The organism is Streptomyces capitiformicae (assembly GCF_002214185.1).
In the GTDB taxonomy this organism is placed as follows: Bacteria; Actinomycetota; Actinomycetes; order Streptomycetales; family Streptomycetaceae; genus Streptomyces; species Streptomyces capitiformicae.
In genome coordinates this window covers 9,735,883-9,792,568 of the sequence record NZ_CP022161.1, presented here as the reverse complement: position 1 = coordinate 9,792,568, position 56,686 = coordinate 9,735,883, and the positions used below count along the sequence as shown (strand labels likewise).

Below are 56,686 nucleotides of genomic sequence, written 5' to 3'. Positions count from 1 at the left end.
CGCCGACGAACGGGCGCACGACGACATCGCCGCCGAGGCAGTGCAGGGCGAAGTCCCCGCTGTCACCGGCGAGCGGCAGCCAGACGAAGTTGGCCTGAGAGTCCGGGACTTCGAAGCCGAGGGCGCGCAACCGCCCTGTCACGCGCTGCCGTTCGGCGACCGTGAGGGCGGCCCGCCGGACGACCTCCGCGTGCTCGCCGAGGGCGACCATCGCCGCCTCCTGGGCGAGCGCGCTGACGCTGAACGGGATCTGGGTCTTGCGGACGTGCGCGGCGATGCCGGGCGAGCCCACGCAGTAGCCGACCCGCAGCCCGGCCAGGCCGTACGCCTTGGAGAAGGTCCGCAGCACCACCACGTTCGGCCGGTCACCGAGCAGCGTGAGGGCGTCGGGGACCAGCTCCGGGTCGGCGTACTCCCGGTACGCCTCGTCGACGACGATCAGTACGTCCTCCGGCACCCGGTCCGCGAAGTCGCGCAGCGCCTGCTCGCCGACCGCGGTGGAGGTGGGGTTGTTGGGGTTGCAGACGAAGACCAGCCGGGTCCGGTCGCTGACCATCTCGGCCATGGCGTCGAGGTCCAGCCCGTGCGCACGCAGGGGGACCTGCACCGCCGTACCGCCCGCCACCGCCGTGAGGATCGGGTACGCCTCGAAGGACCGCCAGCCGAAGACGACCTCGTCGCCGGGCCCGACGACCGAGTGCAGCAGCTGTGCACAGACCTCCGAGGAACCGGCGCCCACCGCGATCCGCTCGGTCTCGACATCGTGGTGCTCGGCGAGGGCCTGGACGAGTGCGGTGGCGCTCAGGTCGGGATACCGCGACACCCCGCCGGCCAGTTCCGCGAGCCTCGCCGTGACACCGGGCAGCAGCCCGTACGGAGACTCGTTGCTGGCCAGCGCGACCGCACCGGGCATCTTGCAGCCGGGGACGTAGGCGGGCAACTGGGCCAGGGACGAACGGACGCGGACCATGCTCGACTCACTTCTGCAGCGGCGGGGCCGGAAGTCGTGCCTCCGGGCACTTGACAGGAGAATCGTGGACAGCGATCGACAATCGTTCAACCAACTGGGAAATCAGGCGACAGACTGCCGGTCAGCCACACCTGTACCGGCAAGTAGTCCCGCCGGGCCCCCGTCAGATCCCCTCCCGCAAGACGGACGGCCCGGCCCCACAAGCGTGTGTTGATCACAAGTCGGCCACATGCCCCTTTCCGGTCCCCCGGCCGCCGCCGTGCTCCGCAAAGACTGCCCTCACTCCGCGAGGCCGCCGGCGCCTCGCCCGCGCCGATCGAGGGAGACCATGTCCAGGCCCCAGCTCGCCCACGGGTCATTGACGTCACTGACGGCGGCTCTGACGCTGCTGACAACCGGCTGCGCGGAAAAGGACGACGGCGCACAGGCCGCCGCCGACGCCTGCCGGGCGGCCGGCGGCTGGTCGGCCGAGAAGCGGGCGGAGTGGCTGCGCCCGGCCGTGTCCTTCCCCGACGAGGCGGCGGCCGAGGGCGCGGCGGTGGTGATCGGTTCGCGCACTGGCGCGCCCCTGTGCGAGCCCATCGCGGTGCAGGTCCAGTTCTGGGAGGCCACCGCCACGGCGGCGGGGACGGACCTGAGGTCCGTCCTGCGCATCCGCCTGACCACCGACGGAAGCAGGCCCCGGACCATCGGCTTCCCCGCGGGCCTCTCCCCGGAGGAACGCGACGACTGCACCGGCGTCCTCATGGCGGCGTACCCGGGCGCACCCCTGGCGCAGACCGAACTCCCCGCCGCCGCAGGTCGCTTGACGTCTGCCTCCACAACGGCGGACACAACATTCGGCACCACCCGAGTCGCCGCCCAGCGGCTCCTCCCGCCGACGACCGCGTGCAACACACCCGGAGAGCCCACACCGAACCCGTGGGGCAGCGACCATCCGTGACCGGCTTTGCCAACTGAACCTGTCCGCTGAGGAAATGAGCCGCTCCTTGCCGACCTCCTCGAGCTTCGACCCTGGCTGGACCAGTGGCACAACAAGTGCGCCCCGATGTACGGCGAGTCCCCGGCGGCTACCGAGGGAGCAGGCAGGGCGAACACGGCCTGACCGACGACGGCTTGCACAACTGGCGTCCCGCTCCCCCACCCCCCACGCCGCCCGCCTTCACCGCGCTCTCAGCCACCCTCATCGAGGCTCACTGCGAGGCAAGACAGCAACCACACCGGCGTCGCTCCAGTCTGGTCAGCCAAATCATTCTGCGCGCGGCCGGTCGGCCGGAGTGTTCGGTCCGCCTGGCGTGGTGATGCGGAACGCCAGATGCGCGCCGTGCGGTGTGTCCTGGACCGTCAGGGTGCCTCCGTGGGCGGTGGCGATGTCGCGGGCGATGGCCAGGCCGAGTCCGGATCCGCCCGCATCGCGTGCCCGGGCTTCGTCCAGTCGATGGAAGCGCTGGAACACCTGCTCACGGGAGGCGGCCGGGATGCCCGGGCCGTCGTCGATGACATCCAGCCCGTCGGTCGTGACCCGGACGGTGACTTGGGAGGCGGCGTGACGGACCGCGTTCGCCACGAGATTGGCCACCATGCGTTCCAGGTGCGAGCGGGAGCCGGTCACGATGACGTCGGACTCCAGCTCCAGCGCGATCTTCACTGGGGCCGGGCGTGCGGTGGCCTCGGCCGCCACCTGTGCCAGATCGACATCTGTGCCGATCAGTGGTTCGCCGCCGTCGAGCCGGGCGAGGAGCAGCAGATCACCGGTCAGCTCCTTGATGCGGGCCACGTCGGTCAGTGCTTCGGTGATGAGGTCGGGTGCCTGCGTCATCCCGAGTTCGAGCCGGGCGCTCAGCGTGGCGACGGGGTTGCGCAGTTCGTGGGCGGCGTCGGCGACGAACTGCTTGTGCCGATCGACCGCGGACTCCAGCTGGCCCAGGGTGACGTTCATGGTCCGGGCGAGGCGTGCGACCTCGTCGCGGGTGACGGGCTCGGGCACCCGGCGGTGGAGGTTCTTGGCGGTGATGTCGGCGAAGGTGGCCCTGATCGATTCCACGGGGGCGAGCACCCGGCCCATCAGCTGCCATGTCATCACGGCCATCAGCACCACCAGCGCCGGGACACCCACCAGGAGCAACTGCTCCAGCACACTGAGGGCGTTCCGCACGGGGGCCAGCGAGACGCGGGCCTTCACCGTCACGGGGCCGTCGATGGTGTCCACGACCGTGCTGGCGGTCGCGTAGCCGTCGGCCAGGACCACCTTCTCGCCGCCCGTGCCGGCACCGTTCGCGCTCTTCTCCGGTGTCGGCTCCGCGCTGCCCACCTCACCGGGTGGAGCCGCGTCGAGGGGCGGGTCCTCCTTGAGCGCCGCGGCACTGGCCCTGACCTTTCGGGCGGCCTCGTCCGCGACACCGCCTTGCAGACTGTCGCGCAACGTGAGGATCAGCACCAGGGAGGCCGCGGTCAGCACCGTGGCGACGATGACGGACGCGGCCAGGGTCACCCGCATCCGCACCGACAACCGGTTCACGGAAGCTCCAGAAGATAGCCGCTGCCTCGCACGGTTGTCAGCGTGCGGACCCCGAACGGCGCGTCGATCTTGCGGCGCAGGGCACTGATGTAGACCTCGACGATGTTGGGATCGCCGTCGAAGGCGAAATCCCAGGCGTGCTGGAGCAGTTCCGTCTTGGTCACCAGCCGGCCGGCCCGGCGGGCCAGCAGGTGCAGCACCGCGAACTCCTTGGGAGTCAGCGCGATGTGTACGCCGCCACGCCGGGCGCACGCCGCCGCCGGGTCCACCTGCAGATCCCCCACCTCGATGACGGCGGGCCGTTCCTGCGCCCCGCGGCGGACGAGAGCCCGCAGCCGCGCCAGCAGCACCGCGAAGGAGAACGGTTTGGCCAGGTAGTCGTCCGCACCGCTGTCCAACGACTGGACCTCATCGAGTTCACCGTCCATCGCGGTCAGCATCATGATCGGTGTCCAGTTGCCGGCTTCCCGCAACTTCCGGCACACAGCGAAGCCGTTGAGGCCTGGCAGCATCACGTCCAGCACGATCGCGTCGTACTGGTGCTCACCGGCCATCCAGACGGCCTCGCTGCCGTCACCGACCACGTCCACGGCGAAACCCTTGTCCACCAGTCCGGACTTGATGACGTCGGCGAGTCGTTGTTCGTCCTCGACCAGAAGCAGGCGCATCCGCTCAGTTTCCGCCATCCGAGCTGAAAAAATCCTGAAGATGGCCTTCAGAAGCGTTTCAGGCACCGCCCGGCAAGCTTGCCGCCATGAACACGACCACCCCAAGCTTCCGCGTCAGGCGTCTGACGACGGCCGTCGCGCTCGCCGCCCTTGTGCTCACCGGATGCGAAACCAGCACGGCCGCCATGGCCCCGGACGAGAACAGCGCCACACCACAGGCTCTCTCCGGAATCTGCGCGGCCTCCACGCAGCGAAACGGCATCGTGCACTGCACGAAACTCTTTCCGGGAAAGAAGCCGATCCGACTGCCAGGCGCCCCGTCCCGCACACAGCGCTACGGAGCCCTCAAGCGCGGCGGAACGACGTTCCACACCCGAGGCGGCGATCTGCCGCTCGCCGCCGCCGTCGCCAAGCAACTGAAAGCGGGAGCCGACAACGGCCGTACCGCCTACGCGAACACGATCTACCTCGCGACGATCTCCAAAGGCACCGTCACCAAGATCAAACCGGTCGCGGACATCGAGGAGAACGCCGTCCTTCGTGCCGCCTTCGCCGGCCGGGCCATGGAGGGCACCATCGGTGTCCGCACCCGACAGGGTGACTACGCCTCCCGCGCAACCCTCCCCGTCCGTATCGCATTCGCCAAGTCACCGGTCCACGGGGAACTGACCGGCAAGATCACCAACGCGACCAGGGCCGTCCGAAGCGCCAAGGGCTCCTGCTTCGCCCCGCTCAACCGCACCAAGGCGAATCCTCTTGTCGGAGAGTTCACCGCCAAGATCGCCCTTGAGCGGGTCTCCTCCATGCACGCGGCGTTCGACGACGAACTCCTCCTCAAGTGGTCCAGCGGCGCGAGCAACATGGGCCACGCGTACTACCCGAGCATCGCGACCCTGCTCGGCGGGGATCCGCTCGGCCGGACCTGGGAGACACTGCTCCACGGGACACCGTCGGCCGGCCCGCCCGTCAACCTTCGCCTCGTCAGCGGCGGCGGTGGAACCTGCTGACAACATGACCGGACAACCGTCCCGCCCCTACGGCACCCCCACCGCACCCCGCGTGGCCGTCCGCGGCGAAGCCCACCTCGAAGTCGACCCCGACCTCGCCCGTATCGGCATCACCGTCACCGCCCGCGGCACCGATCGAGGCGACACCCTCAGCGACCTCACCCGCCGGAACACCGCCGCCCTCGACCTCGTCAGAAGCTACGGCGACGTCGTCGAACGCCTGGAGACCGGCACGCTGGCCATCACTCCCCAACTCACCGAACGCGGCCGCCGCGAACGCGTCCGCGCCTACTACGGCCACGTCCGCACAACCGCCGAACTCACCGACTTCACCGCCCTCGGCGAACTCACCACCCGCCTCGCCCAACTCGACCTCACCAGCGTCGACGGTCCCTGGTGGGCCCTGCGCCCCGACTCACCCGCCCACCGCGCAGCACACCGCACCGCCGTCCACGACGCCGTCCGTCGCGCCCGCGCATACGCCGAAGCCCTAGACGCCACACTTGTCGCCCTCGTCGAGCTCTCCGACAGCAGCCTCAACGCCCCGGTGTCAGCCGATTACGGCCCGTACGGCGCTGTCAGCGCCGAGGGCCTCGACGGAGCCGAACCGCCAGACGCCATGCACCTGCAACCCGCACGACAGATCGTCACCGCCCAAGTCGAAGCCCATTTCGTCATGACCCCACCACGACTGTGACCGAAGCCGCTCCGCTCCCCTGCTCGCACAAGAGAGCCGCACTGTGCAAGACCACTCAGGAGGCACTCACGCCGCCGGTCAGGTGGTCGAGATGGGCAAGCACCGTACGTCCCGAACGACCGGCACGGCATCGCGGTGAACCACCCGGGTGCGGTGACGGCCGCGGACTTCATCGCGTCAGCTCCTCCTGCCCTTTGCCGGCTGTCGCAGGGCGGGAGAACGGCACCGCTCGTCCGGGTCGAGGTCGAACGTTCACCGATGCTTGAAGCTGGTGGAGCCGGCTTGACCCGGACGCCCGCGCGATCCGGGAGTCGTGGTTTGTTGCCGTGTACGAATGCCAGATTCCTGTCTCCCGCAGCTTTCGGCCCGCGCGGAGGGGCTGCACGGACACGATGCAGGCACATCCCGGCTCCCGCTGCGGCACCGGAGTTGCTCTCGGTGATGGCCGATCGCCTCGGCGAGCCTCCGTCACTCGTCGGGGGCGGTCCGGAAGCTCGGCAGACGCGTGACAGCATCCGGAAGGGCCACCTTGGGCGCATGGCCCAGACAGAGATCTCGCACAACACGTCACCTCCACAAGACGCGGGTGGAGGACGTCAGCCCGGAGGAGGGGGAACGCCGTATGGACGACCCGAAGTGGGCCGAGGCGATGGCTTACGTCCAGGGTGCCGACTTCTTCCCGGAGGCTTCCGGTTTCGGGGGATGACGCACCTCCGTGCGGGTGGTGCCCACCCAGGCCTCGAGCCCCGTACCTGAGCCGCTCTGCCGCCCACCGGTGGTCGGCACCACTGCATCCGAGAGGAGCAGGAGGTGCCCAAGAGGCGTCGTGTGACGAACGAGAACCGGGGCACCCTGCTGGGCGCGCCGTATGGGGAGACCGGCGACGAGTTGGTGGCAGACCGGTGGACGGGCAGACCGCCACGCGGTGCGGTCCGTGCCACCGCGGCGAGCCGGGCCGTGGTCGCCCGTCTGGCGCTGTCCCGGAACTGCGCCACCTGCGCTTCGTCCAGCGGCCGGTGTCCGGGCCCGGACCGCCTGCGGTGATCCCCCCACCCCCCACCGAACGCGCGCCGGGCCGTGCGAGCGGACGCTCGCACGGCTCCGCATCGGCACCAGCGGTGGGCGTCGGTAGAGGCGACGACCGTCGTCGGGATCGTCAGACGGCGATGATCTGCCACTGCTGCCGCGTCAGTGACGCGTACGGTTGCTGCTCGATGTTGGCTCCGTCGAGATCTTCCTTGGTGCCGAAGGTGTAGTGCACCGTTGCCTGGGCCACGCCCAGCTCGGCCGCGATGGCGCGGGTGCTTCCGGCAGCCACACCCTCCCTCGTCATGAGGTCGATGGCGGCCTTGATCAGCTGAGGACGGCGCTCTGCCGCAGAAACATGAGCCATGCAGACATCATATCGACTTAGTCCAATGAATAAATCGTTCGACCAAGTCATGGTTATCACAAGCAGGAAGTGGCTGCCGGCGAGCAGGCGGCCGCCGAACGGATCAACACTGCGCGAGCGCGATCAACTGCTGGTGGCTGGTGGCGCCCCGAGGCTGGTTCCGCCCGCCGGGGGCGGTAGGGAGCCCAAGTGGGCTGTGACGCGGGATCGCAGGAGTTCGTATTCCGCCCAGCGGCGGGGGAGCGGGCCTGGAGGGCGTTGGATGACACGGGGGGCGGTGACGACCTGACCGTGCTGGAACTGTTCGAGGGTCAGGTCGAGCTCGACTCCGCTGGGCAGGCGGTTCCACCAGTGGTAGCCGAAGTGTTCGCCGTCGCAGTGGACGTCGCCGAGCATGAGGTCGCCGCCGAAGATGTCGTTCACGACGAGCGCGGTGATGTCGCAGTGTCCCCAAGAGGGGTTGCCCGGGTGCCATCCGGAGCGGGCCAGGTCATCGGGCGAGCAGGTGTCGGCGGCCCAACTGGCGTGCAGCGCACGGTCGATGTCGGTCAGGGTCCATGGCGTCATAGGGGGAGCATGCCAGAGACATTGACGACCTTGACGGCATGAGTCGGTGGCAGTTCTCGGGACAGGTGCGATCGTGCCCAGGGCAGGTAGGCGACTCCTCGTTTCCGCCGGGGAGCCCTGGCTGCGGGTGGCGGCCGCGGCGTCGGCCCGCACCGCGGATGGGGGGTGCGGTCGTCGCCGTAGTTCTGCTCGCGGGGGCGCAGGGCGGGGCCGGGGCGCGGGTCGGGGTGCGGGTCGGGGTGCTCGGCGCGGGTGTCACCGCTCCGCATCTGTGCGTCCCGTTCACCGTCGTATCAACCTGGACGGCGACGGACACAGGACCATCACGGCAGCCCGTCCGCGCTACGCCGCCGCGCTCGCCACCGCCGTCCTGACCTACGCCCAACTTCCGGCGTCCGTCACGGCGTCGCTGCCGGGCGTCGCCGGGACCTGTGGCCCGCTGCTCACGGACGGCCGCGCACCCAGCGCCGTGCGCAGGGCTGGGACGTGACCGCGTACGGCACCGCGGGGCTCCGACGGCACCCTGGCCGTCTGCACGTCCGCCTGCCCCTCCTCATCGGACGCAACGTCGCCGTCGCGGCGGCCCCCGGCCGCGCCCCGCGAGACCCGCAGGGCGCGGCGCGGCCGGGCAGCCCCGGGAAGCACCCGAACCCGGAGGTGAGGGCAGGGGGCGGCGCGGAGGACGACGGTTCCCCCAGGCGTCCGGCGGATGCCGGGGGCCGCCCGCATCGGCTCCACCGGGGAGGAGAAGAGCCGATGCGTCGGGCGTGCTCGGCGGTGTCAGGGCACCACCGGGCCCCGGTACTCGGTCATCGCGTCGATGAGCCAGCGGGTCAAGTGGTCGGCGAATGAGGAGCGGGGGAGGAGGCGGTAGGTCGGGGTGTCGTCGAGTTGCCAGAGGACGACGGCGATGGGGCCCACCGTGGTCGAGACCGCTCGGCCGGGGGTGAAGGACCGGGGGTGCAGGTCCAGGGGGCAGCCCTTTTCCAGGACCTGGCGGGCGGACGGGCCGGTCAGCTCCAGGGTGGTGCGGTTCGCGGAGACGTCCACGACGGAGCCCGGGGCTCCCGCGAGGGCCTTCCGCAGCTCGGCGGTCACGGTGGTCGCGTCGGCCTGGGAGAGGACGAGCCACTCGTCGGGGCCCAGCCAGATGACCGTGTGGGCGCCGGACGTGGACGTGTGGCCGCATTGGTCGGGGAGCGGGGCGCCCAGGGTCTCACCGATGCGGTCGGCCGCTTCGGAGATGGGGTCGACGCGCAGGTTGACCATGGTGAGGAACGGGCGCTCGGTCAGGGTGACGGCGCGGGCGCCGGTGACGGTGGCGGCGTCCATTCGCTCCTCCAGGTGCGCCAGGGGGCTCCTGCGCAGGGCCACCGGGCCGGTCGCCCCTGTGTCCGCCTCGAACGTCGGGTCAGCCATCGCGCTTGGTCCCTTCGGGGTCGTAGAGGACGAAGTCGGTCACCTCGACGGGCACCAGGTTCTCGCCCACCGGGGCGAGCAGGGTCTGGCCCTTCCTTGCCTGCCCGTCGGCGACGAGGGCGAGGGCGAAGGGGCGGCCGAGGGCCGGGCTGTGGTAGCTGGAGGTGACGTGGCCGAGCATGGGCACCGGCCCGGCCTCGGGGGTGATCGGCACGTCCGGGGCGACGAGTTGGGTGCCCTCGGGGAGCCGGGTGCTGCGGTCGGTGGGCAGCAGACCGACCAGTTGCTTGCGGTCGGTGCGGGAGGTGTCGGCGCGGGCGAAGGACCGCTTTCCGATGAAGTCCTTCTGCTTCGAGACCACCCAGGACATGCCCGCGTCCTGCGGGGTGACGGTGCCGTCGGTGTCCTGGCCGACGATGATGTAGCCCTTCTCGGCCCGCAGGACGTGCATGGTCTCGGTGCCGTACGGGGTGATGCCGTACGGTCGGCCGACCGCGTACACCTCCTCCCAGACCGCCAGGCCGTACCACGCGGAGACGTTGATCTCGTAGGCCAGTTCGCCGGAGAAGGAGATCCGGCAGATGCGGGCGGGAATGCCGGAGGCCAGTGTCGTCTCGCGGAAGGCCATGAAGGGGAACGCCTCGGCGGACAGGTCGACATCCGGGGCGAGATGGGCGACGACCTCGCGCGACTGCGGGCCGACGACGGCGATCGTCGCCCACTGCTCGGTCACCGATGTGCAGTGGACGTCGAGTTCGGGCCACTCGGTCTGCAGCCACTCCTCCAGCCAGTCCAGGACTCCGGCGGCGCCGCCGGTCGTGGTGGTCATGAAGTAGCGGTTGTCGTCGAGGCGGAGGGTCACGCCGTCGTCGAAGATCATGCCGTCGGGCTTGCACATGACGCCGTAGCGGGCCATGCCGGGCTTGAGCTTCTTGAAGGCGTTGGTGTAGACGCGGTTGAGGAACTCGCCCGCGTCCGCGCCCCAGATCTCGATCTTGCCGAGGGTGGAGGCGTCCATGAACGCCACCCCCTCACGGGCCGCCCGGCACTCCCGGGCCACAGCGGTGTCCATGTCCTCGCCGGGCTGCGGGTAGTACCAGGGGCGCTTCCACTGGCCCACGTCCTCGAACTCGGCGCCGTGGGCGACGTGCCAGCTGTGGAGGGAGGTGGTGCGCTCGGGATCGAACAGTTCGCCGCGCTCCCGCCCGGCCAGGGCCGCGAAGGCTATCGGCGTGTACGGCGCCCGGTAGGCCGTGGTGCCGATCTCTCCCAGGGAACCGCCGAGGGCCTCGGCGATGACTCCGATCGCGTTGACGCCGGACGTCTTGCCCTGGTCATTGGCCGTGCCGAGCGAGGTGTAGCGCTTCACGTGCTCCACGCCGCGCATGCCGGCGCCGGTGGAGCGCCACACGTCGGCGACCGTGACATCGCGCTGGAGGTCCACGAAGTGCGTGTCCCAGTCGCCGGGTTCGCCCTCGGGGGCGGGGACCAGCCACAGGGCGCGCGTCGTGCCCGCGGGCCGGGCATCGCCGGGCGACGGTACGGCAACGGGGAACCCGGCCTCCGTCGCGGCCCGCGCACCGGCCTGCGCCCCTTCGGCCAGGCAGCCGTCGAGGTCGTACGTCCCCCGCGCCGCGCCGGCCACCCGCTGGTCCCGTACGGCACCGTCGGGCACGAAGGCGACCAGGTCGTCGTCCCAGCGCAGCTGTCCCTGGCGCTGGCTGTGCAGGTGCACCACCGGGCTCCAGCCGCCCGACACGGCGAGCAGATCGCAGTCGAACGACACCGGTTCACCGGTGAGTCGACCGTCCTCGGAGAGTGCCTGGACGGTGACGCCGGTGAGCCGGTCGTCTCCCGCGGTGTCGACCACCGTGCTTCCCGTCAGCACCCGCACCCCGGTCGCGACGGCGACCTCGGCGGCCCGGTGGGACAGTTCGGGGCGCGCGTCCACGACGGCGGCGATGGCGATGCCGGCGGCGTGGAGATCGGCGACCGTGTCGTAGGCGCTGTCGTTGGTCGTGCTGACGACGGCTCGCGAGCCCGGGGCCACGGCGTACCGGTTGAGGTACGCGCGCACGGCCGCGGCGAGCATCACGCCGGGGCGGTCGTTGCCGGCGAAGACCAGCGGACGCTCGTGCGCCCCCGTCGCCAGGACCACCTGGCGGGCTCGTATGTGCCACAACCGCTGGCGCGAGACGCCCTCGGGAGCCGCGGTCCCCAGGTGGTCGGTGCGGTGCTGGAGGGCCAGTACGTAGTTGTCGTCGTACGAGCCGAAGGCCGTGGTGCGGGGCAGGACCACGACCTCCGGGGCGGCGTCGAGTGCCGCGCGGACGTCGGCGACCCACTCCAGGGCGCTCCGCTCGCCGACCCGCTCGGTGCGTCCGGCGAGCAGCGAACCGCCGGGCTCGGGCTGGTCGTCGAGGAGGATCACGCGGGCGCCGGAGCCGGCGGCAGCGGCGGCGGCCGCGAGCCCGGCCGGTCCGGCACCGACGACAAGAACGTCGGTGTGGACGTACTTCTTGTCGTAGACGGCGGGGTCGGGGGTCGGGTCGAGCCGGCCCATCCCGGAGAGCGTGGCGGCGGACAGGCCGTCGTACAGCTCCACCGTCGGCGCCGGAAGCATGCCCTCCGAGCACGGACCGTCCAGCTGCAGCAGGGCGTTGGGCTCCTCCGCGCCCGCGGCGACGATGCCGCGCGGGCGGCCGCGGTAGAGCGACGGGGCGACCTCGACGAGGCCGTTCGCCAGCATCGCCGAGGCGACGGTGTCTCCGGGGTGGCCGGTCAACTCCCGGCCGTCGACGGTGAAGCGCAGCACGGTGCCGCGGTCGATACGGCCGCCTTCCCGGAGCCGGAAGTGCTGGTCGGTCATCGGTTCCCTCCGGCCTGGGGCAGTTCGGGGCGGGGCTCGTCGAGCCGGTAGGAGGCGAGCACCGCGTAACTGACGGTGTCGCGCAGGACGTTGAACCAGCGGCGGCAGCCGGTGCTGTGCATCCACCGCTCCGCGAAGGGACCCTTGGGGTTGTCGCGGTAGAAGACGTACTCGGCCCACTGCTCGTCGCTGAGGTCGGCGGGGTTCTCGGGGTGGGGGACGTGGGCCTGTCCGCCGTAGTGGTACTCGGTCTCGTCGCGAGGGCCGCACCATGGGCAGCTGATCAGCAGCATGCTGTCCTCCTCAGTGGGCCACGGCTGCTGCGCCGTGTTCGTCGATCAACGCGCCCGTCGTGAAACGGTCGAGCGCGAAGGGGGCGTTCAGGGGATGCGGCTCGCCCGTGGCGATGGTGTGCGCGAAGGTCCAGCCGGCGGCCGGGGTGGCCTTGAAACCGCCGGTGCCCCAGCCGCAGTTGACGTACAAACCCTCTATCGGGGTGGTGCCGATGATCGGGGAGGCGTCCGGGGTGACGTCGACGATGCCGCCCCAGGTCCGCAGCACGTGAGCGCGGGCGAAGACGGGGAACAGCTCGACGGCGGCGGCCATCTGCTTCTCGATGACGTGGAAGGAGCCGCGCTGGCCGTAGCCGTTGTACGAGTCGACGCCCGCGCCCATCACCAGCTCGCCCTTGTGGGCCTGGGAGACGTAGACGTGCACGTGGTTCGACATGACGACCGTCGGGTGCACCGGCTCGTGCAGTTCGGAGACCAGCGCCTGGAGCGGATGCGACTGTACGGGCAGCCGTACGCCCGCCCGCTCGGCCAGCACACTGCTGTGCCCGGCCGCCGCGAGGCCGACCCGGCCGGCGTTGATGCGGCCGCGGTTGGTCTCGACGCCCACGACGCGGTCGCCGTCCTTGACGAAGCCGGTGACCTCGCAGCCCTGGATCAGGTCCACGCCCATCTCGTCCGCCCGGCGGGCCAGCGCCCAGGCGACGTGGTCGTGCTTGGCGATGCCGGCCCGCGGCTGGAAGGTGCCGCCGAGGACCGGGTACCGGGTGCGGGACGAGACGTTGAGGATGGGGCAGAGCTTGGCGATCTCGTCCGGTTCGAGCCACTGGGCGTCGACCCCGTTGAGACGGTTGGCGTTGACGCGGCGCATGCCCTCGCGGACGTCCTGGAGGGTGTGCGCGAGGTTGAGGACACCGCGCTGGCTGAACAGGAAGTCGTAGTCCAGCTCCTCCGGAAGGCCCTCCCACAGCTTGAGCGCGTGCTCGTAGATCGCCGCGCTCTCGTCCCACAGGTAGTTGGAGCGGATGATCGTGGTGTTGCGGGCCATGTTGCCGCCCGCGAGCCAGCCCTTCTCCAGGACGGCGACGTTGGTGATGCCGTGGTTCTTGGCGAGGTAGTAGGCGGTGGCCAGGCCGTGGCCGCCCGCGCCGACGATGACGACGTCGTACGAGGAGCGCGGCTCGGGGTTGCGCCAGAGGAAGTCCGGGTGCTCCGGCAGCGGCTCGGCGGTCATGCCGCGCCTCCGTTCAGGTGGGGGTAGAGGGGGAAGGCGGCGGCGAGCTTCTCGACCCGGGCGCGCAGTTCGTCGTCGGGCCGTTCGCCCTTCAGGGCCTCGGCGATGACGTCGGCGACCTCCCGGAACTCCGCCTCGCCGAAGCCGCGCGTGGCCAGGGCCGGGGTGCCGATCCGCAGCCCCGACGACACCATCGGCGGGCGGGGGTCGAACGGCACCGCGTTGCGGTTGACGGTGATGCCGACGCGGTGCAGCCGGTCCTCGGCCTGCTGCCCGTCGAGCTCGGAGTCGCGCAGGTCGACGAGGACCAGGTGGACTTCGGTGCCGCCGGTCAGGACGGTGATTCCGGCCTCGGCGACATCGTCGGCCAGTAGCCGGCCGGCGAGGATGCGGGCGCCGTCCAGGGTGCGCCGCTGGCGCTCCTTGAACTCCTCGCCCGCCGCCACCTTGAAGGCCACCGCCTTCGCCGCGATGACGTGTTCCAGCGGGCCGCCCTGCTGGCCGGGGAAGACCGCCGAGTTGATCTTCTTGGCGAGGTCGGCGCGGCTGAGGATCACCCCGCCGCGCGGGCCGCCGAGGGTCTTGTGCGTGGTGGTCGTGACGACATCGGCGTACGGCACCGGACTCGGGTGCAGGCCCGCGGCCACCAGACCGGCGAAGTGCGCCATGTCCACCAGCAGATACGCGCCCACCGCGTCGGCGATCCGCCGGAACGCCGCGAAGTCCAGGCGGCGGGGGTAGGCCGACCAGCCGGCGACGATCATCTTCGGCCGGTGTGCGAGGGCGAGTTGCTCGACCTCGTCCATGTCGACGCGCATGTCGGACTCGCGTACGTGGTACGGCACGACGTTGTACAGCTTGCCGGAGAAGTTGATGCGCATACCGTGGGTCAGATGACCGCCGTGCGCCAGGTCGAGGCCGAGGATCGTGTCGCCGGGCTTCAGCAGCGCGAACATCGCGGCCGCGTTGGCCTGGGCGCCGGAGTGCGGCTGTACGTTCGCGGCCTCGGCGCCGAAGAGTTCCTTGACCCGGGCGATGGCCAGCTGCTCGACGACGTCGACGTGTTCGCAGCCGCCGTAGTAGCGGCGGCCCGGGTAGCCCTCGGCGTACTTGTTGGTCAGGACCGAGCCCTGGGCCTCCATGACGGCGGCCGGGGCGAAGTTCTCCGAGGCGATCATCTCGAGGGTGGACTGCTGGCGGTGCAGCTCGGCGTCGACAGCGGCGGCGACGTCCGGGTCGAGTTCGCTGAGCGGGCGGGAGAGTGTGGTGAGCGGCGGGTTCGTTGCCATCTGTGCACCATCCTGAGGGCCAACTAGTGCGCAACTGATATATCAGACTGTGCGGTACGGTATGGGAGCTCGCCGGACAGGTCAAGGGGGCATCCATGCAGCAGACGGCGACCGAGCCCAGGAGCGGGGAGCCCGGGGGCGAGGAGATCTCCCTCGCCGAGCGTGCCTACCGCGCCATCCGCGACCGGCTCGTCATGCTCGAGATCCGCCCGGGCGCGCCGATCAACGAGGAGCAGCTGGGGCAGTCCCTCGGCGTCGGACGGACGCCGGTGCGCGAGGCGCTCAAGCGGCTCCAGTACGAGCGCCTGATCACGACCTACCCCCGGCGCGGCACCTTCGCCACCGAGGTCAACATCACCGATCTGGCCCATATCTCCGAGGTACGCCAGGAGCTGGAGCCCCTGGCCGCCGCCCAGGCCGCGCGACGCGCCACGGCCACGGACCGGGCGACCCTGACGGCCCTGCGGCGGGAGCTGGAGAGCGTGGCGAGCGGCGAGTCCCGCGGGTACGACTCCACCGAGCTCATGCACCTGGACCTCCAGGTCCACCGCGCCATCTACGCCGCCGCGCACAACCCGTACCTGGAGGACACCCTTGTCCGCCACGACAACCTGGCGACCCGCATCTGGTGCCTGTTCATCGACCGGCTGTCCGACATGGCCGGCCACGTCGAGGAGCACGGACCGCTGATCGAGGCGATCGTCGCCGGGGAACCCGAGAAGGCGGCACAGCTCGCCCGCGGTCACGTCGAGGGGTTCGAGCGGGCGATTCGCGAGGCCATCTGACACCGCGCCGGGCAGCCCGAGAGTGCCTCGGTGCGCGCCGCCCCGCGCATCCTCCCGGCCCGGAGCGGCCTGCCCGCCAGGGTGGTCCACAGGTGCGGGGCGATGTCGTCCTCGGGGAGCCGGGCGATCATGTACCGGACGCAGCGCTCGATCTTCACCCGCCACAGGCGGGCCGCCTCGTTGCCGTCCGCGTCGCGCAGCGCGTCGAAGACGACGGTGTCCTCGCCCAGGATCGCTCGTCGCCGGATGCGCTGCCCGCTTCAGTCGCGGCCCCGGCGCAGCGCTCGGGCGCAGAGGCCGATCAGGGTGGCGTTGGCCAGCGCGCCGAAGGCGACGGCGGCCATGGACATCGTGACGTGGTCCGGGAGGAAGAGGAGGACGAGGCTGGCCGGTGCGGTGGCCAGGACGGGGATGACGCCTGCCATGGATTCGTCCGAGGCGGCGGTGGTGATCAGGGCCCAGACCAGGAGGGCCGCGCAGAGGGCGAGGTAGGCGAGGGCCAGGGGATGGGCCAGGGCGTGGCGCAGGCGGTGGGGGAGGGAGACGGAGCGGGTGGGCATGGGCGGTTCCTTGGGCGAGTGGTTTCCCCCGGGATGGGTGGCGTGTCACACGGGGGAGCCGGGCGGGTTGGGGTGGGCCAGGCCCAGGTCGTAGGCGAGGATCGTGGCCTGGACGCGGTCGCGCAGGCCCAGTTTGCGGAGGAGGGCGTTCACGTGGGACTTGACGGTGCCCACGGTGATGCCGAGGGTCTCGGCGATCTCCGCGTTGTTGAGGCCGGAGGCGACCAGGGCGAGGACGTTGAGCTGGCTGCTCGTCAGGCTGTCCAGTTCGCGGGGGGTGTCCGCGGAGCGGGGTGCCGTGCCGGGGCCGGAGGCGTAGTGGCTGATCAGGCGGCGGGTCGCGGAGGGGGCCAGAACGCTTTCGCCGGTCGCCACCACCCGGATGCCCTGGAGGAGTTCGGCGGGCAGTACGTCCTTCAGGAGGAAGCCCGAGGCCCCTGCGCGCAGGGCGTCGAAGACATACGCGTCGAGGTCGAAGGTGGTCAGGACCAGGATCCGGGGGGCGTCGTCCCGGGCGGTGATGATGCGGGTGGCGGCTATGCCGTCCAGTTCGGGCATACGGACGTCCATGACGACCACGTCCGGGGCCAGTTCCGCGGCCAGGCGCACCGCCGCCGCGCCGTCGGCCGCCTCGCCCACCACCGTCATGTCCTCCTCCGCGTCGATCATCGCGGCGAAGCCCGCCCGTACGACTCCCTGGTCGTCGACCACCAGCACCTTGAGGCTCATCGGTCCCTCTCCTCCTCTGCCTGTTGACCCCCTGCCGGAGCGAGCGGCAGCCGGAGGTGAAGTGTGCCCTGTGGGCCGGTGGTCAGGGTGCCGCCGAGCGCCTCGACCCGTGCCGTCAGCCGCTGCCGTACCTCGGGCTCGGCCGCGCGGGGCACCCCGGTGGCCGTGAGCGTCAACTTATCGTCGTCCGCGTCGAGTTCGAGCACGGCGGGGTCCTCGCCGCCGGCCGCGAGCACCGTCTCGGCGGCGTGGTACGCGGCCAGGTCCACCTCGGTGGGCAGGTGTTCCGGTACGCGGTCGGTCAGCCGTATCTCGACGTCGCGGCCGGTGGCCCGGCACTGATGGGCGAGCAGGTCGAGCGCCTGGAGGGTGGGCTGCGGGCGCAGCCCGGGGCCCGACTCGCCCGCGCGGACCGCATCGAGCAGCGCACGCATCGCGGCCAGCGCCTCGCGCGCCCGGTCGGCGGTCGCGTCGAGGCGGCCCGCCTCCGCCTCCGCGACCATGTCGGCGGCGCGCGCCAGCACGGTGGTCTCCAGCCCGGCGGCGATCCGGCGACGTTCGGCCCACGCGTCCCGCACGGCCTCCTCCGTCCAGGCGGTGAGGCGTTCCTTCCGCTCACCCCGCGCGGCCCGGTCCCGCCGCCCGCGCCGGACCCCGACCCACAGGGCGACGCCGACCGCCGACGCCGCGCCGGCCGTCGCCCCCGCGGCGACCGCCCAGCCGGGGACCGTCGTACCCCGGTCCAGGACGGCGACGGTCGCGGCCGCCGCGTGCACCACCACGGCGGCGACCGCCACGAGGGGAACGCGCTTCCGACTCCCGTGGGCCTCCCCCGCGAGGGCCGCGCAGGTGGCCGCCATGCCGATCACCGGCGGTAGCGCCGCCGGACCCGTGTACGAGCCCGTCGCCATCGCCACCGGCCACAGCGCGGCCAGGCCGAGCAGGACGCCGTACGCCGTGAGGGGCGCCCGGCGCAGCCACAGCAACGCCACCGCCTGGGCCGCCGCCAGCAGCGCGAAGAGGACACCCGCCGACACATGCGAACCGCTCGACGTCTCCTCGGCGCGGATGACCAGCACTGGGAGCAGCGGCTGCAGGCACAGGCCGACGGCGGCCGTCACCTGCGCCAGACGGTAGGCCGCGGGAACCGACCGCGCCACGGGGGCGGCGGTCCGGCCGGGCAGGACCGCCCGTACCTCCCAACCGCCGTCCGCCGTCGGGCCGGTGTGCAGTGTGCCGCCCGCCTCCCGCGCCCGGGACCGCAGGAAGCCCTGGCCGCGTCCGCCGCCCAGTCCCGCGCCGTACGCCGCCGCACCGGCGGGCGGCGCCGCGCTGGTCACCACGACGTCCGTGCGGGCGTCGCCGTACCGGCACAGCACCGTCGTATGCGCGCCGGGCGCGTGCCGTGCCACGTTGGTCAGCGCCTCGCGGACGATGCCGTACGCCGCGTCCGCGACCGTGCCGTCCGGGAGCGGGTCGATCTCGCAGTCCACCCGCTGGTCCAGGCGGCGGAACCCGGCGACCAGGTCCAGCAGCCGTTCCTCCGGCGACGGCAGATCCTCGCGCGAGGGCGCCGGCGCCCGTACGGCAGTGAGCGCCCGTGTGACCTCCCGGCCGGTCTCCGTCGCGAACCGCAGTGCCTCGTCGGTCAGTTCGGGACGACGGTCGCGCAGGCCGAGCGCCGCGCCCGCCGTGACCACCACGGCCGTCAGATGGTGGGCGCTGACGTCGTGCAACTCCCGTTCCATACGGCGCCGTTCGGCCGCCGGGAGCCGGTGGCGCTCGGTCTCTGCCCGCTGCAGCAGCTGTTCGGCCGCCTGCCGTGCGCGCGTCCTGCGTCGTACGAGGAGGCCGGCGCCGCATGTGGTGGCGTACAGCAGAGCGGTCAGGACGAGGTCGAGTCCGTCGCGGTCGCTGAGCCCGTGCAGGGTGATGTCCTGCAGGAGCTGCCAGGCGGCGAGGGTCACCACGCACAGCACGGCGGTGAAGGTGTCGCGTTCGGTGGCGACGCTGAACAGGGCCAGCGCGACGCCCGCCGTCCCGAGCACCGCCATCGCCCCGACGGGCAGCGGGCCGGCGCCCAGCGCGCACGCCGCGACGACCACGACGAGGGTGAGCACCGGGCGGGTACGGCGCAGCGTGAGCGCGGCCGTCACCACTCCGGCGACCAGGACCGCGACGAGAAGAGCGGACGCGGACGGGACCGTCCCGCGCACGAGCGCCGCGCCGGGCCACACCAGGGCCTGGGCGGCGCAGATCAGCAGGACCGGGGCCGGTCGGTCATCGGTTCGATTCATGACGGGGCAAGGCTATGGCCGCCCGTACGCCGGCCCCCTCAGGCTGGAGGGGTATCTCGTGACGAGGGCTTCTCTATCTCCGGTTCGACGCGGCAATCGTCCTGCGGCCCGAGGACCGGGCGGGGGGTCGCGCCATAGCCTCGATCACATCGAGAAGGCGATCGGCCGACTGCCTCTCCACTTGCTCCCACAACCCATTCAGGGGGAATTCCCATGTCCAAGCGCATTGTCGTCTCGTCGCTCGTCGGTGTTCTCGCCGTCGGTGGAATCACCGCCGGTGGTCTCGCGGTCGCCTCGGCCACCACGAAGTCACCGACGAAGACGGAGACGACCCTGGAGAACACCTCGGTCCGCTACGTCGCCCCGTCCGGCAGCCGCGCGGGCTCGCTCACCTTCACCGCGGAGGTGAGCGACGACTCCGGCGTCAAGGGGCTCAAGGTCCTGGTCTGGCCCGCGAGTTCGAAGCTCGATCCGACCGAGGCGGAACTCCGGCACGTCGACAGCGCCACGTGCGAGAGCACCACGGACGAGACGTCCCGTTGCACCTACTCGTTGAAGGTCACGAAGGACGACGTGGCCGACATGGACAAGGGCACGTGGTACGTCTCGGCGCTGGCCACGGCCAAGGACGGCGGCACGGCGTTCGCGCCCCGCGTAGCCACTTTCGACGTCGCCGGCTGAACCACTGGACCACTGACCAGAAATCGGAACAGAGGCAACAATGGACCTGCTGCTGACCATCGCGTTGATCGGCGGACTCGTCGGCGGGGGCGCGATGTACGCGTTGGTACGTCGCGACGTCGGCAGGAACCGCGCCCTGCTGGTAGCCGCCGTCGCGGCCGTGGCGCTCGGCATCGGCTGGTTCGCCGCGCTGTACGGAGTCGTCGTCGGTCTGGGCGCCGCCATGCTCGCGTATGCGGTGGCGCGTTCCCGGATCGGCGCCGACAAGGCGCTGCTCGCCGCCGGCGGCGCGTACTTCATGGTCGTCGCCAGCTTCACCGCCCTCCTCTACGCGAGCATCGAAACGATGTGACGCCCCCTCAAGTCGTGGGCCCCCGTGTCGTATCGACTGGGTCGCATGTGGTCGAAGAACCTCCTTGCCGCGTCGGCGCGTCATAGTGTTGTCGGCAGAAGATGGAGGTCGTACGTGGTGGAGCGGAAGCCCGGCGGAGGGTTCGCGTGCGAACTGGTCCTCAACGGGGATGTACGAGCGGATGCGCCGGCCGCCTTGGGACGGAGGCTGGCCGAGGACGGGGTCGCGCGGGTCGAACCGGTCTACGCGGCACGGCCCGAGCCCGGACGGCGCTCGGGCGGTGTCGTCGAGGTGGCCACCCTTGTGGTGACCTCGGCCGGAACCCTGGTCGCGATCATCGAGACGATCCGGGGCTGGCTGACGGGCGCGCGTGACACCGGGCCGAGCGGTGGGACGGACGGCGGGACGGGCGCGGCGGACGGGTCCGCGGGCGTCACCTCGATCACGGTCATCATGGGCGACGACAAGGTGGAGATCGTCCAGCCCTCCACCGCCGCCGAGGAGCGACTCGTCGAGGCGTTCATCCGGCGGCACAGCCCGTCATGAGCGAGCCGGCCACGCTGAACGTCCGGGTCACCGGGCAGGACACGATGACCGTCCGCTACGAGTACGAACTGCGGGTCGGCAGCACCGCCGGCGACAGCCCTCCGCTCGAGATGGAGTACACGGTCGAGGTCGACCCGGGGTTGGTACGGGACTATCGCAACCGGATCGACGACGCCCTGACGGAAGCGGCCGCCGTCGACGGGGCCGCACCGACCTCGACGTCCGGCCCGGCCAAGGAGCTGGCCAAGTGGGGCAAGCTGCTCTACGGGCATATGTTCCCCCGCCTCCAGGGCAACGTGGCCGAGCTGGTGACCCGGCTGCACGCGTCGACCGGACCCGTCCTGGTGCGCACGAACGAGCAGGAGGTCCCCTGGGAACTGCTGCACGACGGCACGGACTTCCTCGGTCTCAAGCACGACCTCGGGCGCAAGCTGGTGGGCAAGCGGCCCGTTGTCGGCGGGCGCAGCATCAGCCGGGTGCGGCGCGCGCTCATCGTGGGCGACACCGTCGGTGACCTTCCCTCCGCCCGCGAGGAGGTCGCGAAGGTCGCGGCATGGCTGCGTGACCGGGGTATCGAGTGCAAGGTACTGCTGGGCAGGGACGCCACCCGGCTCGACGTCATCACCGAACTGGCCTCGGAGGAGACGCCCTACGACCTCTTCCACTTCTGCGGTCATGTGGCGACCGGGGCCGGTACGAGCGGGCTGATGATGCACAACCGCCAACTCCTCCACGGGGTCGCGCTGCAGAACCTCTCGTCGCGCGGCGCGCCACCGGTGACCTTCATCAACGGCTGCGCCTCCGCAGGGGAGGGGCAGGTCGCCAACATGTGCATGTCGTTCATGACGCTGGGCGCGAAGACCGTCGTCGGTACCCGCACCGACGTCGCCGACGAGGGGGCCTGGCTGTTCGCCGCCGAGTTCTACGGGCGGCTGCTCGCGGGCGAGCCGGCCGGCGGCGCGGTCCGGGCGGCCCGCGCCGCGCTCCGCGAACGGCCGGACGCCGCCTGGGCGTCCTTCATCCTGTACGGCGACCCGTCCGCGGGCATCAGCAAGGACGCGGCGACGGGGATCCACGAGCCGCCGGAGCCGCCCGAGGACGACGATCTCACGATGGTTCTCGCCCCCGACGCGCAGAAGCTGATGCGGCGGGTACGGGCGGCTGCCGCAGACCGGGGCGGGGTCGCCTCCGTCGATCTGCTGCAAGGGCTGCTCGGCGAGGCCGACATCCGGCAGCGGATCGAGGACAGCATCGGGGCGAGCGCCATGGCGGCCCTCGACCAGATGATCCATTTCGTCGTCGACCGCAGCGCCGGCCCGGACGACGACGATTCCGACGCCGGCCTCGATACGGACGATGGCAGCGTGCTGTCCGACACTGTCATCCGTGTCTTCGCGGACGCGGCCACCCGTGCCGCCGAGGACGGCCGGTCCGCCATCACCACAGCCGACATCACGGTCGCCTTCGTCGCCGTGGGCGGTGGTGTCTCCTCCCGGCTGCTGCTGGAGATGTGCGGGGTCCCACTGGACCGACTGCTGCCGGACAGCGAACGGGAGGACAACGTTCCGGACCCGGTCCACGACACTGCCGAGCTGAACGGCGACGGACTGCTGCCGATGGGCGACCTGAGCCGCAACGCCGTGGGCGTGATGCGGTTCGCGAATGTGCTGGCTCAGAAGCACGGAGAGGTCATCGGCACCTACACGCTGCTGCTCGCCTTCGGCGCGATGGGCAGCGAGGTCCTGCGCCGGGGTATGCACGAGCAGGGGAGCGCCGGGGAGCGTGCCTTCCGGAAGCTCTCCGAGATGCTCACGCCCCACCGCCGCGACCTCTCTCCCCGCGTCCACGACGTTCTGGACCAGGCTCGCCGGCACAACGCCGCCGCGCGCGTCCCGTCCGCCCGCGTCGGCGAGGCCGCGATCCTGCTCGCCCTGCTGGAGGACGAGCGCTCATCGGCCCGCGAACTGATCCAGAACCTCGGCCTCGACCCCGACCAACTCATCCGCTCCCTGAAAACCTCCCGCTGATCCCGGACTCGTCTCCGCCCCCGCCGCCCCCGACCGGCTCGATCGCCTCGCCCCGCCCGCCGGGCTCGACGGACTCTGCGGGCTCGACGGACTCTGCGGGCTCGATGGACTCTGCGGGCTCGACGGACTCTGCGGGCTCGATGGACTCTGCGGGCTCGATGGACTCTGCGGGCTCGACGGACTCTGCGGGCTCGATGGGCTCTGCGGGTTCGCTGGGCTCGGCGGATGCGCTGGGCTCTGCGGGTTCGCTGGGCTCGGCGGATGCGCTGGGCTCTGCGGGTTCGCTGGGCTCGGCGGATGCGATGGACTCGACGGCCTCGCCCAGCTCGGAGACCTCGACAGGCACTTCGGGCGCCCCCGGTACTTCCAGCACACCAGCTACATCCGGCTCGCTCGGCGCCGCAGCGTCGGCGGATCCGCCGGACCCGGCAGGCTCACCCGGACCGCCACGCTCATCCCGTTCATCCGCCCCCGCAAGCTCCGCCAACCGCGCAAGCCCCCGCGTCGCCTTCAGGTCCCCCGGCCTGCGGCTCAGGGACTCTGTCCAGTGGCGGTGGGCCTCCAGGGGGTCGCCGAGGTGGAGGGCGGTCAGGGCGAGGGCGTTGCGGGCCTCGGTGTCGGTGGGGCACCAGAGGACGACGGCGGCGAAGCAGTCCCGTGCGGCGGTGAGGTGGCCCTCGCGGGCGAGGGCGAGACCCCGGTTGAACAGGTACGCCGGGTACGTGTGCAGGCGCGCGTAGCCGGCCAGCGGCGTACGGCAGCCCGCGCAGAGCTCCGTACCGTACGGGTTCTCCCTGCGGCACAGGACCACCGGGCAGCGGATGTGCATCGCACTGGCAGCGGCAGCGGCGGCGGTCATCGGGTGGCCACCGGGATTCCGGAGTCGTCCGGGTCGTCGAACGGACCCCCGATGATGCTCTTCAGGCGGATCAGGCGCTGGCGTTCCTGCGCGGCCTCCTGCTGGACCCGGCGCGGATCCTGGGCGAGGAGCGCCTGCAGCCCGGCGAGCCGCTGGGCGATGCTCTCCACCTCGTGGCGGTGCTCGGGGGTGGCGGCGGGCGAGGCCTGGACCTGGGTGCGGACCTGGCGCAGGGTGTCCAGGGCGCTCTGCAGCTGGGACGCGGCCATCTCGGTCTCGGCGAGCGGCTGGGTCTGCTGGTGGTGCCGGTACGCCAGCGTCCTCAAGTGGTCGAAGATGTGCTGGAGTTGGGTGATGACCTCGGAGTACGACCGCTGGTCGCCGGCGCTCAGGGCCCGCTCGCCCTGGTCCCGCTGGACCTCGATGGCCTGGGCGATCTCCCGTTCGTCGTGCGGGGTCTCGGTCTCGGCGCTGAACGAGGCGACGTACCGGTTGAGTTCGGCGCAGTCGCGGACGAGCTTCTCGAAGTCCGCCCGGGGCGGTTGCAGATCCCCGGTCTCGTGCTTGCCGACGGAGTCGGCGATCGCCTGCATTTCTTCGAACTCATGGCCCGCTACCGCCTTCTCGCCCCGGGCGAGGGCGTCCTTGAAGGCGGTCTGAGCCATCTCCATCTTGGCCGTCTTCACGGCCGCCTCGCCCGCGGGCAGGAACTCCACGCCCTGCTCGAAGCGCCGCTTCAGCTCGGCCACCTGCTCCTCGTCGGGCAGTTCCGCCTCCGGCGGCACCTCGACGAGCGCCTCGAAGGGGTGGTCGCCGATCGAGCCGCGCACGGTGATGAGCGAGTGCACGTCCATCTCCACGTCGAGGTCGATGACCGTGCCCCGGGGCGTCGAGGACGGCACCGGCACCTTGATGACCTGGATCTGCCGGGCCTGCTGGTACAGCCGGAACTCCACGGTGGTGGTGTCGCCGGGGTGGCTGAAGTCGTAGCGGTCCTTGAAGGGCAGCGGCCGTAGCGCGGGGATCAGCGGCTCGCGCTCCGTACGGCCCTCGCGGGACACCTCCAGCAGGATCGGCTTGGCGTTGATGGCCGCGTTGACCGGACTGCCGACCGGCTTGGCCCCGGCGTCACGGTCGTGGACGACCGCACGACCGACCGTCGCCAGCAACTCCCCGTCCGCGTCGAACACTTCGACGGTGAGCAGGCTCTGTGCGTCCGGCTGGACGGGAATGCGAGTGAACGCGAAGCTGCCGCCCGGCTTGAGCGGCGCCTCGTCCTCGTACTCCTCGGTGCTGAGCCGCACCGAGCCGCCGGTGAGAGCGAGGTCGGGGTCGAGCGCCTCGACCGTACCGCCGACGACCGTGCGGTCCGTGGCCGTGACGACAGTGCCGCGGAAACCGACCCGGACCGTCCGCTCCTCGTTCAGGATGTCCAGGCCGCCCACCGCCGACGCCCGCACGGCGGCGCCCAGCGCGACGACCGTGTCCACCTGCTCGTACACCGGCTCGGCGCACCTGGCCCGCGGCCCGTCGGCGCCGGGGGCGGGCGAGCAGAGCCGCTCGCGCACCATCTGCCGGACCAGCGGCAGATGGGTGGAGCCCCCGGCCAGGATGATCTGGTCCACGTCGGCGAGGGTGATCCCGGCCTCCGTGGTCGCCTGGTCGAGCGCCTCGTCGCAGTACTGGAAGGTGCGCTCCAGCAGCGGCCGGGCGATCCTCTCCAGCTCCGTCCGCTCCATCAGCGTGTCGATGACGACCCGCTGCCCGTCCTTGTCGGTGAGCCCGCCGGCGTCGCGGAGCATGAACTCCGTACGGTCCGACAGGCCCTTCTTCGCGGACTCCGCGAGGGACTTCAGCTGCCGGAAGCGCAGCCGGTCCTCCGCGTCGTTCTCCAGGTCCAGGTCCATCGCCCAGTCGTCGTCGATGAGCAACTGCTGGATGTGGCGGGCGAGGGCGGTGTCGATGTCGTCGCCGCCGAGCATGGTGTTGCCGCTGATGCCGAGGACCTTGAAGTCGCCGGCCTTGCAGCGCACCACGCTCACGTCGAAGGTGCCGCCGCCGAGGTCGTAGACCAGGAACGTGCCGTCCCGGGTGCCGGTGCGCCAGCAGTAGTAGCTCGCGGCGGCCGTCGGCTCGTGCAGCAGGTCCACCACCCGCAGCCCGGCGCTCTCCGCCGCCTTGCGGGTGGCGTCGATCTGCGGCTGGTCGAAGTACGCGGGGACGGTGACGACGGCCCGGTCGACCACCCAGCTCACGTCCTGGGTGTCGAACTCCGTCACGTCCCGCTCGATCTGCCGCTTCATCTCCCGCAGGATCTCGGCGGAGATCTCGACGGGCGTGCGTTCCTCGCCGGGTGCCAGCGACACCGTCGTGGGTGATCCCATCAGGCGTTTGACGGAGGTGATCGGCTGCGGCTCGCTGCCGACCCGCGCGAACGCCTTGCGGCCGACGACCAGTTCGCCGCTGCGCGGATTGCGCCACACACAGCTCGGCGTCGTACGGGCGTTCATGCCGTCCTGGTGGATCACGATGTCGGTGTCGCTCGGATTCATCACCGCCACCGCGCTGTTGGTGGTCCCCAGGTCGATGCCGACGGCCTTGCTCACGTACTGCGTCATCCGTTGTCCTTCGTTACGGCGCTCGACGGGGCGCCCATGATCACTTGTCCCAGCCGTACGACCGTGCCGCGGTCGAGCACGATCGGCTCCACGGTCTCCGCCACCACCTCGGCGGTGAACTCGGGCCCGTAGCGCCAGCCGGCGATGTCGACGACGTCCGCGACCGACTCGTACGGCTTGCCGGTGGGGTCCTGCGTGGTGATGTCCATCGAGTGCAGCGGTTCGAGGACCTGTTTCCTCGCCACCTCCAGCCGGCGGCCCAGCGACTTCTCGCCCGCCGCCGCCAGCGGTCCGGCCGCCTCCCGCAGCAGGCCGTCCAACCGGGCGACGTGGACGGCCAGTTCGGTGAGGACCTTGCGGGCCGCCGCGGTCTCCTTCTGCACCCGGTTGCTCTCGTCCTGCAGGTCGGCCCAGTACCGCTGGAGTACGGCGGCCATCTCCCGGCCCGGGGCGACGGGGTCCGGCTGTTCCGGTCCCGCCGGTCCCGCTGGTCCCGCCGGTCCCGCCGGTCCGTCCGGCACCGGGCGCTCCTCGAACTCGTCCCAGTCCACCGAAGGGGTGTTAACCGAAGAGGACATCGCGCACCTCCAGCGGCGGGCGCTCCAGGCGCAGTGGCACCGGCGCGTGGTCCAGGGCGGGGCGGAGGTCGACGGCGGGCGGGGTCAGCATCCCGTCCAGCAGCCGCCGGGCCACCGCGGCGAGGTCGAAGTCCGCCGCCCTCGGCGCCTCGGCCGGCGGCCCGGACCCGGCGTCGAACGCGACCGGACGGCGACCGTACTGCCGGGCGAAGTCCTCCCACCGCTCACCGCGGTCGTAGTCGGTGTCCGGCACTTCCAGCAGGACGTGCAACTCCCGTGTCTCCGGGAAGCCCATCAACTCGTCCTTGGCCCATTCGGCGAGGGCGCCCGCCTCCTGTGGCCCGGTCAGGCCGAGTTCCCGGCAGCGCTCCGCCACCTCCTCGTCGCTCGCCGAGACAGGAAGTCCGAGGACGTGGAAGGGGTTCGGCTTCATAGGTCTCCTTCTTCGGGGTCGTCGTCGATGCTGTCGAGGAGCGTGTGAGCCGTGTCCGAGGTCGGGTCGAGTACCAAGGCCCTGCGCAGCACCGCACGGGCCGCGGCCCGGTCTGCCGTGCCGATGTGACCGACGCCCTGCAGGACCAGGGTCTGTGAGCGGTCCTTGTCGTTGTCGGCCGCTTGTTCCGCCTCCCGCGCCGCGCTCAGCAGAGCTGGATAGTTCTGGGTCTTCAGCGCGTCGAGGGCCCGGTTCATCGCGGCGCCGTACTGGGCGGCGCCCCTGGTGCTGGACAGCAGTTGGGGGGCGCTGGGGTTGCTGGGATCCCACTTCAGCGCCTCTTCGTACAACTTGACGGCGGCGCGGCTGTCCTGCGCGACGAACAGCGCGCGGTCCACGAAGTGCACGCCGAGCGCGCTGTTGCCGGGGAGGTGTCCTTTGCCCGGGGTGCAGAGCGGAGCGAGGGCGTCGGCGAACCTGCGCGCCCTTCCGACGACTTTCCGTAGTTCCCCGGTCCTGCTCATGCGGTAATGGCAGTTCTGCAGGTCGTTGTACCACTGGAGGCCGGTCTGGAGGAGGCGGGGCAGCGGGATGCCGAGGTCGATCAGCGGTTCAAGGAGGCGGACGCCGGATTCGTAGTCCTTGTCGATGCCCTCGTCGAGTTCCGTGATGGCGGCGGGGTCGTTGAGCGCCTTCTCGGCGGTCCGGACGACTTCGGCGCACCACTCGTCGATGACCGAACCGGCGAGCGCGGAGATCCCGGCCCAGCGCTGGGGGTCGCCCGCCGGGGACCACGGGAAGTCGAACTCCCGCAGAAGGCCGTGCACGGCGGACTCGCCCTCGCGGACAGCGTCCAGCACCCGCAGATGCAGCCGGGCGGCCTGACGCCGCCCCGACTGGCCCGACTGCCCCGACTGCCCCGACTGGCCCGGCTGCCCCGGCTGGAGGGCCTCGGCGCCGAGCTTGCGGTGCAGGGCGAACAACTCCGTGCACACCTCGTCGCGCAGCCGCCTCTCCGCGTCGGGCCCGGCGGGCGTCTCGCCGTGCTGCTCCCAGAAATCCGCCGAGCCCAGCAGCAGGGTCCACAGCACGGTCGCGCGGGCCAGGTTCCCGCCCGCCGAGGAGGCCGACGCGGGGCCGCCGAGTGCCACCTCCCGGTACAGCACGGCCAGGGTGTGGTGGAGCCGGACGCCGTACCGCAGGGTCTTCACCCGCTCCTCCCAGGCCCGCCGGACGCCTTTGCGTCCGCCCGATCGCAGGGCTCGGGTCAGCTTGCCGTCGGCCTCGATCGCCTTCTCCAGGGCAGCCGCGTAACGGCCGGGCCGCTCCCAGGGGACGGGCTCCGGCAGCGTGCCGGGGAACAGCTCGTTCAGCAGGCGGTCGACGTAGAGGTCGTATTCGAGCCCGTGGGCGAGCGACCTGGCTCTGCGGGGGGACGGGAGGGGTTTCAGCCCGGGGCCCTCCGCGGGTTGCAGCCCGGCGGCCCGGCGCAACAGCTCCGCGCCGCGCAGCGGATCCTCCGCCCTGCGGGCGGTCACCGCCCGGTGGCAGAGCAGCCGTCCGTACTGCGTACGCACATGTCCGGAGTCGTTCCCGTCCCCCTCCCCGTTCGCGTCGTGCGCGCGCTTCCACTGCTGTTCCGCCAGCTCGTACTCCCCTATGGCGGTGGCACAGCCCGCGAGGACCGCCGGGGCGAGTCCGGGCGCGTTGTCGTCGATCATCCGTTTCACGAGGCCGGCCAGGGGGTGGGGTTGGCCTGGACGGCGTTTGACGCCACCGGGCTTGCCCTTGGCACCGGGTTTGTTCCTGCCGCCGTTCCCGGCCTTGCCGCCGGGCTTGCCGTCGCCCGCGAGGAGCGCGGGCAGCAGCCGGTTGACGTCGGTGACGGCCGAGAGGTCGCAGTCGTCGGCGGCCGCGGAGAGCAGTTCCAGGGACCGTGTCGCGTCGCTCTCGACGAGCCCCGCCGCATGGACGACCCGGAGCAGCGCGGCCCGCTCGCCGCGCCCGTCGGGCGGGGCCGCTTCGGGTGGGCGGCCGTCCAGGACGTCGGCGAGCAGGGCGCACACGGCGTCGTCGCCCGGCGCGGCCCTCAACTGCCGTAAGGCGGCGTCCCGGTCGCCCCGGGAGAGGTCACCGGCGGCGGAGGCCAGCGCCAGCACCGGCTGTACGGCGCCGGAGAGCCGCTCCGCCCGGACCGGGGGCCGTCCGGGGGCGGGCCGTGCCATCGCGGCGGCCACGAGCCGGTCGGCGAGGGCGTGCACGTCCGGCAGGTCGTGCCGGTCGGCCAGGTCGCGCACCAGCTGGGCGAGGGCGTTGCGGCGGCCGGGGTCCTCGCTGAGCATGCCCGCCCGGGTGAGCGCGGTGGCCAGCACGGTCACGGCCTGCGGGGGCGGCTCGTCGGTCTCCTCGACCAGCGCCGCCAGCCGCCCGCACAGCCCCAGCCCGGCGGCCTCCGGATCCTCCACCAGCAGCGCGAGCCCCAGGACCCACTCCGTCCAGGGGTGCTGCCGTACGGCGGGCGGCAGCCCGGCCGGTTCGTGGCCCGGTCCGTCGTCCGGCGGGGGAGTGGTGCCGTGGGTGACGGTCCTGGCGGCCCGCAGCAGTACGGCGGCGTCCGGAGGTACGGCGTCCGGTGCGGCGGCGACGGCTCCGGCGAGTTCCCTGGCCGCCCGCCGCGCGTGGTACGGGGCGTCCTCGGGGTCCAACGTCGAGCCCTCCCCGGCCAGTTGGTGCAGCCGGACCGCGCCGACCACGTACGGCACCTGCGGCAGCCGGTTCCTGGCCAGCTTCGCCAGCCCGGCCTCGACCTCCTCGTCCGCCGCGCCGCCGGCCGCCTCGGCCCACACCCGCAGCAGCTCCGCCTTCGCGCCGGTCAGCCCGGCGAGCAGCCGGTGTGCCCGGCGCGGACGGCGCTCCTGAAGGTGGTGCGCCGCCAGCACCAGCGCCGCCCGCTGGTGCCCGAGGGCCAGCGCCGAACCGAGCAACCGCCGCCCCTCCTCGGGCTCGGCACGCAGTGCCCGCAGCCCCGACCACAGCAACCGGTCGGCCCGCGGCAGCCGCCGGTACAGCGGATGCCTCAGCAGCTCCGCCATGTCCGCCGCCCCGTCTGCCCGGCCGTACGCCTCGGCCAGCGCCGTACGCAGCGCCTCCAGCCGCTCCGGCGGGTCGCCGCCGTTCGGGGGCGGATCGGGGCGAGCCGGAGGTGGACCGGGTGGCCGTCGCCCCCCGGCCATGTCGCTGCGGATCCGGGCGATCGGCTCATAGCCGGGCGGGGGCGCCGTAGCGACGTGTTGCGCGTTGCTGCCGGGCCCCGCGTCCGGCTCGGAGTCCAGCAGGAGACAGGCGAACGCCCAGTCGTCCGGACGCCGGGTCATCGTGTCGCTCAGCAGCCGGAGTCCGGCCCGGTCACCGGCCAGCAGCAGCGACCAGGCGGCGTGGTAACGCCACCGCGGCAGAACGGAATCGCCGGATGCCAGGGGTACCTCGCCGGATGCCAGAGGTACCTCGCCGGATGGCAGGGGTACCTCGCCGGACGTCACGGGTACATCGCCGGACGCCAGGGGTACGAGGAGGTCGCGGGCCCGCGCCGCGTCGCCGTCCAGGAGGTGCAGTCGGCCGAGGGCGTAGGCGGGCCAGGGTCCCGCCTCGTGGGTCAGGTCGAGCGCGACCAGCCGGTCGGCGGCCGGGGGAGGGGCGTCGGTGTCGGAGTCGAACCAGGCCAGTATCCGGCCGAGGGCGGCCGCCGCGGCGACGCGGGGCGCGGCCCTGTCCGCCGCGTCGAGCGCCCACTCCGGAATGCTCGCGGCCCGCCCCGCCCGTACGTGTGCGACCAGCAACCCGAGAAGCGCGGTCTCGTCGCGGGGGTCCGCCTGACACGCCGCGAGAAGGTGCTCCCGGGCCGCGTCGGGTTCCCCGGCCACGAGCAACCGGTGCAGCCCGGCCGCCCGGTCGGCCCCCGGAACCCCGGTCCCCGCCAGCGCGGCCGCCCGCCGCAACCGCTCCGGGTCCGAGGAGAAGTCCACCCGCAGCACGTCGGCGACCAGCGCGACGACCGCCGGGGGCCATGGCCCGCCCCGCCGCAGCAGATCCGCGTAGACCTCCAGCCGGGGCGCGTCCCGTTCACGGGAGCGGGCCAGCTCGTCGGCCAGCGCGGCCCTGGCCTGGTCCGGCACCGACTCGGCCCAGTACAGCCTGGTCAGCAGCTCGACGCCCTGCCGCCCCTCCCCACGCCCGAACCGCGCCCCGGCCAGCGGCCGCAGCGCCTGATCGAGACTGACCTCGCCGGTCCCCGCGACAAGCCCGCCGACCCGCTCCAACGCCTCGAAGTCGGCGTCGGTGAGCAGGGGCCGGAACGGCTGCCCGGTCACCGACCGCAGGAACTCGCCCCACATCGGAGCAGCCGCGTCGGGCCGCTTCTCCATCCGCGCACACACGTCGCGCAGCCGCACCAGCCCGCTCTGCGGATCCGCCTCCTCGACGGCCGCGGCCCACAACCTGCGCAGCCGCCCCGACGCACTGAACCGATCCCCGAAGGACGCCGAAGGACTCATAAGGCCACGCTCGCTCTGTATGAGCGGCCCACTGCAGCCGCGCCCGACAGGGGCGCGGGGCTGTGTCCATATGCGGCTCCGCCGCGGGGCGCGACCAGCCACAACGCAGCCGCAGACGCCCGACGACCTACCACGGCACCCCCAGCCGCGCGCTTCACCTTCTGTTCCTCTCGCGTCCCGGAAGAGCCCCGAAGCACCCCGCCCCAAGGGGCGCGGGGCTGTGTCCATATGCGGCTCCGCCGCGGGGCGACGAGCAGCCACGACGAGGCCGCAGTCACTCGACGGCCCATCCCGGCACTGCAAGCGGAGCGCATCGTCACCCCCGGCTCCTCTCACGCCGCAGCAGATCCTCGAACCGCGCGGCCTGATACGTGTTCCCGGCCCGCCCATACGCGTCGGCGGCCCGCGACAGCAACTCGCACCGCTCCCTCCGCGTACGCAACAGCGCACTGTCACGCACCAGCTCCCACGCCTCGGCGAGGTGCCGTGCGGCGCCGGCCGGGTCGCCCTGCGCGTCGAACAGCCGGGCGAGTTCGTTCAGCATCGCCAGCCGGAGGGGAGGGGGGACCTCCCCCGACTTGGAGTCCAGACAGACGCGCAGCGTGCGGCAGGCCCCCGCCGCATCCCCCTTCGCCGCCTGCTCACGAGCCTCCTCCAGCGCGATCGCGCCCGGCGACGGACGACGGGGTCCGGCATGGGCCCGGTCCAGCGCGTCCAGGAGTTCCTGCGCGCTGCGGAACCGCCGCGCGGGCTCGAACTCCAGGCAGCGCAGCACGACTTCGTCGATCTCCGGCGTCACCGTGTTGTTCAACCGTGACGGCGGCGCCGCGCGACTCCCCTGCTTCTGCTCGTACAGCCAGATGCCGTGCATCGTGTCGGGCAGCCCCGGCGGCGGTATGAGGTGCTCGAACGGCAGCCGGCCGGTCAGCCCCTCGTACATCAGCACCCCGAGCGAGTACAGGTCGGACGCGGGCACGCTCTGGCCCTGGGAGGTCTCCGGTGCCATGTAGGTGAGGGTGCCGACGACGCCGGGGACCGACCCGGACTCCAGCAGCCGGGCGGCGAGACCGAAGTCGATCAGCCGTACGGTCAGATCCGAGCCCAACAGCACGTTGTCCGGCTTGAGGTCCCGGTGCAGCAACGGCTGGTCCAGGGCGTGCAGTCCGCGCAGCGCCACACAGATCTGCCGCGCCCACTTGAACAACTGCGGGGCCGGTACGGTCTTCATGCTCGCGAACTGGTCGGCGAGCGTGGTGCCCTGGACGAACTCCATCACCAGGAACGCCCGGCCGCCGGCGTCATGGGCCAGCCCCCCGTCGTACACATGGACGAGGTGACGGCGGGCCTCGGAGTCGGTCATCCCGTCCATCGCCTCGGCCAGCCGCAGGATGTCGGCGAACTTCTCCCGGGCGTCCGCCTCGGTCATCCCCGCGTCCCGGGAGATCTTGCAGGCGACCCGGCGGACGGGACGGCCGAGGATGCGCTGCTCGCTGAGGAACACGGCACCGAAGGCACCGCCGCCGATCCACTTGGTGAGCAGATAACGGTCGTTGATCACCCGCCCCTCGAACGACCGCAGATCGGTCCCGTCCCCGTGGCCACTCACTCCTGGACCTCCTGCCACCGGGTCTCCTGCTCCGTCTCCGTCTCCGTCTCCGTCTCCTTCTCCTGCTCCTTCTCCTGGGCCGGACTGAAGCGGATCTCCGTCCAGGGCCCGTCGGGCCCGGCGGCATGGAACACGCACTCGATCCGGTCACACCGCCGGAACTCCTCCTCCCGCCGCTCCCCTTCGAGCAGGAGCGGCTGGTCGATCAGTTCCTTGAGGAGCTTGCCGATGACGCGGCCACCCTCCTTGCCCCCCGACTCCTCGTTCGCCAGATGTCCACGCCGGGCGACGTAGTCGATCAGCGACTCGGGAACGACCAGCTCCTTCTCTCGCTTCTCCAGCCACCACGCCCGCTGCTTGTCGACCGTCTTGAGGCAGATGCCGACCATCGCCTCCAGATCCAGCGGCCGGAACACGATGATCCGGTCGATGCGCGCCATGAACTCGGGGGAGAAGACCGGCCCGCCCCGCGACTGGTCCCCGACCCGGAGCAGCGCCTCCTTCACCGCGGCCACGATCTCCTTCTCGGGCCGGCCCTCCCGTGTCATCCGGGAGATGATCTCCGCGCCCGCGTTGCTGGTGAGGATGAAGATCGCCCGGTCGCCATGGGCCTTGACGCCCCGCTGGTCGACGATCCAGCCCTCGTCGAAGAGGTTGAGGAAGGGCCGCCAGACCTCGGAGTGGGCCTTCTCCGCCTCGTCGAGCAGGAAGACGCCGTACGGGTCCGCGTTCAGCTCGTTGATGAGTTTGCCGCCGCGCTCGTAGCCGATGTATCCCGGCGGGGAGCCGATGATGCCCGACACGCTGTGCGCCTCGGTGAAGTTCGCCATGGGGTAGGTCACCAGGCGTTTGGAGGCGGAGTAGAAACTCGCGACGGTCTTGGCCAGTTCGGTCTTGCCCGTGCCGGTCAGCCCGGCGAAGAGCATCACCGACGCGGGGCCGCCGCTCGCCCCGGCCAGGCCCGCCTTGATGCGGCGCAGCTCGCCGGCGACCACCCCGACCGCGTCCCGCTGGCCGAAGACGGAGCCGCCCAGCGCCTGTTCGTAGTCGATCCGCTCGCCACCGATGCCGGCGATCTGCTCGGCGGGCACGCCCGACACCTCGGCGATGACCCGCACCACGTCCTCGGTGGTCACGACGGACCCGGACGCGGCCCCGGACGCGGCCCCGGGCGCGGCCCCGGGCGCGGCCCCGGGCGCGGCCCCGGACCCGGACCCGGGCGCGGCCCCGGACCCGGGGGTGCGTGCGCACCCCCGGCGGCCCCTCCCTCACTCCTCCCGAACCCCTGGGAGCGCCTGCCGACCGGGTGACGCTCATGGGAGCGCCTGCCGGCCGGGTGACGCTCAATGGCCGAATGAACAGTGTGTGACGGACACATGAGCCCCCGTGAGCCTTCTGTCATACCCGAGGCGTACGCTGATCGGCTGTCACGGGATCACCGTGGCACAGGGGGAAAACAGGAGAGTGCTCGGTGCTTGAGAGTCTGGGGTGGCTGGCCGCCGGCCCATGGATCTACGCCGTCGTGGCCGCGTCCATCCTCCTGGACGTGTTCCTTCCGGTCCTGCCGAGCGGTGTCCTGGTCGTCGGTGCGGCTACGGCCGCCGCGGCGGGGACGGCGACGGGGGCGATGCCGTGGGACGTCCCGGACATCCTGTTGCTGATCCTCTCCGCGGCCACCGCGTCCGTGCTCGGCGACCTGGTGGCGTACCGGCTGGCCTGGCGGGGCAGCGCCCGCCTGGACCGCGCCATCGCCCGCTCCCGGCGCCTGACGACCGCGCAGGAACGTCTCGGCGCGGCGCTCGCCCGAGGTGGCGGCCTCGTCGTCGTCGTCGCCCGCTTCGCGCCCGCCGGCCGCTCCGTCGTCTCCCTCGGCGCGGGCGCCGCCCGCCACCGCGCCCGCGACTTCCTCCCCTGGTCCGCCCTCGCCGGCCTCGCCTGGGCCGCGTACAGCGTCGCCCTCGGCTACCTCGGCGCGCAGTGGCTCGGGCCGACGTGGCTCGCCACGGCGGTGTCTTTGGCGGCGCTGTTCGGGGCAGGGGCGGTGGCGGCGTATTTCATGCGGGGGCGCTCCGCTGGGGCAACAGCGCCTTAGCGCTAGGGTCCAACTGTTGTCGGGCGAGTGCGGGTTGGTGGGGGCCGGTCGCGCCCACGCGGCGGAGCCGCAGATCGACACAGCCCCGCGCCCCTTACGGGCGTGGCCCTGCGGGCCGCCCCGCCCTCGCTCAGGCCTTCGTGAAAGAGGTTGACGCATGGGGCGTACCGCCTTGGTGGTCGGTGGGGGGATCGGGGGGCTGGCTGCCGCGATCGGGTTGCGGAGAGCCGGCTGGGAGGTGGCCGTCGTCGAACGCTCGCCCGTGCTGGCCGATGTGGGCGGTGGGATCTCCCTGCATGCCAATGGTGTGCGGGCGCTGGATGCGCTTGGTGTGGGAGAGGCGATACGGGCGGCCGCGCGGCCCCAGTACAGCGGGGGTACCCGTACCCCGGCGGGTGACTGGCTGATCCGGATGGACGGGGCGGCGATCGAGCGGGCGTCGGGGGTGCCGGTGTTCGGTGTCCGGTGGGCCGAGTTGCATCGCGTCCTGCGTGCGGCGCTGCCGGCCGGGTGCCTGCGGGTCGGCGCGGAGGTGATGTCCGTCGAGCGCGGCGGCACCGCCCCGGCGCGGGTGTCCCTGGCGAGCGGTGCGGAGCTGGAGGCGGATCTGGTGGTCGTCGCCGACGGCGTCCACAGCCGACTGCGCGGCCTGTTGTTCCCGCACCACCCCGGCCCCGCCTACAGCGGGTCGACCGTCCTGCGTGCCGTCACCGAGCACCCGGTCACGCTGACCGGCGACCTGGAACTCACCTGGGGAAAGGGCGCCGAGTTCGGGCACATCACCTTCCCCGACGGCCGCGCCGAATGGCACGCGGTGATCAAGTCACCGCCCGGTGTGCGGCACGCGGACACCCTCGCCGCGCTGCGCCGCCGGTTCGCCGGCTGGCACGAGCCGATCCCCGCGCTGCTGGACGCGACCCGCCCCGACGCCGTACTCCACCACGACATCCACGAACTGGCCACTCCCCTGCCGACGTTCGCCGTGGGCCCGATCGCCCTGCTCGGCGACGCGGCCCACGCCATGACCCCGAACCTCGGCCAGGGCGCCGGCCAGGCGCTGGAGGACGCCACCGTCCTCGCCGCCGCGCTCGCCACCGAGCCCACCGTCGACGCCGCGCTCGCCCGCTACGACGCCGAACGCCGCCCCCGCACCCGCACCCTCGTCCGCGCCGCCCGCCAAGCGGGCCGAGCGGGCCACCAGTTGACCCACCCCACGGCCATCACCCTGCGCAACACCGCCCTGCGCCTGACCCCGTCCCGCCTGACCGTCCGGGCGTTCCTCCGCCACACCAACTGGACTCCGCCAAGCCTGGGTTGAGGCGGTTTCCGTGGGTTACGTGTGCCCCTGTCGGCGGTATGGTCCGATCAGGGGGACTCATGGATACGCACTCGGCGACACAAGCGGAACGGTTAGCGGGGATCAGCGCGATCGTCGTGGGGGCGGGGATCGGCGGGCTGGCCGCGACGATCAGTCTGCGGCGCGCCGGGTGCGAGGTCACGCTGGTCGAGCAGACGCGGCGGTTCACGGAGATCGGGGCCGGGATCCAGCTCGCACCCAACGCCACACGCGTACTGCGCCGGCTGGGCATGCTCGACGCGGTCGCCGAACGGGCCACCCGACCCACCGAGTTGACCTTCCGCACCTGGTCCGACGGGACACTGATCGCCCGCTACACACTGGGCCGCGACGCCGAGGACGAGTTCGGCGCGCCCTACCTCCAGGTCCACCGGGCCGATCTGCACCAGGCCCTGGCCGACGCGGTGCCGCCCTGGTCCGTGCGCCTGAACACGGCCGCCGTCGGTATCGACCAGGACGACACATCCGCCTACGTGACGACGGCGAGCGGCGAGCGTCTGGGAGCGGACCTGGTCGTGGCCGCCGACGGGGTGCGGTCCCCGGCCCGCCGGTGGCTCTTCGGCACGGACGCCGCCGTCTTCTCGGGCACCGCCGCCTACCGGGCGCTGCTCCCGGCCGCCGAGGTGGCCGACCTCGACCTGCCGGAGTACGCCCTCTGGCTCGGACCGGACCGGCACGTCGTCCACTACTGGGTGCGGCGCGGTGAACTGCTCAACGTCGTGGGAATCTTCCAGACCGAGGCGGCGCAGGAGTCATGGACCGCCCGGGCCGAGCCGGGCGAGCAGCAGCGGATGTTCGACGGCTGGGACCCCCGGGTGCTCAGCCTCCTCGAACGCTCGGGCCTGATGCTCCGCTACGGCATCCACACCCGCGCCCCGCTCGAGCGCTGGAACCTCGGCCGCGTGACCCTGCTCGGCGACAGCGCCCACGCCATGGTGCCGTTCCAGGCCCAGGGCGCGGCACAGGCGATCATGGACGCGGCCGTGCTCGGCGACGTCCTCACGGGGGCCACACCGGCCGACGTACCGGGCGCGCTCGACCGGTACGCGCGCCGCCGGATCTCCACCGCCACCCGCGTGCAGGCCCGCTCCCAGCGGGCGGGCACGGACTACCACCTGCCGGACGGCCCCGAGGCCCAGGCACGCAACGCCCGCCTGACGGCGTACGCGGCCGAGAACAGGTTCGGCCCGCACTCGCTCGCGTGGGCGGACGACGTCCTCGCCGAAAACGACGACCTGAGCAGGCAGTAAGCAGTAAGAGGGGCACAGGGCTACCCGGCCCGACGCGCCGCGCCGCGGACCTCCAGCCCGGACAGCAGTTCGGCGGTGGCCGCGGCGATCGCGTCCACCGCCTGGTCGAAGACCTCACGGTTGTGGGCGGCGGGCGCCCGGAAGCCGGAGACCTTGCGGACGTACTGGAGGGCGGCGGCACGGATGTCGTCCTCCGTGGCCTCTTCGGGGAGGACGGGCGGTCGGAGAGTCTTGATGCTGCGGCACATACGCCCAGTCTCGCGCACGCCCACACCGAGGCCGCAACCCAAGCTTTCCCTTGGATATCAGCAAGCTTCTCCGAGGATTGACTCCACCTTCCGCCCCTTGTGATCATCACCGGGGTCGGCCGGTCCGGCCGACCGGACCAACGGAAACGGCGGAAACGAGGGGGAGCATGACAACGAACGAACGGCTCACGGTGGCCGTACTGGGCCCGGGCGGCGTGGGCGGCCTGCTCGCCGCCCTGCTGGCCCGCGCCGGCAACCGCGTGATCTGCCTGGCCGGGGAGGAGACCGCGCGGACTCTGGACGAGAACGGGATCACCGTCCGCAGCGCCCGCTTCGGCGAGTTCACCGCCCGCGTGGAGACGGCGACCGAACTGCGCGAACCGGTCGACGCGACCCTGATCACGGTCAAGCACACGACCCTGACCACGGCCCTGGACCGCCTCCCCGCCAAGGCCCTGACCCCCGACACCCTGGTCGTACCGTTCCTCAACGGAGTCGAACACCCGGCGGCCCTGCGCGCCCACTACGCCGACGCCGCCGCCCACATCGCCCCGGCGACCATCCGCGTCGAGTCGACCCGCGTCGCCCCGGGCGTGATCGAACACGGCAGCCCCTTCGCCGACGTCGACCTGACCGGCGACACGGTCCCCCGCGACCGACTCAACTCCCTCGCGGGCGCCCTCGAATGGTCGGGCCTGGGCACTCGCGTCCTGCCCGACGAAACGGCGGTGCTGTGGGCGAAGATGTCCTTCCTGGCCCCCTTCGCCCTCCTGACCACCCGCTACGGCCTCCCCCTGGGCGAGATCCGCACCCACCACCGGGACGAACTGACCGCCCTGGTCGAGGAAACGGCAGCGGTGAGCGCAGCCGTCGGCTCCCCCACCGACCCCACCGAGGCTCTCCGCCGCTACGACGCCTTCCCACCCCTCACCAAGTCCTCCATGCAACGCGACGCCGAGTCGGGCCGCCCCCTGGAACTGGACGCGATCGGCGGAGCCCTGCTCCGCGCAGCGGCGCGACACGATGTACCGGTTCCCGTGACAACGAGGGTGGTGCGGGAACTCCGACGCCGCCACGCTTGACTGCGGGCAATCGTGCCGCTGGGGCGAGGGAGCACCTCCCGCTCGAGCGAAGCCGAGACCCCACAGCCACCCCTCACCCCTGAACCGCCCGCACCGCATGCCGAGCCACCGTGTCCGCGAAGGCCCGCGCCGGCGGCGACAGCGCGTCCCACCGCCGTACCGCCCAACCAACGGTGAGCGGCGGCAGATCGGCCACAGGGACGAACCGCAACCCGGGGTGGCCCGGCCCGGTCCACCCCGGCAGCGCGGGCACGACGGCGTGCCCAACTCCCAGCTCGGCAAGGAGAATCGCGGTGTCCCAGTCGGCTACCCCCGCCCCGGAAGGGCTGGTCGTTATACCCAACTCCCGGTAGGCGGCGGCGAGATGGGCGTACGACGTGGAGTTCTCCGGCAGCCCGATCAGCCGCATACCGTCCAGCTCCCGCCCATGCACCCGCTCCCGCCCCGCAAGCCCGTCATCGGCCCGCACGGCGAGCACCCAGGGCAACTCCGCCACGGCCCGCTGTTCGACCCCCCGCACGGCGGGCCCGAGCGTCACCCACGACAGATCCAGATCCCGCGACGGATCCACCAGCGCGTCCACACACCCGGCACTGGACCGCGCGGTCTGGAACTCCAGGCCCACGTCCGGATAGGACCGCCGGAAGTCGACGATGCCCTCCGCCATGAAGTGCCGCACGGTCGTACCGCCGGTGGCGATCCGTACGACACCGCCGTCACCCCGCACCATCTCGGAGAGCCGCCGCAGCGCGAGATCGAGCCCGGTGATCCCCTCCGCCGCCGCCTCCTGGAGCACCCGCCCGGCCCGCGTGGGCACGACCCCGCGGGCCTGCCGCTCCACCAGCCCGACCCCGACCTCCCGCTCCAGCCGCCGTACGTGCTGGCTCACCGCCGACTGGGTGCAGCCCAGTTCACGGGCGACCGCGCTGAGGCTCCCGGCCCGGCACACGGCGACGAAGACACGAAGATCATCGAGGGTCATGACACGCGAAGATACCCACTTGCCCGAAGGAACTCGCATCCCAAAATCGAACAGGCGTAGCATTGCCGCGTGGCTAAGACCTATCCATTCCCCAGTGACCTCCTCGCCGGTCAGGAGGAGCTGCATCAGGTCCGGGCCGAGCTCCTGGCACTGCTGAAGCGGCTGCCCTGGTCGGTCGCGCCCCTGGACGGCTTCAGTGACGACAACGGCTGGCGGAAGGTCGAACGGCCCGCCTCCCCCGGCTGGACACCCGACGAGCAGGCCGAGGTGGAGAAGCTCCGCCGCCGCGAGCGGGAGCTGGCGGTGTTCGTGAGCTGCCACCGCTTCTGGGACGAGGTCACCGGCGCGGACCGCGTCGACGCCCGAAGCCGGCTGAAGCACACCCCCGCGACGCCGCCGGAGGATGCCTCCTGACATGACGAAGACCCCGGCCGCGATCGGCCGGGGTCTTCGTCACTCATCCATCCCGGTGGGCGCGGACGGTTTCGAACCGCCGACATCCTGCTTGTAAGGCAGGCGCTCTACCCCTGAGCTACGCACCCGAGTACGAGTCGACAGCCTACATGGCCCGAGGGCATGCCCCGCAAACCCGAGTACGGCTCGTACCGGGGGTTATCCCCACCGTTGATCCGGTAGCGCCCCGGATCCCCCCGAGAGTGCCCGCTCCGTACGGTCGAAGGACATCGGAGGACAGCGGAAGACCGGCCCCAGGGGGAGAGCGTCATGGCACGTACGGTACGTACGGCACGCACGGTACGTACGGCACGAAAGGCGCACGGCACGAGGATCGCCCTCACCGCGCTCGCCGTGGCCCTCCTGGCCTCCGTCGCCGCGTGCGGTGCGAGCGCGGGCGACGACGAGGATCCCGAGCGCCGGAGCTTCGCCCTCGAGGGCCGTACGCTCACCGTCGACTCGGACGACTCCGCGCTCGAACTGGTCTCGGCGGACGTGGCCGAGGTCGAGGTGACGCGGTGGTTCGAGGGGCGGGTCGTGGTCGGCGGGGATCCGCGGGTGACCTGGGAGATGAAGGACGACCGGCTTGAGCTGCGGGTCAAGTGCTCCGGCATCGTCGCCGACTGCTCGGCCAAGCACCGTATCGAGGTGCCGCGCGGGGTCGCCGTCACCGTGGAGGAGGACGACGGCAGCGTGACGGCGAAGGGCTTCGCGGAGCCGCTGAAGATCCGGACGCAGGACGGTTCCGTGCGGGTCAGCGACTCCACCGGGCCCCTGGACCTGTACAGCGACGACGGCTCGGTGCGTGCGCTCGACGTCGAGTCGCGGAGCGTCAAGGCGAGCACGAAGGACGGTTCGGTGAAGCTCGAACTCGGGGCCGTGCCGGACCTGGTGGAGTCCCGCAGCGACGACGGCTCGATCAGCATCGGGCTGCCGCGCGAGGTGTCGTACAAGGTGGCGGCCGGGAGTGACGACGGTGCGGTGGATGTGTCCGTGCCCCGTGACGAGGACAGCGCGCACGTGGTGAGTGCCCACACCGAGGACGGCTCGGTCACGGTGCGGAACCTGGGTTGAATCGTCCCGGGAAACGGCGAACCGTCCGACCCGTGTTTTCGTCCTCGACCGGTGGGAGAATGACACCGGTCGAGGCGGATGACAGCACGGGAGAGGGATGTGACGGCGACACCTTCAGAGCCGTACACGCCGAGTGTGCCGCGCGCACAACAACCCCACAGCCGTGCACCACGACCGGCCCGAAGCCATGCGTCCGTCGGCCGGGACGTGCTGACGCTCCTCACGCTGCCGCTGCTCGCCGCCCTGACCCTGCCCGCCGCCTTCGCCGGTGGCGGCACCCGGCGGTGGTTCGGGGGCCGGGCGGAGGGGCAGCGGGCGGAGGCACAGGCGGCGAAGGACGCGGCGGCGGCCGCGTTCTACGAGCTGGACACCGCCCAGCGCGATCTGCGGATCTCGATCGAGACGATCACGGCGGTCGACGACTCCCCGGCCGCTCGCCGGGCCGTGGCCGACTTCGAGGCGTTGGGGCGGCAGATCGACGAGGTCAGCCACCAGTACATCAACGCCGTCGACGCGCACGACCTGGACCGGGACGACCTGGAGTCCTCCGCCGCCGCCCGCGCCCGGACCGAGCTGACGAAGGCCAAGGACGAGCTGGGGCGGGTCAAGCAGGAGCTGGACCGCTTCACCACCGGGCTCGGGCCGCTGCTCGGCACGGCCGAGACCCAGCTGGCCCGGCTGGTCCCGGCCGTGGAGCGGGCCCGGCAGGGGCTGCTCGCCGCCTCCAACGCCCTTGATTCCGTGAGGGGTTCGGGGCTCAAGGCCGACGATCTCGCCGCCCGGCTCGCCGCCCTCGCGCCCGAGCTGACCAAGCTGAACCAGGGCGCCGGGCAGCACGGCGTACGGGAGACGCTGGAGCGCGCCGACCGGGTCGTACGGGAGGCGGAGGCCGTGCGGGCCGAGGCCGAGCGGCTGCCGGAGCGGGCGCAGGAGATAGACCGGCGGCTGGTGTCGCTGCGTACCCGCGCGGAGGCGCTGGGCACCCGGGCGGGGCAGGTGCCGCAGGTGCTGAGCGAGCTGCGGCGGCGGTTCGTGGCGGCCTGCTGGCAGGACCTCCAGCGGGTGCCGGAGCAGGCCGCGCGGGACGTCGAGCAGGCCCAGCTGAAGCTGCGGGAGGCGCGGGCCGCGCGGGACGCGCAGCGGTGGCCGGACGCGACGTCGCTGCTGTCGACCGTGCGGGAGCTGTTGAACCACACCGACGAGGCGGTCTCGGCGGCGGGCGACCGTCTGCGGCGGCTGAACGCCGTGCAGAAGAATCCCCAGCAGGAGATCGACCGGACCCGGTTCGCCATCCGGGATGCTCAGCGCCTCGCGATGACCGGCCGCTCGACCCCCGACCCCCGCCACGCCCGGCCCCTCGACGACTCGGTCGGCCGTCTCGATCGGGCCGTCGCCACGCTGGAGGGCCGCCATCCCGACTACTGGCACTTCCTGACGGAGACGGAAGCGGTACGGCACACCGTGGCGCGGGTGGTGGACCAGATCCGCAAGGAGCGCGGGGCGGGGACGGGTGGCTGACCGGGCTCGGGCCACCGCTGGGTTGCCGGTCCCCTCCCCCCGGGCGGATCCTTGAGGGGTACGCAGGCCTCCGTTCACGCCTGAGGAGGCGGACATGGCCACGCATGCCACGCATTCGACGCGGCCGAGGGGGCGGCACGCGGCTCCCCGGCAGCGGATCAGGATCGATGAGCACCTTCCCGTCGACCACCGCCTCAGCAGGGTCTACCGGTTCGGGGCGGGCCTGATGGGTCTGTTCCTGCTCGTCTTCGGCATCCTGGGGCTCATCGACAAGGTCGGCTGGTTCGACACCCGCGGGGACGAGGTCGTGGGGCTGAGCACCAACGGCACGCTGAGCGTCCTGTCGGTCGCCGTGGGGCTGCTCCTCCTCATCGGCATGGTGATCGGCGGCAACTTCGCCTCCACGCTGAACATGACGCTGGGCGTCCTGTTCATCCTCAGCGGCTTCGGCAACATGGCCCTGCTGGACACCGAGTCCAACTTCCTGGCGTTCCGCATCCAGAACGTTCTGTTCAGCTTTGTCGTCGGCATCCTGCTGATGACGTTCGGGATGTACGGCAGAGTCGGCTCGGCACTGCCGCACGACAACCCGTACTGGCGGGCCCGTCACCCGGAGGTGTCCGAACGTGAGATGCGGCGCAAGGCCGCGGTGGGAACGGTGAAGCTGAAGCGGGCCGGCGCCCACCCCGAGAACGACGGGGAGGGCGCCGGCTGAGGCTCGCCGCGGCCTGGGCTCAGGTGCGGTACGCGTAGTAGTTCGCGCGCGGGTACGAGGCGATGATGCTCGCGACCGAACGGCGGTAGGTGTCCGCGTCGTGGTACGTCAGGTACGGGACGCCGCTGGGGCTGCGGTAGGTCGTCATCATGGAGTGGTCCTTGTCCCCGTCCGCGTTGAAGTCGACCTGGAGCACGTCGCCGATGTCCATCTGGTAGACGTTCGCGAGCGGCGTGGTCCGCTTGGCGGTCTGGGTGAACCAGGACCACTCGTTGACGCCGATCCAGGCGTCGGCCGTACCGTTCGAGGCGTAGTACCAGGTGTCGTACTCCTCGGGCGTGACCGTGGAGATCTGCTTCCAGCCGCCGGCCAGGAGGCCCTGGCTGAGGTAGTTGGTGCAGTCGCCGCCGGCCGCGTTGTACCTGCGGTACGCCGGGTTGTAGTTCCTCCAGTACCTCTCGGTGTACGTCGCCATCGCCCTGTAGTCGTACTTCCCGCCCGTGATGGTCTTCGGGTTGGCGGGGGCGGGGTAGGACGTGGCGGCCTTGGGGGCGCTGATGATGGCCATCGGCGAGCGGGAGGGCCCGGCGTCCGCGGTGGCCACGGGCTCGTTGATGCGGGGGGCGCCGCCGTCGGTGGAGCGCATCGCGGTCAGCTGCCAGGTGCCGTTCGCCTGGGCGGTGAAGGTCAGCACGTGGTGCGCCTCGAAGCCCGTGGAGGCGGGCTCGTCGCCGCGTATCTTCTTGTACTTCAGGGTCGTGGTCTCGGTGACCATGACCGTGGCCTTCTTGCCCTTGACCTTGGTGCTGTCGACGGTGACGCCGGTGGTGGCCGAGGTGTAGGCCTCCCCCAGGCCGGCAAGGCGGGACCTGGTGCCCTTGAGGGCGGACAGCTTGCCGTCCTCGGCCTGCTTCTGGGCGGCGGAGAGCTTGACGCCGCCAGTGGGCTTCAGCGACTTGCGGGCGGCCTTGCTGCCGAGCAGGACGGCCGTGCGGTCGGTGAGCACGTTGTCCGCGACGCGGCCGAAGGCGTCCTTGGTCGCCTTGGTGACCTTGGGCGTCGGCGCGGCGTGCGCGGTGGTGACGGGAAGCAGCGCGACGGCCAGCGTGGCCGCCACGACGGTCGAGCCTGCGAGGCTCAACGTCCTTGATCTCACTGGGATTCTCCTTGACCCCGGGTTGGTCGTCCCCGGGCAGCGAATCTTTACATGACCTCCTCAAGCGGAGTAAGGCCAGGGGGAATAACAAGTCAGCGACGCGGGCAAACTACTTGACCACTGTCGACCAGTCCGACGGTGCCTGCGCGGGGTCCAGAGCGCGGAGGTTCGCCAGGGTCTCGGGCTTCTGTACGTCCATCCAGTCGGCCAGTTCGTCGAAGGACACACACTTGACGTCCTTCTTCGTGCACACGTTCTTGATCACCTCGTCGACGGCGTTCATGTAGATGCCGCCGTTCCACTGCTCGAAGTGGTTGCCGATGAACAGGGGCGCCCGGCTGCCGTAGTAGACCCGGTTGAAGCCGGCCATGTAGGTGTCGATGGTCTCCTGCTGCCACGTCGGGTACATGGCCGGGTCGCCCTCGGTCTCGCCGTTCGACTGGTTGTAGAGGAAGTTGAAGTCCATCGACAGCGCCTGGTAGTCGTCGTCGTACGGGAGCATCTGCAACGGGAAGTCCCACATGCCGTTCTTCTTGCCGGGCCACACCTGGAAGCCGCCCGGGGAGCTGGCGTCGTAGCGGTAGCCGAACTCCTTCGCCGCCTTCATCAGGTTCTGCTGGCCCTCCAGACAGGGGGCGCGGCCACCGGTGACGGCCTTGGTGTCGAAGGGCAGCGGGTCCAGGTCCGTGTAGCCGGTGTTGGTCTTCCAGTTCTCCAGGAAGGAGTTGAACTCCTCGATCTCCTGCTTCCACTCCGCGACGTTCCACTCGCCGCCGCCCTTCGCCTCGCAGAAGTGGCCGTTGAAGTGGGTGCCTATCTCGTTGCCCTCCTCCCACGCCTTGCCGAGCTGCTCGATGGTGGTGCGGATGTGTTCGTCGGTGGGGTAGCTGATCGCGGCGTCGCCCTTCTCGTGCCGCGGCGCGTCGTAGAGCTCCTTCTTGCTCTGGGGCAGCAGATAGATGCCGGAGAGGAAGAACGTCATGTGGGCGTCGTACTTCTTCGCCATCTCCCGGTAGTGCTGGAAGAGTTCGTCGTCGCCGGCCAGGGCGCCGTCCCAGGAGAAGACGACGAACTGCGGCGGCTTCTCGCCCGGCTTGAGCGGCTCGGCCTTCAACCGGCCCTTCTGCGGGCCGGTGTAGGAGGTCGACCCATCCCCGATGATCTTCGTCTTGCCGTCCCACTTGGGTTCGACGGACTTGTCGGCGCCGCCCTTGTCGCCCCTGCCCCCGGAGGACAATGCCGTCGGCGCCGTACCGGCGGAACGGTTCAGCACCATATAGCCGCCGACGAGCGAGGCGACGACGAGGAGCGCGGCCAGGGTCAGGAACTGCGGCCGGGTGGTGCGGCGGGGCGGACGGGCCTTGCGGCGGCGGCCCTTGGACGGCTTGCGGCCAGGAGTCATGTACGGCTCATTCTGCGAGGGTTGGCGGGTGCGGATGCTCATCGGTGGTCAGCCGATACTCATCGCACTGGACCAGATGTCGTAGGGGACACCGGAATTGGGCGTTCCGGCGATCCCGTCGAGCGGCAGCGGTTCCAGGCTCTTGGTCAGGTCGATGCGGTAGACGACGACCGCGGTCGACACGTCCTCGGCCGTCCCGACGTACCAGGCCGCCTTGTCGTCCTGGGTGGTCCCGCCCTTGCCCGCCACCTCGAAGGAGGCGGCGCCGGGCGAGGTGGGGTGGTCGGTGCGGAAGGCGTCCGTGAGCGCCTCGGTGACCTGCCGGGCCACCTCGCCGCCCACCGCGCGCTTCGGCTTCGGTGTGTTCAGGGCCACCTTGGAGCCGTTGTGGGTGATCTTCCGTACGGAGTACGGCTCGGTGTGCTTGCCCAGTGCGGCGAACGTGCTGTAGCCGCTGGCCATCCGGATCGCGCTCGGCGTGGCACTGCCCACGGACAGCGCGGGCACCTGCGCCCCGAGGCTGGAGGACAGCAGTCCGGCCGCCTCGGCGGTGTCGCGCACCGTGCTCAGTCCGGTGTCCATGCCGAGCTGCATGAACGGGGTGTTCACCGAGTTGGTGAGCGCGTCGTGCAGGGTGATCTGCCCCCAGGACTTGTTGCCGTCGTTGTGCGATCTGACCTTGTCGCCGCCGCGATCCCAGTACGGCCCCTCCGGTGTGGTCACCGCGATGTTGTCGTTGCCGTCGTAGACCGTCTGCGGGGTGACAGGTGTCGCCTCGCCGCCGCGTTCCTTGACGACACCGTGTTCCAGGGCGGCGGCGTAGACGAACGGCAGGAAGGCCGAGCCGGACGGGACGGTGGTCGCGTTCGACTCGTTGAAGCCCTGTCTACGGTGGTCCGGGCCGCCGTAGACGGCGAGGATCCGCCCGTCGGCGGCGACCGACGAGGCGCCGAAGTGCGCGGCGTCCGCCTTCTTCGGAGCGGCCTTCTTGACCCGGGCCCGCGCCTTGGTGACGGCCTTGGTCAGCTCGTCCTGCCGCTCGCGGTCGAAGGTCGTGTAGATCTGGAAGCCGCCCATGTCGAACTCCTGATCGGAGACGCCGGCGGCCTTCTTGGCGTACTGGGCGGCCAGTACGACGAGATAGTCGGTCTGCTTGCCGGTGTCGAAGCTGGTGCCCTGATTGAGCGGCTCGGGGAACGTGTTGTACGCGGCGCGCTCGGACCGGGACAGTTTCCCGAGGGACACCATGCGGTCGAGGATCCACTCCCACCGCTCCTCGGCCCGCTCACGGTTGGTCTTGCTGAGGGCAGGGTCGTAGAGGCCGGCACCCTTGAGCAGGGAGGCGAGGAACGCGGCCTCGCTGACGTTCAGCTCGCCCACGTCCTTGCCGTAGTACGACTGGGCGGCCCGCTGGATGCCGTAGGTGCCGCGGCCGAACCAGCTGGTGTTGAGGTAGGCCTCCAGGATCTTGTCCTTGCTCATCTTGTTGTCGAGCTTGAGCGCGATCATCGCCTCGTCGAACTTGCGGCCCAGCGAGCGGTCCTGGGACAGGTACACGTTCTTGACGTACTGCTGGGTGATCGTCGAGCCGCCCTGGGTGTCGCCCTCGCCGACGGTGCGCACCAGCGCGCGAGTGATGCCGCTGACGGAGATGCCCGGGTCGGAGTAGAAACTCGCGTTCTCCGCCGCGAGGACCGCCCAGCGCACATCCTCGGGAACGTCCTTCAGCGGCATCGCCTGCCGCCGCACCCAGCCGGTACGGGCCATGGGGGTGCCGTCGGACCAGAAGTACACGTTGTCCTGCTGCGTGGCGAAGGTGTTGAGGTCCTCCGGTATCTCCGTGGTGGCGTAGGCGATGGTGAGGAACATGGTGCTCATCCCGAAGGCCGCGCCCACGATTCCCAGCCACTGCCGCCAGGACGGCAGCCAGCGGCGCCAGTCGGTACGGCCCGGGCGCGGGTACCGCGGACGCAGCCGGCGGAAGAAGGGGACGAAGGGAGCGAGGCTCGCGCCGACGACGGCGAGAAATCTGGCTCGAACAGACGGCCTGGGCGCCTTGCGCCGCCCCCGCCCGCCCGGCTTCGACTCCTCCCCGCGGCCGTCGAGCACACCCGGCTCCAGCACCCGCAACTGCATCGTCTCGTCCGCCGCGACGACCGGAATCTTCAACTGCATGGTGAGATCGGACTCCGAGGGCGCCTCCCCAGGATCCTCCCCCGGCCCTTTCGCAGTCCCCGGCCTAGCCACGGCGGGCTCCCGCGTACGGGCGGCCCGAGCGATGCGCAGCAACTGTTCGGCAGTGCGCGGCAACCTTTCGCCCGCGCCCGGCGACTATTCGACCGGGACACCTGGCTCCCGATCGACACAGGACAGCGGTCACGGCCGTCCCCCCTCCCCACTTGGCATCGCCCGTGTGGACAGTCGCAGCCGCCACTCCCGCGGCTACGATCCCCCTGTTCCCCCGGCCTTCCGGCCTCCACACGACGACCACAAATTATCAGTCACTTTCACAACCGCTCCGGTCGGCAACATGAAAAATCGGCCAGTGTGACGCAGCAGCCGAAAGCGGAACGACAGCCACCGCACGGCCCCCGGTTAACCTGTCCGCATGCCTCGCTACGAGTACCGCTGCCGGACCTGCGGCGACACCTTCGAACTGAGCCGCCCGATGGCCGAGTCGTCCGCCCCCGCGGACTGCCCCTCGGGCCACCCGGACACGGTCAAGCTCCTGTCGACGGTCGCGGTCGGCGGCTCGGCCTCCGCGCCCGCGTCCGCGCCCCGGGCGGGCGGGGGCGGTGGTGGTGGCGGGTGCTGCGGCGGCGGCTGCTGCGGTTGATCAACACACTCCGATCAACGGCTACGGCCCCGGCCGTGTTCATCACGTTCTGAGGCGGTCCAGTTCGGGTCGCCTTGAGTCCACACTCATAGAACACACGCAAAAGTCCGACTGCCGGACGAACCGGCAGCCGGACTTTCCGCTTATGTGGCGCGCTACTGCTTCTTCACGGTGATCGCGAAAGCAGGCACTCGCGTCTACGAGGCTCGCCCTACCGCTACTTGAGGTAGACGATCCCATCTGTCGTGACCGTGGGACGTCCGGACGTACCCGCCACCACGATCTTGACCGTGTGCTTCGCACTGAAGGACCAGGTCTTCGTCCAGATCGCGTTCCGATACGCCGTCTTGGACGACTTCAGGTCCACGGTCGTCACCTTCTTGCCGTCGACGTAGACGTACGCCTGTCCCGAGGTGGTGGCCCGCGAGACCACCCAGGCGACCGAACGGCCGGTGAAGGTCCAGGTCAGCGAGGCGTTCTTGGTCTTGCTGGTGAGGGACTTGCCGCCGAGGTAGCTGGTGGAGGACTTGGCCGTCCAGGTCCCGGACCTGGTCGCCCCGGTCTCCTGGACGATCGTCGGAGTGCCCGAGACCGAGGCAGTGGCCGTATTGCCGACCGTGTCGTACGCCGTGAGGGACCACCTGGTCGCGGTGCCGGATTTGGCCGTGTACTGGGCGCTGGTCACGGCCGGCCCATAGGTCTTCGCGACCGGCGCGGTCAGGCGCACCTCCTTCAGGCCGGTGGCGGTGTCGGCCGCCTTCCAACTCAGCGTCAGCGGAACGCTCGTGGTGCTTACGGTGCCGGTGCGAAGGGCCAGGTTCGGCTTGGTGGTGAAGGTGGGCGCGGTGGTCTCCGAGATCACGGTGACGGCCTCGGTGACCGACGTCCGCCCGGACTGGTGGACGGCTTTGACCTGCACTTGGTGGGTACCGGCAACCAGCGTCGCCTTGGCGGAGGTCGCGCCCGCCTCGGCCGTGGCAGCGGTCTCTCCGTCGACCAGCACCTCGTACCCGGAGATCAGCTCGGTCGGGGTCGTGGCCGACCAGTTCACCGTGACGGGGCCGTTGGTGTACGGGGTCGAGTCGACCGTGCTCGTACCGGTGACGGAGGTGAGCGCGAGCCCGGTGACCGGACCTGCGGCCCAGCCGCGGACCGTGTCGAGCGCGGCGTAGAACGCGTCACCCGGGCACAGGGTGTTGTAGCCGTCACGGTGGCCGTGGATGGCCGGGAAGCTCAGGTCCTCACCCGGGCCCCAGGTCTTGCCGGCGAGGTTCTGTCCGTTGACGGCTGTGGTGAGGGTGACGGTACCGTCCGGGTCGACGCCGTACTGGCCCAGCTTCCACGCGGCGACCCGGGCGACCGAGGTCATCGCGGCCTGCGAGGGCGCGGCGTCGATGTAGGTGCCCAGGACCGCGATGCCGGTGGTCTGGGAGTTGAAGCCGTAGGCGTGGGCGCCCATGACCGGCAGGTCGATGCCGCCCTTGCGGCCCTCGTAGACCGTGCCGCACTTGTCGACGACGAAGTTGTAGCCGAGGTCCTTCCAGCCCAGCGTCTTCACGTCGTACGTGTAGATGGCGTTGATGATGGACGGTGCCTCGTCGCAGGTGTACGTGTTGCTCTGGGCGGTGTGGTGCACCACGACCGCTTTGATCTTCCCGCCCGGCAGATACGTCGGTGCCTCCGGGCTGAGAGCCTCGTCCGCACCCCATCCCGAGCGCGGGGTGATCGTCGGCTGCGGCACGGTGGACGGCGGGGCCGTGGGCGTGTTCGGCGCGGACGCGGACGCCGAGGCGGACTCGCTCGCCGACTCGCTGGGCGTGGCGCTTTCCGACGGTGACTGCGAGGCCGACGCAGACTCGGTGGCGGACGGTTCGTCGGTCGGCGACTTTGAGGCGGACGACTCCGTGGGCGTGCTGTCGGTCGCCTCGGGGGTCGTGGGCTCCGAAGGGGTCACTGACTCCGTGGCGGTGGGGTCGTCGCTCCCCTCGGCTCCGTCGGCGAGGAAGGCCGCGGGCTCGATGTCATCGCCGCCCGCGGATCCGTCGGCGGAGCCGACCATGTCCAGCCGGAGCCCCTGCGGCAGCCGCGCCGCCGACTTCCCGTTCACCCGCACCTCGACGCCGTCGGACGGGCCCACCCACGCGGGTTCGGTGCCGCCCCGGGCCGCGCCCCTCTCGTCCTGGCGGTTGTCGCTGTCCAGGCTCAGCCAGTCCGACCACCTGCCCGAACCGACCGCCCTCGTCCGCACCTCGACCTTGCCGGCCACCTCGACGGACGGGTCCTTCCAGGAGACCCCCAGCAGGTCGAAGGGCTCGGCATCCCGCCGCCCCAGCGTCGCGGAGCCCCCGTCACCGCTCGTCTTCAGCGCGGCCGACCGCACGTCGTTCCTGACGGGCCTCGGCTTACCGTCGCCGTCCCCGCCATGGCCGGATCCCCCCCATCACCCCCTGCGCCACCAACGTCCCGCACACAGCCGCCGCGACGACTGCGCCGGTCCCCCACCAACGACGTCTCATACCGAACCGAATACCTTTCCCTGACGCGGGGTCAGGAGTTTTCAGAGGAAGCCTCATGCTTATGAGGCTGTTGTGAAGAAAGCCTCACCCTTGCCTGACGAGCATGAACATGCCATTCGGGTCCGCTACGCGCCATCGGGGCCGCCCCGGCGTGCGGTCCACCACTCCGTGAGGACCTTGACCTTGTCGTCGAAACGGCGGTCCAGGAACGACATCGGCGCGCGCAGCGGTATCCGGCGTCCATCGGTCACCGACACGACGACCGTCCGCACCCCGACGCTCCTGCGGATCTCCAGGCCGGTGACGTCCCGCCACTCGATCTCACGCCGGCCTGCACCCCGGATGACGAGTCGGCTGTCGGTGAGTTTGACGCCGTAGCTCGGGGGCAGCAGCGGCAGGGCCGCGCTCGCGACCACGGCCGCCGAGACGCACGCCCACAACTCCCCCGCCGTCATGCGCTCACCGGTGGCCGCGAGAAGCACGTACACCAGCGCGGTACCCGCCAACAGTCCGCCCAGCACGGGCACGGCGATCTGCACCGCCGCCAGTTTGAAGGTAGGCGCCGCGCCACCGGCGCTGGTTGGAGGGAGGGGGCCTACAGGGCCATTCATCTGGATCACCCTTTTCGGAGGTGGTCGACGCGGTGAAGGCGCGCCGGAGGCGAAACGTGCAGCCACGAGGACGGTCCGTGCCGGTAGTGCCCCAATGGGAAGCACTACCGGCACGGACCGTGCACTCACCGGTTACGGTTGTGACCGGTTACTTCTTCTTGCAGTTCTTGTTCTTCTTGCTCACATTGCCCGGATAGGCATACCAGGTGATGCCCAGGCCGACGTTGGCTCCGACGGTGAAGACGAAGCAACCGCCGCGTTCCACCGCGCTGTTGATGTGGTGCACGGACCACCACGTGTAGGCCCAGGCGAGGGCGATGCAGCCGGCGGCCGCGACCGGGTACGGGATCCGGGTGCACACCGCCGCCTCGGCGATCGCGACACCCGCGCCGCCCATGGTGGAGATGTCATCCTTGATGATCTTCGTCTTCTGTCTGGTGAAGTAGAACTTGCACTGGAACCGGTAGCCGCTCCAGGTCCAGCCCCGGCTGCACTTACGGACCCAGGAAGCCTGCCCGGACAGGTCGTACTGGTTGCCGGGGTCCTGGTTCGCATAGTCGTACGCGGTGGCCGAGCCGCCGTACACCGGGTCCGTCTGGAGGAACCGGCCGGTCGACGGGGTGTACATGCGCACGCCCATCAGGACGGCGTCACCGCCCGCGGTCTCGGCGGAGCGCTGCTTGGCGCCGAGCCATCCGTACCGCTCGGCCTGCTGGCCCACCCGGGGGTTGCCGTACTCGTCGGCGTCCAGGGCGGTCGGTGCGACCGAGGTGTCCAGCGGGAGCAGCAGCGCCACGTCACCGTGGATGGTGGTGAACTGGAGCGTCACATTGCCGGTCGCGCTCGTGGTGGCCGCGAGGTCACCGGTGAGCGAGCTGACGTTGCGGGAGACAGCGCCGGTGGCGGTGTCCTCTACGATCCAGCGGGGGTTGTCCTCGTCCCCGCCGTAGTGGTTGACCTTGGACGCGGTCTGCGTCCAGGTGCTGCCGTCGCTCGACTCGACCGTCCAGGAGCCGAACCGCTGGGCGGGGTCGAGCTCCCAGGTCTGGCGGGTGTTCCCGCTGGTCTGCCGGCGGACGAGATCGTTGGTGTAGTAGCCGATCGTGCTGCCCGGCTCGGTGGTGGTCCGGCCGAACTCGTCGTAGGCGTACCCGGAGTCGACGAGGCGGTCGGCGCTGTCGTAGGAGTGGTTGGAGGTGGTGGCTCCCGAGGTCGAGCAGGCGGCGCCAGGCGTGCCGACGGCCGTGCTGAGGGAGGTGCGGTTGCTGCGCTGGTCGAAGGTGTAGTCGCGGTGGGTGCAGACCGTGCCCACGGTGTCCTCGACGCTGGTCAGCCGACCGGCGGCGTCGTAGGCGTAGGTCTGGTCGGACCAGCCGGCGTGGGTGACGACCTGGCCGTGCACGGACTCGCTGACGGTGTCGCTGTAGACGAGCGTGCCGTCGCTGTCGCGGGTGTACGTGCGGTTGGTGACGCTCCCGTCCGGGTTCTCGGACTGGGTGAGGGTGTAGCCGCCGGGCAGCTTCTGGCTGCTCAGCGAGCCGTTGGCGTCGTAGGTGCCGGTGATGGCGCCCGCCACCGAGTCGGTGGCCTTGACCGCCAGGCCGCGGGGCTCGACGGAGTGGTCGTAGGTGTAGGTGACGGTGGACGGGACGCTGTCGCCGACCTTCACGGGCCGGTTGAACAGGTCGTACTCCGTGGTGGTGGTACCACCCTCGGCGTCCTTGTACGAGATCAGGCGGCCGAGCTTGTCGTACGCCTTGGTGATCTCGCCCGCGCTGGAGCTGATCTTCGTGACCTGCCCGGTCGCCGGGTCGTACTGCGTGGTGGTCGCGGGGACCGTCTCGCCGACGCCACCCGTCGTGGTGACGGTCTTCGGCCGCCCGGCCTCGTCGTACGAGGTGGTGACGGTGCGGGTCGCGCCGTTCGCGGTGTCGGTGGCCTTCGTGACCTGGCCGTAGTAGCCGTACTCGGTGATGGTGTCACGCAGTTCGGACGGGTTGGAGCCGCCGCCGGTGATGGCGCCGGCCGGGCCGGTCCAGCACGCCAGGCCGGCCCACTCGGGCCTGCCCGCGCACCAGCCGGTTCCGTCCGCCTTCCAGTACTCGGTGATCCGGGTGGCGGCGTCGTCGCCGGTGCCGCCGGGGAGGGCCTGGGAGACCACTCGGCCCTGGGCGTCGTAGTCGGTGGACGTGGTCAGGTTCAGGCCGCCGGAGTCCTGGATGGTGAGGGTCGGCAGGCCCTTGGCCCAGTCGTACTGGGTCTCGTTGACCCGCTTCTCCGCCATGATCGAGTAGTAGTCGCGGACCCGGGCACCGGTGATCTCCAGGGTCACCTGGTCCTTGACACTCGCGCTGCCGTCGGTCGGCCGCCCTTCGTCGTACTCCTTGACGGTCCACGACCGCGCCGGCACCGAGGTACCGGCCTCGACCAGGACGGTGTCGCCGTCCTTGAAGTCCTTGGTGAGGGTCGCCCGGTGGAGGGGACCGAACTCCTCCAGCTCCCGGTTGCCCGACTCGTCGAACAGCCAGCGGGTGGAGAGCAGTTCGGCGCGCTCGGCGCTGTCGAGGTGGGAGATGCCCAGCTCGGCCAGCTCGGCCTTGTCCTTGTCCGTCTTGCCGAGGGCGAGGATCCGGTTCGCCGCGCTCAACTCCCGGACGGTGTTGCCGAACCGGTCGTTCTCCGTGGCAGTGATGTGCCCGCCCGGGGCGGCGGTGTTGGTCCGCTCCCCCGACACACCGAGGTAGTGCACACCGGCCCGACGGTAGTCGGCGGCCGTGAGGCCGCTCCCGGAGTGCGACGACGGGGCGCTGTCGGTGGGGAAGAGAGCGGTCGCGTCCGTGGGCGCGTCCGTCTGCCCCCATGCGGCGACATCGTCGTTGCCCATGGCGTAGGGCGCCTTGTCACCGGTCAGCGGCACGTCGTAGACCACGTACGAGGTCGCGGTGCCCTCCACGGTGTCCGCGGTGCCCTGCTTCAGCCCGCTGCGGGCCATCTTCAGCAGCATGCCCTCACCGGCCGCGGCCGAGCCACCGGCCGAACCGTAGGTGAAGGTGTACGGGAGCTGCCCCGACGGCTGCAGCCAGGTGATCCGGCCCTCGTGGTAGGCGTACTGGGTCTCCGCCTGCTGTCCGATCCGCGGGTCCCAGGCCTGGCGCAGTCGACCCTGGGAGTCGTAGCGGTAGGTGGCCACGGTGGTCGGGGTCGCGACGGCCGCGCCGGGCTCGGTGGCCCACACGCGGATCTCCTTCACCTGACCGGTGAAATAGCCGAAGTCGCTGTCGGACTCCGTGCCGGTGGCAGTGGTGGTGTCGGCGTAGATGTACTGCAGCGCCCGGCAGCCCTTGGTGGCCGGTGTCTCGGCGCAGGTGGCCGCGGACACCGCCGGCGTCGGGGCGATGACCAGGGTCGGGCGTGCGAGTTGCTTGCCGTCCACCTCGACGGTCTCGGAGACGACCGTGTTGGTGGACTGCGAGACACCTTCCACCTTGGTCGTTTCGGCCTGCCAGGTGGTGGCACCGGTGGGCTTGACGAACTTGGTGCTGACGCCGTCGGTGTCCGTCAGGGTGAAGGTGCCGCTGAGGCTGCCGGTGAGGGTCAGGCTCTCGGAGCCGGGTTCGGCGACCCAGCCGTCCTGCGCGGCGTTGGCCGTGAAGTGGATGGCGTCGCCCTCGACCGTCACCACGTCGACGGCCGTGTCGGTGACCTTGCGGAGGTGGTTGTAGCCGGTGGCGGTGGCCTCCGCGACCGTGCCGGAGGCCCACTCCTTGCCGAAGACGGGCGCCTGTCCCTCCTGCTGGGCGGCCTGGTCGGGAACCCGCGAGGAGGCACTGCGCGTGACCGTGAGACCGAACG

47 protein-coding genes, 1 tRNA gene and 1 pseudogene (2 of these 49 running past the window's edge) are annotated in these 56,686 nt (G+C 71.3%); 20 read left to right on the top strand and 29 right to left on the bottom strand.

Features of this window, described 5'->3' with window-relative positions; all coding sequences use genetic code 11:
* Positions 1 to 970 carry the 5' portion of a histidinol-phosphate transaminase gene (gene hisC / locus CES90_RS43995; RefSeq protein WP_189788275.1) on the bottom strand. Its footprint begins 77 nt before the window's first position, so the window shows 970 of its 1,047 coding nt (coding positions 1-970); the start codon lies at positions 968 to 970; the stop codon falls past the left edge of the window.
* Positions 971 to 1,298: 328 nt separating this feature from the next.
* On the opposite strand from hisC, the gene CES90_RS43990 reads away from it, so the two are divergent.
* Complete coding sequence (locus CES90_RS43990; protein ID WP_189788274.1) at positions 1,299 to 1,913, top strand: hypothetical protein; 615 nt, start codon at positions 1,299 to 1,301, stop codon at positions 1,911 to 1,913.
* Positions 1,914 to 2,219: 306 nt separating this feature from the next.
* Here CES90_RS43990 and CES90_RS43985 read toward each other — a convergent pair whose 3' ends face one another.
* Together CES90_RS43985 and CES90_RS43980 are read right to left on the bottom strand one after the other, a co-directional pair.
* Positions 2,220 to 3,488, bottom strand: a complete 1,269-nt coding sequence (locus CES90_RS43985; RefSeq protein ID WP_189788273.1) for a sensor histidine kinase — start codon at positions 3,486 to 3,488, stop codon at positions 2,220 to 2,222.
* The gene (locus tag CES90_RS43980) at positions 3,485 to 4,156 is read right to left on the bottom strand and encodes a response regulator transcription factor (RefSeq protein ID WP_189788272.1); all 672 of its coding nucleotides are present in this window, start codon (positions 4,154 to 4,156) and stop codon (positions 3,485 to 3,487) included. Before CES90_RS43980 ends, CES90_RS43985 begins: the two co-directional genes overlap by 4 nt.
* An 86-nt stretch (positions 4,157 to 4,242) precedes the next feature.
* On the opposite strand from CES90_RS43980, the gene CES90_RS43975 reads away from it, so the two are divergent.
* From CES90_RS43975 to CES90_RS43960, 4 genes are all read left to right on the top strand, one after another.
* The gene (locus tag CES90_RS43975; protein WP_189788271.1) at positions 4,243 to 5,163 is read left to right on the top strand and encodes a hypothetical protein; all 921 of its coding nucleotides are present in this window, start codon (positions 4,243 to 4,245) and stop codon (positions 5,161 to 5,163) included.
* 4 nt (positions 5,164 to 5,167) lie between these two features.
* Positions 5,168 to 5,860, top strand: coding sequence for an SIMPL domain-containing protein (locus tag CES90_RS43970; protein ID WP_189788270.1), 693 nt, complete (start codon positions 5,168 to 5,170; stop codon positions 5,858 to 5,860).
* A 43-nt stretch (positions 5,861 to 5,903) separates the two neighbouring features.
* Complete coding sequence (locus CES90_RS52255) at positions 5,904 to 5,999, top strand: putative ATP-grasp-modified RiPP (RefSeq protein ID WP_373313622.1); 96 nt, start codon at positions 5,904 to 5,906, stop codon at positions 5,997 to 5,999.
* A gap of 671 nt (positions 6,000 to 6,670) precedes the next feature.
* Complete coding sequence (locus tag CES90_RS43960) at positions 6,671 to 6,904, top strand: hypothetical protein (protein WP_189788269.1); 234 nt, start codon at positions 6,671 to 6,673, stop codon at positions 6,902 to 6,904.
* Between the two features lie 163 nt (positions 6,905 to 7,067).
* On the opposite strand, the pseudogene CES90_RS43955 reads toward CES90_RS43960, so the two are convergent.
* Together CES90_RS43955 and CES90_RS43950 are read right to left on the bottom strand one after the other, a co-directional pair.
* Positions 7,068 to 7,253, bottom strand: a pseudogene (locus tag CES90_RS43955) (TetR family transcriptional regulator); the annotation flags it as partial.
* A 123-nt stretch (positions 7,254 to 7,376) separates the two neighbouring features.
* The gene (locus tag CES90_RS43950; protein WP_189785508.1) at positions 7,377 to 7,820 is read right to left on the bottom strand and encodes a YunG family protein; all 444 of its coding nucleotides are present in this window, start codon (positions 7,818 to 7,820) and stop codon (positions 7,377 to 7,379) included.
* Between the two features lie 271 nt (positions 7,821 to 8,091).
* On the opposite strand from CES90_RS43950, the gene CES90_RS43945 reads away from it, so the two are divergent.
* Entirely contained in the window at positions 8,092 to 8,310 is a 219-nt protein-coding gene (locus CES90_RS43945) for a hypothetical protein (RefSeq protein ID WP_189785509.1), read from the top strand.
* A 290-nt stretch (positions 8,311 to 8,600) separates the two neighbouring features.
* On the opposite strand, the gene CES90_RS43940 is transcribed toward CES90_RS43945, so the two are convergent.
* The 5 genes from CES90_RS43940 to glyA are packed head-to-tail and all read right to left on the bottom strand — an operon-like array spanning position 8,601 to position 14,921.
* Positions 8,601 to 9,239, bottom strand: coding sequence for a sarcosine oxidase subunit gamma (locus CES90_RS43940; protein ID WP_229914111.1), 639 nt, complete (start codon positions 9,237 to 9,239; stop codon positions 8,601 to 8,603).
* Complete coding sequence (locus CES90_RS43935; RefSeq protein WP_189785510.1) at positions 9,232 to 12,108, bottom strand: sarcosine oxidase subunit alpha family protein; 2,877 nt, start codon at positions 12,106 to 12,108, stop codon at positions 9,232 to 9,234. Before CES90_RS43935 ends, CES90_RS43940 begins: the two co-directional genes overlap by 8 nt.
* A complete protein-coding gene (locus CES90_RS43930; RefSeq protein ID WP_189785511.1) occupies positions 12,105 to 12,401 on the bottom strand; it encodes a sarcosine oxidase subunit delta in 297 nt (98 codons plus the stop codon). The genes CES90_RS43935 and CES90_RS43930 overlap by 4 nt, the downstream gene beginning before the upstream one ends.
* Before the next feature lie 10 nt (positions 12,402 to 12,411).
* Positions 12,412 to 13,632, bottom strand: a complete 1,221-nt coding sequence (locus CES90_RS43925) for a sarcosine oxidase subunit beta family protein (RefSeq protein WP_189785512.1) — start codon at positions 13,630 to 13,632, stop codon at positions 12,412 to 12,414.
* A complete protein-coding gene (glyA, locus tag CES90_RS43920; RefSeq protein ID WP_189785513.1) occupies positions 13,629 to 14,921 on the bottom strand; it encodes a serine hydroxymethyltransferase in 1,293 nt (430 codons plus the stop codon). Before glyA ends, CES90_RS43925 begins: the two co-directional genes overlap by 4 nt.
* 95 nt (positions 14,922 to 15,016) lie before the next feature.
* Here glyA and CES90_RS43915 point away from each other — a divergent pair, with 95 nt between their 5' ends.
* A complete protein-coding gene (locus tag CES90_RS43915; protein WP_189785514.1) occupies positions 15,017 to 15,706 on the top strand; it encodes a GntR family transcriptional regulator in 690 nt (229 codons plus the stop codon).
* Between the two features lie 260 nt (positions 15,707 to 15,966).
* On the opposite strand, the gene CES90_RS43910 is transcribed toward CES90_RS43915, so the two are convergent.
* The 3 genes from CES90_RS43910 to CES90_RS43900 are packed head-to-tail and all read right to left on the bottom strand — an operon-like array spanning position 15,967 to position 19,292.
* Entirely contained in the window at positions 15,967 to 16,266 is a 300-nt protein-coding gene (locus CES90_RS43910; RefSeq protein ID WP_189785515.1) for an SCO4225 family membrane protein, read from the bottom strand.
* A gap of 45 nt (positions 16,267 to 16,311) precedes the next feature.
* Entirely contained in the window at positions 16,312 to 16,995 is a 684-nt protein-coding gene (locus CES90_RS43905; protein ID WP_189785516.1) for a response regulator, read from the bottom strand.
* Positions 16,992 to 19,292, bottom strand: a complete 2,301-nt coding sequence (locus tag CES90_RS43900) for a sensor histidine kinase (RefSeq protein WP_189785517.1) — start codon at positions 19,290 to 19,292, stop codon at positions 16,992 to 16,994. The genes CES90_RS43905 and CES90_RS43900 overlap by 4 nt, the downstream gene beginning before the upstream one ends.
* A gap of 213 nt (positions 19,293 to 19,505) precedes the next feature.
* On the opposite strand from CES90_RS43900, the gene CES90_RS43895 reads away from it, so the two are divergent.
* The 4 genes from CES90_RS43895 to CES90_RS43880 all read left to right on the top strand — a co-directional run bounded on the left by CES90_RS43895 (position 19,506) and on the right by CES90_RS43880 (position 22,898).
* On the top strand, positions 19,506 to 19,973 hold the full coding sequence (locus tag CES90_RS43895; RefSeq protein WP_189785518.1) for a DUF5707 domain-containing protein: 468 nt from the start codon (positions 19,506 to 19,508) through the stop codon (positions 19,971 to 19,973).
* Between the two features lie 40 nt (positions 19,974 to 20,013).
* Complete coding sequence (locus CES90_RS43890; protein ID WP_189785519.1) at positions 20,014 to 20,325, top strand: hypothetical protein; 312 nt, start codon at positions 20,014 to 20,016, stop codon at positions 20,323 to 20,325.
* A gap of 114 nt (positions 20,326 to 20,439) precedes the next feature.
* Positions 20,440 to 20,871 carry an effector-associated constant component EACC1 gene (locus tag CES90_RS43885; RefSeq protein WP_189785520.1) on the top strand — a complete coding sequence of 144 codons (432 nt, stop codon included), beginning with the start codon at positions 20,440 to 20,442 and terminating at the stop codon, positions 20,869 to 20,871.
* Positions 20,868 to 22,898 carry a CHAT domain-containing protein gene (locus CES90_RS43880; RefSeq protein WP_189785521.1) on the top strand — a complete coding sequence of 677 codons (2,031 nt, stop codon included), beginning with the start codon at positions 20,868 to 20,870 and terminating at the stop codon, positions 22,896 to 22,898. The genes CES90_RS43885 and CES90_RS43880 overlap by 4 nt, the downstream gene beginning before the upstream one ends.
* On the opposite strand, the gene CES90_RS43875 is transcribed toward CES90_RS43880, so the two are convergent.
* From CES90_RS43875 to CES90_RS43845, 7 genes are all read right to left on the bottom strand, one after another.
* Positions 22,870 to 23,757, bottom strand: a complete 888-nt coding sequence (locus CES90_RS43875) for a tetratricopeptide repeat protein (protein WP_189785522.1) — start codon at positions 23,755 to 23,757, stop codon at positions 22,870 to 22,872. The genes CES90_RS43880 and CES90_RS43875 overlap by 29 nt on opposite strands.
* The gene (locus CES90_RS43870; RefSeq protein WP_189785523.1) at positions 23,754 to 26,375 is read right to left on the bottom strand and encodes an Hsp70 family protein; all 2,622 of its coding nucleotides are present in this window, start codon (positions 26,373 to 26,375) and stop codon (positions 23,754 to 23,756) included. Before CES90_RS43870 ends, CES90_RS43875 begins: the two co-directional genes overlap by 4 nt.
* Positions 26,372 to 26,953: a hypothetical protein gene (locus CES90_RS43865; RefSeq protein ID WP_189785524.1), complete on the bottom strand. Its 582-nt coding sequence runs from the start codon at positions 26,951 to 26,953 to the stop codon at positions 26,372 to 26,374. The genes CES90_RS43870 and CES90_RS43865 overlap by 4 nt, the downstream gene beginning before the upstream one ends.
* Entirely contained in the window at positions 26,937 to 27,386 is a 450-nt protein-coding gene (locus tag CES90_RS43860) for a hypothetical protein (RefSeq protein ID WP_189785525.1), read from the bottom strand. Before CES90_RS43860 ends, CES90_RS43865 begins: the two co-directional genes overlap by 17 nt.
* On the bottom strand, positions 27,383 to 31,936 hold the full coding sequence (locus CES90_RS43855; protein WP_189785526.1) for a hypothetical protein: 4,554 nt from the start codon (positions 31,934 to 31,936) through the stop codon (positions 27,383 to 27,385). The genes CES90_RS43860 and CES90_RS43855 overlap by 4 nt, the downstream gene beginning before the upstream one ends.
* A 316-nt stretch (positions 31,937 to 32,252) precedes the next feature.
* Positions 32,253 to 33,542 (bottom strand): serine/threonine-protein kinase, encoded by a 1,290-nt coding sequence (locus tag CES90_RS43850; RefSeq protein WP_189785527.1) that lies wholly within the window; start codon positions 33,540 to 33,542, stop codon positions 32,253 to 32,255.
* Positions 33,539 to 34,678, bottom strand: a complete 1,140-nt coding sequence (locus CES90_RS43845; protein ID WP_208921587.1) for an AAA family ATPase — start codon at positions 34,676 to 34,678, stop codon at positions 33,539 to 33,541. Before CES90_RS43845 ends, CES90_RS43850 begins: the two co-directional genes overlap by 4 nt.
* 335 nt (positions 34,679 to 35,013) lie before the next feature.
* On the opposite strand from CES90_RS43845, the gene CES90_RS43840 reads away from it, so the two are divergent.
* From CES90_RS43840 to CES90_RS43830, 3 genes are all read left to right on the top strand, one after another.
* Complete coding sequence (locus CES90_RS43840; protein ID WP_189784200.1) at positions 35,014 to 35,634, top strand: DedA family protein; 621 nt, start codon at positions 35,014 to 35,016, stop codon at positions 35,632 to 35,634.
* 157 nt (positions 35,635 to 35,791) lie between these two features.
* Positions 35,792 to 36,952: an FAD-dependent monooxygenase gene (locus CES90_RS43835; protein ID WP_189784199.1), complete on the top strand. Its 1,161-nt coding sequence runs from the start codon at positions 35,792 to 35,794 to the stop codon at positions 36,950 to 36,952.
* Positions 36,953 to 37,053: 101 nt separating this feature from the next.
* Entirely contained in the window at positions 37,054 to 38,241 is a 1,188-nt protein-coding gene (locus CES90_RS43830; protein WP_189784327.1) for an FAD-dependent monooxygenase, read from the top strand.
* Between the two features lie 20 nt (positions 38,242 to 38,261).
* Here CES90_RS43830 and CES90_RS43825 read toward each other — a convergent pair whose 3' ends face one another.
* The gene (locus CES90_RS43825; protein WP_189784198.1) at positions 38,262 to 38,489 is read right to left on the bottom strand and encodes a DUF2277 domain-containing protein; all 228 of its coding nucleotides are present in this window, start codon (positions 38,487 to 38,489) and stop codon (positions 38,262 to 38,264) included.
* Positions 38,490 to 38,656: 167 nt separating this feature from the next.
* On the opposite strand from CES90_RS43825, the gene CES90_RS43820 reads away from it, so the two are divergent.
* Positions 38,657 to 39,571 (top strand): ketopantoate reductase family protein, encoded by a 915-nt coding sequence (locus CES90_RS43820; RefSeq protein ID WP_189784197.1) that lies wholly within the window; start codon positions 38,657 to 38,659, stop codon positions 39,569 to 39,571.
* A 73-nt stretch (positions 39,572 to 39,644) separates the two neighbouring features.
* On the opposite strand, the gene CES90_RS43815 is transcribed toward CES90_RS43820, so the two are convergent.
* Positions 39,645 to 40,553: a LysR family transcriptional regulator gene (locus tag CES90_RS43815; protein ID WP_189784196.1), complete on the bottom strand. Its 909-nt coding sequence runs from the start codon at positions 40,551 to 40,553 to the stop codon at positions 39,645 to 39,647.
* A 69-nt stretch (positions 40,554 to 40,622) separates the two neighbouring features.
* On the opposite strand from CES90_RS43815, the gene CES90_RS43810 reads away from it, so the two are divergent.
* Positions 40,623 to 40,967: a hypothetical protein gene (locus CES90_RS43810; RefSeq protein WP_189784195.1), complete on the top strand. Its 345-nt coding sequence runs from the start codon at positions 40,623 to 40,625 to the stop codon at positions 40,965 to 40,967.
* Positions 40,968 to 41,023: 56 nt separating this feature from the next.
* Here CES90_RS43810 and CES90_RS43805 read toward each other — a convergent pair.
* Positions 41,024 to 41,095, bottom strand: a tRNA-Val gene (locus tag CES90_RS43805).
* Between the two features lie 181 nt (positions 41,096 to 41,276).
* On the opposite strand from CES90_RS43805, the gene CES90_RS43800 reads away from it, so the two are divergent.
* The 3 genes from CES90_RS43800 (at position 41,277) to CES90_RS43790 (ending at position 44,313) form a co-directional block, all read left to right on the top strand.
* Positions 41,277 to 42,080 (top strand): DUF4097 family beta strand repeat-containing protein, encoded by an 804-nt coding sequence (locus tag CES90_RS43800; protein ID WP_189784194.1) that lies wholly within the window; start codon positions 41,277 to 41,279, stop codon positions 42,078 to 42,080.
* A gap of 99 nt (positions 42,081 to 42,179) precedes the next feature.
* Entirely contained in the window at positions 42,180 to 43,598 is a 1,419-nt protein-coding gene (locus tag CES90_RS43795) for a hypothetical protein (RefSeq protein ID WP_189784193.1), read from the top strand.
* A 94-nt stretch (positions 43,599 to 43,692) separates the two neighbouring features.
* Positions 43,693 to 44,313: a DUF4383 domain-containing protein gene (locus tag CES90_RS43790; protein WP_189784192.1), complete on the top strand. Its 621-nt coding sequence runs from the start codon at positions 43,693 to 43,695 to the stop codon at positions 44,311 to 44,313.
* A gap of 19 nt (positions 44,314 to 44,332) precedes the next feature.
* Here CES90_RS43790 and CES90_RS43785 read toward each other — a convergent pair whose 3' ends face one another.
* The 3 genes from CES90_RS43785 to CES90_RS43775 all read right to left on the bottom strand — a co-directional run bounded on the left by CES90_RS43785 (position 44,333) and on the right by CES90_RS43775 (position 49,046).
* Positions 44,333 to 45,469 (bottom strand): amidase domain-containing protein, encoded by a 1,137-nt coding sequence (locus tag CES90_RS43785; RefSeq protein ID WP_189784191.1) that lies wholly within the window; start codon positions 45,467 to 45,469, stop codon positions 44,333 to 44,335.
* 109 nt (positions 45,470 to 45,578) lie between these two features.
* Entirely contained in the window at positions 45,579 to 46,871 is a 1,293-nt protein-coding gene (locus CES90_RS43780) for a polysaccharide deacetylase family protein (RefSeq protein ID WP_189784190.1), read from the bottom strand.
* A gap of 48 nt (positions 46,872 to 46,919) precedes the next feature.
* The gene (locus tag CES90_RS43775; protein ID WP_189784189.1) at positions 46,920 to 49,046 is read right to left on the bottom strand and encodes a transglycosylase domain-containing protein; all 2,127 of its coding nucleotides are present in this window, start codon (positions 49,044 to 49,046) and stop codon (positions 46,920 to 46,922) included.
* A gap of 433 nt (positions 49,047 to 49,479) precedes the next feature.
* On the opposite strand from CES90_RS43775, the gene CES90_RS43770 reads away from it, so the two are divergent.
* Positions 49,480 to 49,707, top strand: a complete 228-nt coding sequence (locus tag CES90_RS43770; protein WP_189784188.1) for an FmdB family zinc ribbon protein — start codon at positions 49,480 to 49,482, stop codon at positions 49,705 to 49,707.
* Positions 49,708 to 49,924: 217 nt separating this feature from the next.
* Here CES90_RS43770 and CES90_RS43765 read toward each other — a convergent pair whose 3' ends face one another.
* The 3 genes from CES90_RS43765 to CES90_RS43755 form a co-directional block, all read right to left on the bottom strand.
* Positions 49,925 to 52,087, bottom strand: coding sequence for an N-acetylmuramoyl-L-alanine amidase (locus tag CES90_RS43765; protein WP_373313410.1), 2,163 nt, complete (start codon positions 52,085 to 52,087; stop codon positions 49,925 to 49,927).
* Between the two features lie 261 nt (positions 52,088 to 52,348).
* A complete protein-coding gene (locus CES90_RS43760) occupies positions 52,349 to 52,762 on the bottom strand; it encodes a hypothetical protein (RefSeq protein WP_189784187.1) in 414 nt (137 codons plus the stop codon).
* A gap of 220 nt (positions 52,763 to 52,982) precedes the next feature.
* A protein-coding gene (locus tag CES90_RS43755) for a DNRLRE domain-containing protein (RefSeq protein ID WP_229913951.1) crosses the window boundary here: on the bottom strand, positions 52,983 to 56,686 show its 3' portion. Its footprint extends 2,503 nt past the window's final position; only the last 3,704 of its 6,207 coding nucleotides appear in the window; the start codon falls outside the window, past its right edge; the stop codon is at positions 52,983 to 52,985.

What these genes read in the sequence shown, in the direction of transcription:
- CES90_RS43800 (WP_189784194.1), top strand. Translation starts at nt 41,277, where the DNA reads ATGGCACGTACGGTACGTACGGCACGCACGGTACGTACGGCACGAAAG.
- CES90_RS43775 (WP_189784189.1), bottom strand. Translation starts at nt 49,046, where the DNA reads ATGCAGTTGAAGATTCCGGTCGTCGCGGCGGACGAGACGATGCAGTTG.
- CES90_RS43770 (WP_189784188.1), top strand. Translation starts at nt 49,480, where the DNA reads ATGCCTCGCTACGAGTACCGCTGCCGGACCTGCGGCGACACCTTCGAA.
- CES90_RS43930 (WP_189785511.1), bottom strand. Translation starts at nt 12,401, where the DNA reads ATGCTGCTGATCAGCTGCCCATGGTGCGGCCCTCGCGACGAGACCGAG.
- CES90_RS43925 (WP_189785512.1), bottom strand. Translation starts at nt 13,632, where the DNA reads ATGACCGCCGAGCCGCTGCCGGAGCACCCGGACTTCCTCTGGCGCAAC.
- CES90_RS43935 (WP_189785510.1), bottom strand. Translation starts at nt 12,108, where the DNA reads ATGACCGACCAGCACTTCCGGCTCCGGGAAGGCGGCCGTATCGACCGC.
- CES90_RS43870 (WP_189785523.1), bottom strand. Translation starts at nt 26,375, where the DNA reads ATGACGCAGTACGTGAGCAAGGCCGTCGGCATCGACCTGGGGACCACC.
- CES90_RS43820 (WP_189784197.1), top strand. Translation starts at nt 38,657, where the DNA reads ATGACAACGAACGAACGGCTCACGGTGGCCGTACTGGGCCCGGGCGGC.
- CES90_RS43980 (WP_189788272.1), bottom strand. Translation starts at nt 4,156, where the DNA reads ATGCGCCTGCTTCTGGTCGAGGACGAACAACGACTCGCCGACGTCATC.
- CES90_RS43975 (WP_189788271.1), top strand. Translation starts at nt 4,243, where the DNA reads ATGAACACGACCACCCCAAGCTTCCGCGTCAGGCGTCTGACGACGGCC.
- CES90_RS43915 (WP_189785514.1), top strand. Translation starts at nt 15,017, where the DNA reads ATGCAGCAGACGGCGACCGAGCCCAGGAGCGGGGAGCCCGGGGGCGAG.
- CES90_RS43895 (WP_189785518.1), top strand. Translation starts at nt 19,506, where the DNA reads ATGTCCAAGCGCATTGTCGTCTCGTCGCTCGTCGGTGTTCTCGCCGTC.
- CES90_RS43880 (WP_189785521.1), top strand. Translation starts at nt 20,868, where the DNA reads ATGAGCGAGCCGGCCACGCTGAACGTCCGGGTCACCGGGCAGGACACG.
- CES90_RS43940 (WP_229914111.1), bottom strand. Translation starts at nt 9,239, where the DNA reads ATGGCTGACCCGACGTTCGAGGCGGACACAGGGGCGACCGGCCCGGTG.
- CES90_RS43780 (WP_189784190.1), bottom strand. Translation starts at nt 46,871, where the DNA reads ATGACTCCTGGCCGCAAGCCGTCCAAGGGCCGCCGCCGCAAGGCCCGT.
- CES90_RS43890 (WP_189785519.1), top strand. Translation starts at nt 20,014, where the DNA reads ATGGACCTGCTGCTGACCATCGCGTTGATCGGCGGACTCGTCGGCGGG.
- CES90_RS43970 (WP_189788270.1), top strand. Translation starts at nt 5,168, where the DNA reads ATGACCGGACAACCGTCCCGCCCCTACGGCACCCCCACCGCACCCCGC.
- glyA (WP_189785513.1), bottom strand. Translation starts at nt 14,921, where the DNA reads ATGGCAACGAACCCGCCGCTCACCACACTCTCCCGCCCGCTCAGCGAA.
- CES90_RS43855 (WP_189785526.1), bottom strand. Translation starts at nt 31,936, where the DNA reads ATGAGTCCTTCGGCGTCCTTCGGGGATCGGTTCAGTGCGTCGGGGCGG.
- CES90_RS43875 (WP_189785522.1), bottom strand. Translation starts at nt 23,757, where the DNA reads ATGACCGCCGCCGCTGCCGCTGCCAGTGCGATGCACATCCGCTGCCCG.
- CES90_RS43835 (WP_189784199.1), top strand. Translation starts at nt 35,792, where the DNA reads ATGGGGCGTACCGCCTTGGTGGTCGGTGGGGGGATCGGGGGGCTGGCT.
- CES90_RS43950 (WP_189785508.1), bottom strand. Translation starts at nt 7,820, where the DNA reads ATGACGCCATGGACCCTGACCGACATCGACCGTGCGCTGCACGCCAGT.
- CES90_RS43905 (WP_189785516.1), bottom strand. Translation starts at nt 16,995, where the DNA reads ATGAGCCTCAAGGTGCTGGTGGTCGACGACCAGGGAGTCGTACGGGCG.
- CES90_RS43860 (WP_189785525.1), bottom strand. Translation starts at nt 27,386, where the DNA reads ATGAAGCCGAACCCCTTCCACGTCCTCGGACTTCCTGTCTCGGCGAGC.
- CES90_RS43900 (WP_189785517.1), bottom strand. Translation starts at nt 19,292, where the DNA reads ATGAATCGAACCGATGACCGACCGGCCCCGGTCCTGCTGATCTGCGCC.
- CES90_RS43825 (WP_189784198.1), bottom strand. Translation starts at nt 38,489, where the DNA reads ATGTGCCGCAGCATCAAGACTCTCCGACCGCCCGTCCTCCCCGAAGAG.
- CES90_RS43815 (WP_189784196.1), bottom strand. Translation starts at nt 40,553, where the DNA reads ATGACCCTCGATGATCTTCGTGTCTTCGTCGCCGTGTGCCGGGCCGGG.
- CES90_RS43910 (WP_189785515.1), bottom strand. Translation starts at nt 16,266, where the DNA reads ATGCCCACCCGCTCCGTCTCCCTCCCCCACCGCCTGCGCCACGCCCTG.
- CES90_RS43990 (WP_189788274.1), top strand. Translation starts at nt 1,299, where the DNA reads ATGTCCAGGCCCCAGCTCGCCCACGGGTCATTGACGTCACTGACGGCG.
- CES90_RS43790 (WP_189784192.1), top strand. Translation starts at nt 43,693, where the DNA reads ATGGCCACGCATGCCACGCATTCGACGCGGCCGAGGGGGCGGCACGCG.
- CES90_RS43865 (WP_189785524.1), bottom strand. Translation starts at nt 26,953, where the DNA reads ATGTCCTCTTCGGTTAACACCCCTTCGGTGGACTGGGACGAGTTCGAG.